This is a genomic window from Bradyrhizobium sp. TM233, from assembly GCF_036247965.1.
GTDB lineage: Bacteria > Pseudomonadota > Alphaproteobacteria > Rhizobiales > Xanthobacteraceae > Bradyrhizobium > Bradyrhizobium ottawaense.
Map to the genome: position 1 here is coordinate 277,794 of NZ_BTIG01000003.1, position 53,518 is coordinate 331,311.

At 64.9% G+C, this 53,518-nt stretch carries 58 protein-coding genes and 2 tRNA genes (2 of these 60 only partly in view); 27 read left to right on the forward strand and 33 right to left on the reverse strand.

All coding sequences use genetic code 11. The features are described 5' to 3' along the window. Nucleotides 1-1,655, forward strand: the 3' portion of a protein-coding gene (locus AABA86_RS08400; protein ID WP_338306430.1) for an O-linked N-acetylglucosamine transferase, SPINDLY family protein. The gene continues 475 nt to the left of window position 1, outside the view; the window shows 1,655 of its 2,130 coding nt (coding positions 476-2,130); its start codon lies off the left edge, out of view; its stop codon occupies nucleotides 1,653-1,655. A gap of 8 nt (nucleotides 1,656-1,663) precedes the next feature. On the opposite strand, the gene AABA86_RS08405 is transcribed toward AABA86_RS08400, so the two are convergent. Beyond that, the gene (locus tag AABA86_RS08405; RefSeq protein ID WP_212251618.1) at nucleotides 1,664-1,951 is read right to left on the reverse strand and encodes an usg protein; all 288 of its coding nucleotides are present in this window, start codon (nucleotides 1,949-1,951) and stop codon (nucleotides 1,664-1,666) included. A gap of 378 nt (nucleotides 1,952-2,329) precedes the next feature. Here AABA86_RS08405 and AABA86_RS08410 point away from each other — a divergent pair, with 378 nt between their 5' ends. Continuing rightward, on the forward strand, nucleotides 2,330-2,644 hold the full coding sequence (locus AABA86_RS08410; protein WP_011088371.1) for a co-chaperone GroES: 315 nt from the start codon (nucleotides 2,330-2,332) through the stop codon (nucleotides 2,642-2,644). Between the two features lie 45 nt (nucleotides 2,645-2,689). Further along, complete coding sequence (gene groL / locus AABA86_RS08415) at nucleotides 2,690-4,330, forward strand: chaperonin GroEL (RefSeq protein ID WP_063195265.1); 1,641 nt, start codon at nucleotides 2,690-2,692, stop codon at nucleotides 4,328-4,330. Nucleotides 4,331-4,526: 196 nt separating this feature from the next. Here groL and lepB read toward each other — a convergent pair whose 3' ends face one another. The 5 genes from lepB to AABA86_RS08440 all read right to left on the reverse strand — a co-directional run bounded on the left by lepB (nucleotide 4,527) and on the right by AABA86_RS08440 (nucleotide 8,107). Next, nucleotides 4,527-5,276 carry a signal peptidase I gene (gene lepB, locus AABA86_RS08420; RefSeq protein ID WP_212251620.1) on the reverse strand — a complete coding sequence of 250 codons (750 nt, stop codon included), beginning with the start codon at nucleotides 5,274-5,276 and terminating at the stop codon, nucleotides 4,527-4,529. A gap of 161 nt (nucleotides 5,277-5,437) precedes the next feature. Continuing rightward, nucleotides 5,438-6,601, reverse strand: coding sequence for a slipin family protein (locus AABA86_RS08425; protein ID WP_338306431.1), 1,164 nt, complete (start codon nucleotides 6,599-6,601; stop codon nucleotides 5,438-5,440). A 333-nt stretch (nucleotides 6,602-6,934) separates the two neighbouring features. Further along, nucleotides 6,935-7,000 (reverse strand) — tRNA-Lys (locus tag AABA86_RS08430). A 7-nt stretch (nucleotides 7,001-7,007) separates the two neighbouring features. Continuing rightward, nucleotides 7,008-7,079: transfer RNA gene (locus AABA86_RS08435), tRNA-Leu, on the reverse strand. A gap of 188 nt (nucleotides 7,080-7,267) precedes the next feature. Then, nucleotides 7,268-8,107 (reverse strand): LysR family transcriptional regulator, encoded by an 840-nt coding sequence (locus AABA86_RS08440; protein WP_338306432.1) that lies wholly within the window; start codon nucleotides 8,105-8,107, stop codon nucleotides 7,268-7,270. Nucleotides 8,108-8,237: 130 nt separating this feature from the next. Between AABA86_RS08440 and AABA86_RS08445 the strand changes: the two genes are divergently transcribed. From AABA86_RS08445 to AABA86_RS08455, 3 genes are all read left to right on the forward strand, one after another. Then, a complete protein-coding gene (locus tag AABA86_RS08445; RefSeq protein WP_338306433.1) occupies nucleotides 8,238-8,831 on the forward strand; it encodes a cysteine hydrolase family protein in 594 nt (197 codons plus the stop codon). Between the two features lie 11 nt (nucleotides 8,832-8,842). Beyond that, a complete protein-coding gene (locus AABA86_RS08450; protein ID WP_338306434.1) occupies nucleotides 8,843-9,472 on the forward strand; it encodes a glutathione S-transferase N-terminal domain-containing protein in 630 nt (209 codons plus the stop codon). Between the two features lie 112 nt (nucleotides 9,473-9,584). Continuing rightward, a complete protein-coding gene (locus tag AABA86_RS08455; protein ID WP_338306435.1) occupies nucleotides 9,585-10,934 on the forward strand; it encodes a caspase family protein in 1,350 nt (449 codons plus the stop codon). A 36-nt stretch (nucleotides 10,935-10,970) separates the two neighbouring features. Here the strand turns inward: AABA86_RS08455 and AABA86_RS08460 are convergent, their stop codons facing one another. Then, a complete protein-coding gene (locus tag AABA86_RS08460) occupies nucleotides 10,971-12,062 on the reverse strand; it encodes a DUF2778 domain-containing protein (RefSeq protein WP_338306436.1) in 1,092 nt (363 codons plus the stop codon). A gap of 755 nt (nucleotides 12,063-12,817) precedes the next feature. Between AABA86_RS08460 and AABA86_RS08465 the strand changes: the two genes are divergently transcribed. Both AABA86_RS08465 and AABA86_RS08470 read left to right on the forward strand, forming a co-directional pair. Then, the gene (locus AABA86_RS08465; RefSeq protein ID WP_212251634.1) at nucleotides 12,818-13,336 is read left to right on the forward strand and encodes a FecR domain-containing protein; all 519 of its coding nucleotides are present in this window, start codon (nucleotides 12,818-12,820) and stop codon (nucleotides 13,334-13,336) included. Nucleotides 13,337-13,396: 60 nt separating this feature from the next. Continuing rightward, the gene (locus AABA86_RS08470; protein ID WP_212251636.1) at nucleotides 13,397-15,283 is read left to right on the forward strand and encodes a CHASE2 domain-containing protein; all 1,887 of its coding nucleotides are present in this window, start codon (nucleotides 13,397-13,399) and stop codon (nucleotides 15,281-15,283) included. Between the two features lie 78 nt (nucleotides 15,284-15,361). Here AABA86_RS08470 and AABA86_RS08475 read toward each other — a convergent pair whose 3' ends face one another. The 4 genes from AABA86_RS08475 to AABA86_RS08490 form a co-directional block, all read right to left on the reverse strand. Then, nucleotides 15,362-16,864 carry a glycosyltransferase family 39 protein gene (locus AABA86_RS08475; RefSeq protein ID WP_212251638.1) on the reverse strand — a complete coding sequence of 501 codons (1,503 nt, stop codon included), beginning with the start codon at nucleotides 16,862-16,864 and terminating at the stop codon, nucleotides 15,362-15,364. Nucleotides 16,865-16,870: 6 nt separating this feature from the next. Continuing rightward, nucleotides 16,871-18,004 (reverse strand): glycosyltransferase family 2 protein, encoded by a 1,134-nt coding sequence (locus AABA86_RS08480; protein WP_212251640.1) that lies wholly within the window; start codon nucleotides 18,002-18,004, stop codon nucleotides 16,871-16,873. Nucleotides 18,005-18,274: 270 nt separating this feature from the next. After that, nucleotides 18,275-18,478 carry a hypothetical protein gene (locus tag AABA86_RS08485; protein WP_338306437.1) on the reverse strand — a complete coding sequence of 68 codons (204 nt, stop codon included), beginning with the start codon at nucleotides 18,476-18,478 and terminating at the stop codon, nucleotides 18,275-18,277. 129 nt (nucleotides 18,479-18,607) lie between these two features. Next, a complete protein-coding gene (locus tag AABA86_RS08490; protein WP_338306438.1) occupies nucleotides 18,608-18,988 on the reverse strand; it encodes a hypothetical protein in 381 nt (126 codons plus the stop codon). Nucleotides 18,989-19,091: 103 nt separating this feature from the next. On the opposite strand from AABA86_RS08490, the gene AABA86_RS08495 reads away from it, so the two are divergent. Together AABA86_RS08495 and AABA86_RS08500 are read left to right on the forward strand one after the other, a co-directional pair. After that, a complete protein-coding gene (locus tag AABA86_RS08495; protein WP_212251646.1) occupies nucleotides 19,092-19,928 on the forward strand; it encodes a DUF72 domain-containing protein in 837 nt (278 codons plus the stop codon). An 8-nt stretch (nucleotides 19,929-19,936) separates the two neighbouring features. Further along, nucleotides 19,937-20,398, forward strand: a complete 462-nt coding sequence (locus AABA86_RS08500; RefSeq protein WP_338306439.1) for a DUF488 domain-containing protein — start codon at nucleotides 19,937-19,939, stop codon at nucleotides 20,396-20,398. A gap of 104 nt (nucleotides 20,399-20,502) precedes the next feature. Here the strand turns inward: AABA86_RS08500 and AABA86_RS08505 are convergent, their stop codons facing one another. The 7 genes from AABA86_RS08505 to AABA86_RS08535 all read right to left on the reverse strand — a co-directional run bounded on the left by AABA86_RS08505 (nucleotide 20,503) and on the right by AABA86_RS08535 (nucleotide 26,981). Continuing rightward, nucleotides 20,503-21,417: a PhzF family phenazine biosynthesis protein gene (locus AABA86_RS08505; protein ID WP_338306724.1), complete on the reverse strand. Its 915-nt coding sequence runs from the start codon at nucleotides 21,415-21,417 to the stop codon at nucleotides 20,503-20,505. A 197-nt stretch (nucleotides 21,418-21,614) separates the two neighbouring features. After that, the gene (locus AABA86_RS08510) at nucleotides 21,615-21,815 is read right to left on the reverse strand and encodes a hypothetical protein (protein WP_338306440.1); all 201 of its coding nucleotides are present in this window, start codon (nucleotides 21,813-21,815) and stop codon (nucleotides 21,615-21,617) included. Nucleotides 21,816-21,957: 142 nt separating this feature from the next. Then, the gene (locus AABA86_RS08515) at nucleotides 21,958-23,265 is read right to left on the reverse strand and encodes an adenylate/guanylate cyclase domain-containing protein (RefSeq protein ID WP_338306441.1); all 1,308 of its coding nucleotides are present in this window, start codon (nucleotides 23,263-23,265) and stop codon (nucleotides 21,958-21,960) included. 29 nt (nucleotides 23,266-23,294) lie between these two features. Further along, nucleotides 23,295-24,458 carry an ABC transporter permease gene (locus tag AABA86_RS08520; RefSeq protein WP_338306442.1) on the reverse strand — a complete coding sequence of 388 codons (1,164 nt, stop codon included), beginning with the start codon at nucleotides 24,456-24,458 and terminating at the stop codon, nucleotides 23,295-23,297. Then, on the reverse strand, nucleotides 24,455-25,387 hold the full coding sequence (locus tag AABA86_RS08525; RefSeq protein WP_338306443.1) for an ABC transporter ATP-binding protein: 933 nt from the start codon (nucleotides 25,385-25,387) through the stop codon (nucleotides 24,455-24,457). The genes AABA86_RS08520 and AABA86_RS08525 overlap by 4 nt, the downstream gene beginning before the upstream one ends. Then, a complete protein-coding gene (locus AABA86_RS08530; RefSeq protein ID WP_338306444.1) occupies nucleotides 25,384-26,301 on the reverse strand; it encodes an HlyD family secretion protein in 918 nt (305 codons plus the stop codon). The genes AABA86_RS08525 and AABA86_RS08530 overlap by 4 nt, the downstream gene beginning before the upstream one ends. Beyond that, a complete protein-coding gene (locus tag AABA86_RS08535) occupies nucleotides 26,298-26,981 on the reverse strand; it encodes a TetR/AcrR family transcriptional regulator (protein WP_338306445.1) in 684 nt (227 codons plus the stop codon). The genes AABA86_RS08530 and AABA86_RS08535 overlap by 4 nt, the downstream gene beginning before the upstream one ends. 108 nt (nucleotides 26,982-27,089) lie before the next feature. Here AABA86_RS08535 and AABA86_RS08540 point away from each other — a divergent pair, with 108 nt between their 5' ends. Genes AABA86_RS08540 through AABA86_RS08550 form a run of 3 tightly spaced genes read left to right on the forward strand, consistent with a single transcriptional unit; the run spans nucleotide 27,090 to nucleotide 28,312 of the window. After that, complete coding sequence (locus AABA86_RS08540) at nucleotides 27,090-27,425, forward strand: ArsR/SmtB family transcription factor (protein WP_028142912.1); 336 nt, start codon at nucleotides 27,090-27,092, stop codon at nucleotides 27,423-27,425. Then, complete coding sequence (locus AABA86_RS08545; RefSeq protein ID WP_338306446.1) at nucleotides 27,422-27,886, forward strand: SRPBCC family protein; 465 nt, start codon at nucleotides 27,422-27,424, stop codon at nucleotides 27,884-27,886. The genes AABA86_RS08540 and AABA86_RS08545 overlap by 4 nt, the downstream gene beginning before the upstream one ends. A gap of 12 nt (nucleotides 27,887-27,898) precedes the next feature. Further along, entirely contained in the window at nucleotides 27,899-28,312 is a 414-nt protein-coding gene (locus AABA86_RS08550; protein WP_338306447.1) for a GFA family protein, read from the forward strand. Nucleotides 28,313-28,316: 4 nt separating this feature from the next. On the opposite strand, the gene adhP is transcribed toward AABA86_RS08550, so the two are convergent. From adhP to AABA86_RS08565, 3 genes are all read right to left on the reverse strand, one after another. Continuing rightward, nucleotides 28,317-29,342, reverse strand: coding sequence for an alcohol dehydrogenase AdhP (gene adhP / locus AABA86_RS08555; protein ID WP_212251664.1), 1,026 nt, complete (start codon nucleotides 29,340-29,342; stop codon nucleotides 28,317-28,319). Nucleotides 29,343-29,478: 136 nt separating this feature from the next. Beyond that, entirely contained in the window at nucleotides 29,479-29,889 is a 411-nt protein-coding gene (locus AABA86_RS08560; protein WP_212251666.1) for a DUF2000 family protein, read from the reverse strand. Nucleotides 29,890-30,016: 127 nt separating this feature from the next. Then, nucleotides 30,017-30,406 (reverse strand): DUF4189 domain-containing protein, encoded by a 390-nt coding sequence (locus AABA86_RS08565; RefSeq protein WP_212251668.1) that lies wholly within the window; start codon nucleotides 30,404-30,406, stop codon nucleotides 30,017-30,019. Between the two features lie 220 nt (nucleotides 30,407-30,626). Here AABA86_RS08565 and AABA86_RS08570 point away from each other — a divergent pair, with 220 nt between their 5' ends. Continuing rightward, complete coding sequence (locus tag AABA86_RS08570) at nucleotides 30,627-31,085, forward strand: avidin/streptavidin family protein (RefSeq protein WP_338306448.1); 459 nt, start codon at nucleotides 30,627-30,629, stop codon at nucleotides 31,083-31,085. Between the two features lie 114 nt (nucleotides 31,086-31,199). On the opposite strand, the gene AABA86_RS08575 is transcribed toward AABA86_RS08570, so the two are convergent. The 8 genes from AABA86_RS08575 to AABA86_RS08610 all read right to left on the reverse strand — a co-directional run bounded on the left by AABA86_RS08575 (nucleotide 31,200) and on the right by AABA86_RS08610 (nucleotide 38,103). Beyond that, nucleotides 31,200-32,804, reverse strand: coding sequence for a molybdopterin-binding/glycosyltransferase family 2 protein (locus AABA86_RS08575; protein ID WP_338306449.1), 1,605 nt, complete (start codon nucleotides 32,802-32,804; stop codon nucleotides 31,200-31,202). Further along, nucleotides 32,801-33,502, reverse strand: coding sequence for an XdhC family protein (locus AABA86_RS08580; protein ID WP_338306450.1), 702 nt, complete (start codon nucleotides 33,500-33,502; stop codon nucleotides 32,801-32,803). Before AABA86_RS08580 ends, AABA86_RS08575 begins: the two co-directional genes overlap by 4 nt. Before the next feature lie 2 nt (nucleotides 33,503-33,504). Then, nucleotides 33,505-33,828: an XdhC family protein gene (locus AABA86_RS08585; protein ID WP_140480375.1), complete on the reverse strand. Its 324-nt coding sequence runs from the start codon at nucleotides 33,826-33,828 to the stop codon at nucleotides 33,505-33,507. Between the two features lie 10 nt (nucleotides 33,829-33,838). Then, a complete protein-coding gene (locus tag AABA86_RS08590) occupies nucleotides 33,839-35,041 on the reverse strand; it encodes a vWA domain-containing protein (protein ID WP_338306451.1) in 1,203 nt (400 codons plus the stop codon). Between the two features lie 160 nt (nucleotides 35,042-35,201). After that, on the reverse strand, nucleotides 35,202-36,140 hold the full coding sequence (locus AABA86_RS08595; protein WP_212251678.1) for an AAA family ATPase: 939 nt from the start codon (nucleotides 36,138-36,140) through the stop codon (nucleotides 35,202-35,204). A gap of 62 nt (nucleotides 36,141-36,202) precedes the next feature. Then, the gene (locus tag AABA86_RS08600; protein ID WP_212251680.1) at nucleotides 36,203-37,009 is read right to left on the reverse strand and encodes an FAD binding domain-containing protein; all 807 of its coding nucleotides are present in this window, start codon (nucleotides 37,007-37,009) and stop codon (nucleotides 36,203-36,205) included. Nucleotides 37,010-37,036: 27 nt separating this feature from the next. Further along, entirely contained in the window at nucleotides 37,037-37,522 is a 486-nt protein-coding gene (locus tag AABA86_RS08605) for a (2Fe-2S)-binding protein (RefSeq protein WP_026201687.1), read from the reverse strand. Between the two features lie 134 nt (nucleotides 37,523-37,656). Further along, nucleotides 37,657-38,103, reverse strand: a complete 447-nt coding sequence (locus AABA86_RS08610; RefSeq protein ID WP_094895595.1) for an SRPBCC family protein — start codon at nucleotides 38,101-38,103, stop codon at nucleotides 37,657-37,659. A 172-nt stretch (nucleotides 38,104-38,275) separates the two neighbouring features. Here AABA86_RS08610 and AABA86_RS08615 point away from each other — a divergent pair, with 172 nt between their 5' ends. The 3 genes from AABA86_RS08615 (at nucleotide 38,276) to AABA86_RS08625 (ending at nucleotide 40,950) form a co-directional block, all read left to right on the forward strand. Continuing rightward, nucleotides 38,276-39,631 carry a 3-carboxy-cis,cis-muconate cycloisomerase gene (locus tag AABA86_RS08615; protein ID WP_212251682.1) on the forward strand — a complete coding sequence of 452 codons (1,356 nt, stop codon included), beginning with the start codon at nucleotides 38,276-38,278 and terminating at the stop codon, nucleotides 39,629-39,631. 37 nt (nucleotides 39,632-39,668) lie between these two features. After that, nucleotides 39,669-40,451: a 3-oxoadipate enol-lactonase gene (gene pcaD, locus AABA86_RS08620; RefSeq protein ID WP_183261568.1), complete on the forward strand. Its 783-nt coding sequence runs from the start codon at nucleotides 39,669-39,671 to the stop codon at nucleotides 40,449-40,451. A gap of 106 nt (nucleotides 40,452-40,557) precedes the next feature. Next, the gene (locus AABA86_RS08625; RefSeq protein WP_014494190.1) at nucleotides 40,558-40,950 is read left to right on the forward strand and encodes a carboxymuconolactone decarboxylase family protein; all 393 of its coding nucleotides are present in this window, start codon (nucleotides 40,558-40,560) and stop codon (nucleotides 40,948-40,950) included. On the opposite strand, the gene AABA86_RS08630 is transcribed toward AABA86_RS08625, so the two are convergent. Next, the gene (locus AABA86_RS08630) at nucleotides 40,912-41,448 is read right to left on the reverse strand and encodes a hypothetical protein (RefSeq protein WP_338306452.1); all 537 of its coding nucleotides are present in this window, start codon (nucleotides 41,446-41,448) and stop codon (nucleotides 40,912-40,914) included. The genes AABA86_RS08625 and AABA86_RS08630 overlap by 39 nt on opposite strands. Nucleotides 41,449-41,636: 188 nt before the next feature. Then, nucleotides 41,637-41,822: a hypothetical protein gene (locus AABA86_RS08635; RefSeq protein ID WP_212251686.1), complete on the reverse strand. Its 186-nt coding sequence runs from the start codon at nucleotides 41,820-41,822 to the stop codon at nucleotides 41,637-41,639. Nucleotides 41,823-42,098: 276 nt separating this feature from the next. On the opposite strand from AABA86_RS08635, the gene AABA86_RS08640 reads away from it, so the two are divergent. From AABA86_RS08640 to AABA86_RS08660, 5 genes are all read left to right on the forward strand, one after another. Further along, the gene (locus AABA86_RS08640) at nucleotides 42,099-43,016 is read left to right on the forward strand and encodes an ABC transporter permease subunit (protein WP_212251688.1); all 918 of its coding nucleotides are present in this window, start codon (nucleotides 42,099-42,101) and stop codon (nucleotides 43,014-43,016) included. Between the two features lie 11 nt (nucleotides 43,017-43,027). Continuing rightward, entirely contained in the window at nucleotides 43,028-44,347 is a 1,320-nt protein-coding gene (livM, locus tag AABA86_RS08645; protein WP_338306453.1) for a high-affinity branched-chain amino acid ABC transporter permease LivM, read from the forward strand. Continuing rightward, nucleotides 44,344-45,177, forward strand: a complete 834-nt coding sequence (locus AABA86_RS08650; protein WP_338306454.1) for an ABC transporter ATP-binding protein — start codon at nucleotides 44,344-44,346, stop codon at nucleotides 45,175-45,177. The genes livM and AABA86_RS08650 overlap by 4 nt, the downstream gene beginning before the upstream one ends. Further along, the gene (locus tag AABA86_RS08655) at nucleotides 45,174-45,917 is read left to right on the forward strand and encodes an ABC transporter ATP-binding protein (RefSeq protein ID WP_212251694.1); all 744 of its coding nucleotides are present in this window, start codon (nucleotides 45,174-45,176) and stop codon (nucleotides 45,915-45,917) included. Before AABA86_RS08650 ends, AABA86_RS08655 begins: the two co-directional genes overlap by 4 nt. A 162-nt stretch (nucleotides 45,918-46,079) precedes the next feature. Beyond that, nucleotides 46,080-47,198, forward strand: coding sequence for a branched-chain amino acid ABC transporter substrate-binding protein (locus AABA86_RS08660; protein WP_028142892.1), 1,119 nt, complete (start codon nucleotides 46,080-46,082; stop codon nucleotides 47,196-47,198). 84 nt (nucleotides 47,199-47,282) lie between these two features. Here AABA86_RS08660 and AABA86_RS08665 read toward each other — a convergent pair whose 3' ends face one another. Further along, nucleotides 47,283-47,669, reverse strand: a complete 387-nt coding sequence (locus tag AABA86_RS08665) for a response regulator (protein ID WP_212251822.1) — start codon at nucleotides 47,667-47,669, stop codon at nucleotides 47,283-47,285. Between the two features lie 245 nt (nucleotides 47,670-47,914). On the opposite strand from AABA86_RS08665, the gene AABA86_RS08670 reads away from it, so the two are divergent. The 3 genes from AABA86_RS08670 to AABA86_RS08680 are packed head-to-tail and all read left to right on the forward strand — an operon-like array spanning nucleotide 47,915 to nucleotide 51,980. Further along, nucleotides 47,915-50,722 (forward strand): PAS domain S-box protein, encoded by a 2,808-nt coding sequence (locus tag AABA86_RS08670; RefSeq protein ID WP_212251697.1) that lies wholly within the window; start codon nucleotides 47,915-47,917, stop codon nucleotides 50,720-50,722. Between the two features lie 58 nt (nucleotides 50,723-50,780). Further along, nucleotides 50,781-51,776 (forward strand): P1 family peptidase, encoded by a 996-nt coding sequence (locus tag AABA86_RS08675; protein WP_338306455.1) that lies wholly within the window; start codon nucleotides 50,781-50,783, stop codon nucleotides 51,774-51,776. 51 nt (nucleotides 51,777-51,827) lie between these two features. Then, complete coding sequence (locus tag AABA86_RS08680; RefSeq protein ID WP_445083452.1) at nucleotides 51,828-51,980, forward strand: KTSC domain-containing protein; 153 nt, start codon at nucleotides 51,828-51,830, stop codon at nucleotides 51,978-51,980. 57 nt (nucleotides 51,981-52,037) lie between these two features. Here the strand turns inward: AABA86_RS08680 and AABA86_RS08685 are convergent, their stop codons facing one another. After that, nucleotides 52,038-52,784 (reverse strand): EF-hand domain-containing protein, encoded by a 747-nt coding sequence (locus AABA86_RS08685; RefSeq protein WP_338306725.1) that lies wholly within the window; start codon nucleotides 52,782-52,784, stop codon nucleotides 52,038-52,040. Between AABA86_RS08685 and AABA86_RS08690 the strand changes: the two genes are divergently transcribed. Both AABA86_RS08690 and rpe read left to right on the forward strand, forming a co-directional pair. After that, the gene (locus AABA86_RS08690) at nucleotides 52,672-53,094 is read left to right on the forward strand and encodes a hypothetical protein (RefSeq protein ID WP_338306742.1); all 423 of its coding nucleotides are present in this window, start codon (nucleotides 52,672-52,674) and stop codon (nucleotides 53,092-53,094) included. The two genes, AABA86_RS08685 and AABA86_RS08690, sit on opposite strands and share 113 nt — an antisense overlap. Beyond that, nucleotides 53,091-53,518, forward strand: partial view of a ribulose-phosphate 3-epimerase gene (rpe, locus tag AABA86_RS08695; protein ID WP_338306456.1) — the 5' portion only. It continues 274 nt past the right edge of the window; 428 of the gene's 702 nt are visible here — the first part of the coding sequence; it begins with the start codon at nucleotides 53,091-53,093; its stop codon lies off the right edge, out of view. Before AABA86_RS08690 ends, rpe begins: the two co-directional genes overlap by 4 nt.

Sequence of the window (53,518 nt, forward strand, 5' to 3'; positions counted from 1 at the left end):
CCGAAGCCCACAACGGCCGGGGTTGGGCGCTGTGCCGTCAGCGCAACTATGACGAGGCCATTGCAAGCTTGAACCGCGCGCTGTCGATCAAGCCTGACTATGCCTCGGCGCTGGCAAACCGTGCCACTGCTTTTCGGGAACTCCAGCGATTTGACGAAGCGCTGGCAGACGGCAATCAGGCAATTGCGCTGGCCCCCGAGGACGCGAATGGGTGGCTCGCGCGGGCCAGTGTCCTGCTCCAGATCCAGCAGATTGCCCAGGCATCGCACGACTGCGAGCAGGCGCTCGCGATCGATCCCGATTCCATTCAAGCTCACCTGGTGCTGGGTCTTTGCCTCGCCGGACTTGGCCGCGTCGACGAAGCCCTCGCCAGTTTCGACAGAGCCCTCGACATCCAGCCTGACCTCCAGAGCGCGATCTCCAACAAGATATTCACGCTCGATTTTGCGGGGGACGCCACCGTCGAACGGCATCAGCAGGCGCGGCAGGTGTGGTGGGACCGTGTCGGCGCGAAAATCGCTTCAGGCGCGGCGGAACCGCATGACAACAGCCGCGATCCGGACCGTCGTCTGGTGCTCGGCTATGTCTCGTCGGATTTCAACGCGCATTCGGCCGCGTTGATTTTCAAGCCGGTCCTCCAACACCATGACCGGGCACAGTTCGAGGTCGTGTGCTACGCCTGTTCGTCGAAAGTGGATGCGACGACCAGCGAATTTCAGGGGATCGCCGATCGCTGGCGCGACGCCTCGCAATGGACCGAAGATCGCCTCGCCGCCGAGATCCGCGCCGACGGCATCGACATCCTGATCGATCTGTCCGGCCATACCAAAGGGAACCGGCTCGGCGTGTTTGCGCGCAAGCCGGCGCCGATCCAGGTGCATGGCTGGGGCCACGGCACTGGCACCGGGCTGCCGACGATCGATTATCTGATCTCGGACCCGGTCGCGATTCCCTTCGAGGTTCGGCATCTGTTTGCGGAGACCGTCGTCGACCTGCCGTGCTTCGTGACGCTGGCGTCGCTGCCGACCGAGATTCCGCGGGCCCCAACGCCGGCGATCTCGAACGGCTTCGTCACCTTCGGCGTCTTCAACCGCATCAGCAAGATTTCGGACGAGGCTGCGCAAGTCTGGTCCAGGATTCTCGAGCGGGTGCCGGGGTCGCGACTGCTGGTCAAGGATGTCGCGCTGGACGACCAGCTGGTCCGCGAGAATCTGCTGGCGCGGTTCGAGGCTTGCGGATTGCCGGCCGAACGCGTCGATCTGCTCGGTGCCACCTTGCGAAGCGAACATCTGGCATCGTTCAATCGCGTCGATATCTGCCTCGACCCGTTCCCGCAGAATGGCGGCGTCAGCACATGGGAAGCCTTGCAGATGGGCGTGCCGGTGGTGGCGAAACTCGGCAACAGCCTGCCCAGCCGTGCTGCCGGCTCTATTCTCACCGCACTTGGCCTGCCGGACTGGGTGACGGACAGCCATGAGGCGTATATCGAGATCGCAACGAGCCGAGGTTCTGCGATCAGCGAGCTCGACAGGTTGCGCCGCGAACTGCCCGACAAGATCCGGGCCGCAGCCGCCAGCAACCCCGTCTCATACGGGCGAGCGGTCGACGACGCCTATCGCGCGATGTGGAAGCGCTATTGCGGCAGCGGTGCCTGATCGCCGATTCAATGCAGCCGGAACACGCCATCCACGGCGCGCAACTCGGCCGGCTTGATCAGCTTGGAGTGCGCGACGGTGACTGAATGGAGGGGACCGTCGAGCTTTTCCTGCCAGAACGCCAGGAAATCCTTCAGCGCCGGGAATTTCGGAAACATGTCGTAGTTCTGCCAGACATAGGTCTGGAGCAGCGAGGGATGATCCGGCATCCGGTAGAGAATTTCCGCCGTCGTCAGCCCGTAACCCAACACCTGTTTCCGGAAGTCGTCGGAAACAACCCCAACCCGCGAGACCATGCCAACCTCCTTTGCAGGAGCGCATTCAGGGGGTGGCTTTCCGGGTACGCAGCTCACGAGCCACCCGATGGAGATGCGCTCACATGAGTGAAATGTGACGCAAACTGACAACCCATCTCAAGCCCAAAAGTTTAACAAGCTGTTGAAATTCAATGCGTTAGCAGCAGAGAACGCTCCGTGCTAATACGGGTCTGCGCTCGGGTTAACGATGGGAGTGAGATTCTGGCAGACGGCGCTTTCGAGTGCTTATTTTTCTGCTAGAAGCCCTTGCCCCCGCAAAAATCCTGCCTTATCTCAGCTTAGCCCGCCTGGCACTCGCTGGCGGCGACTGCTAACAATCTGAAATCTTCAACCCGAGCAATTGCTTAGGAGGACTGCATGAAATTCCGTCCGCTTCACGACCGCGTCGTGGTCAAGCGCATCGACGCAGAAGAGAAGACCGCTGGCGGCATCATCATTCCCGACACTGCCAAGGAAAAGCCCTCGCAGGGCGAAGTCGTCGCCGTCGGCCCCGGTGGCCGCGACGAAGCCGGCAAGCTGATCCCGATCGACCTCAAGGTTGGCGACCGCGTGCTGTTCGGCAAGTGGTCCGGCACCGAAGTCAAGATCGACAGCGTCGATCTCTTGATCATGAAGGAAAGCGACATCATGGGCGTCCTCGACGTCCCCGCTTCCAAGAAGAAGGCGGCCTAACAGCCCCTCTCTCCCTCCAGTCACACATTTCAAGGAAAATTCCAGATGGCAGCCAAAGAAGTCAAATTCTCGGTTGAAGCGCGCGACAAGATGCTGCGCGGCGTCGACATCCTCGCCAACGCGGTGAAGGTCACGCTCGGTCCGAAGGGCCGCAACGTCGTGCTCGACAAGTCGTTCGGCGCTCCCCGCATCACCAAGGACGGCGTCACCGTCGCCAAGGAGATCGAGCTCGAGGACAAGTTCGAGAACATGGGCGCCCAGATGGTGCGCGAAGTCGCCTCCAAGTCCGCTGACGCGGCCGGCGACGGCACCACCACCGCGACCGTGCTGGCCCAGGCGATCGTGCGCGAAGGCGCCAAGTCGGTTGCCGCCGGCATGAACCCGATGGACCTCAAGCGCGGTATCGACCTCGCGGTCGAGGCCGTCGTGGCGGACCTCGTCAAGAACTCCAAGAAGGTCACCTCGAACGACGAGATCGCCCAGGTCGGCACCATCTCCGCCAACGGCGATGCCGAAATCGGCAAGTTCCTCTCCGACGCCATGAAGAAGGTCGGCAACGAGGGTGTCATCACCGTCGAGGAAGCCAAGTCGCTCGAGACCGAGCTCGACGTCGTCGAGGGCATGCAGTTCGACCGCGGCTACATCTCGCCCTACTTCGTCACCAACGCCGACAAGATGCGCGTTGAGATGGACGATGCCTACATCCTCATCAACGAGAAGAAGCTCTCCTCGCTGAACGAGCTGCTGCCGCTGCTCGAGGCCGTGGTGCAGACCGGCAAGCCGCTGGTCATCGTCGCCGAGGACGTCGAAGGCGAAGCCCTCGCGACCCTGGTCGTGAACCGCCTGCGCGGCGGCCTGAAGGTCGCGGCCGTCAAGGCTCCGGGCTTCGGCGATCGCCGCAAGGCCATGCTGCAGGACATCGCGATCCTGACCGGCGGCCAGGCGATCTCGGAAGATCTCGGCATCAAGCTCGAGAACGTCACGCTCAACATGCTCGGTCGCGCCAAGAAGGTGATGATCGACAAGGAGAACACCACGATCGTCAACGGCGCCGGCAAGAAGGCCGACATCGAAGCGCGCGTGGCCCAGATCAAGGCGCAGATCGAGGAGACCACCTCGGACTACGACCGTGAGAAGCTCCAGGAGCGTCTCGCCAAGCTCGCTGGCGGCGTCGCGGTGATCCGCGTCGGCGGCGCGACCGAGGTCGAGGTGAAGGAGCGCAAGGATCGCGTTGATGACGCGATGCATGCGACCCGCGCGGCTGTCGAGGAAGGCATCGTCCCGGGCGGCGGCGTCGCCCTGCTCCGTGCTTCCGAGCAGCTCAAGGGCCTGCGCACCAAGAACGACGACCAAAAGACCGGCGTCGAGATCGTGCGCAAGGCGCTGTCGGCTCCCGCTCGCCAGATCGCGATCAACGCCGGTGAAGACGGCTCGGTGATCGTCGGCAAGGTGCTGGAGAACAAGTCGTATGCTTTCGGCTTCGACTCCCAGACCGGCGAATACGGCGACCTCGTCAAGAAGGGCATCATCGACCCGACCAAGGTGGTCCGTACCGCGATCCAGAACGCAGCCTCGGTGGCCGCGCTCCTGATCACCACGGAAGCCATGGTCGCCGAGCTGCCCAAGAAGGGCGGCGCCGGTCCGGCGATGCCCCCGGGCGGCGGCATGGGCGGCATGGACTTCTAAGGTCCAACGACCTCAAGAACTACGAAACCCCGGCAGCGATGCCGGGGTTTTTGTTTTGAGCGAACGATTTCGCGGAACGGCGGCCCGTAGCCCGGATGGAGCGAAGCGCAATCCGGGACATCTCGTGCGACGCAGGCAGCCTTCCCAGATTACGCTTGCGCTCCATCCGGGCTACGAACCTCCGTCGTTCCGAGCCTCACTCCACCTTGCCCAACCGCTCCATGCGCGGCTCACCGTCTTCGTCGAGCGACCAGAAGATCCGCGTCACCTTGCCGACGAGATTGTCCATCGGCACGAAACCGAACGTCGACATCATGCGGCTGTCGGTGGAATTGTCGCGGTTGTCGCCGAGCACGAAAAAATGGCCCGGCGGCACCGTGAAGACGTTGGTATTGTCCAGGAAACCGTTGTCGATGCAGTCGTGCGTCACGTAGCTCGCACCGTTCGGCAGCGTCTCGCGCCAGCGCTTGACCGTCGCCCCCTCATCCACGCCGCAGGCAGAACCGGCAAGTGTCTCCTTCAACGCAACCCGCGTCACCGGCTTGTCGTTGAGGAAGAGCTGGCCCTGCCGCATCTGGATGCGGTCGCCGGGCAGGCCGACCACGCGCTTGACGTAGTCGGCCGAGGTATCCTTCGGCGTGCGAAACACGACCACGTCACCGTATTCCGGGTCGGCAGCAAAGACGCGGCTCGAGGTCCACGACGACGCGAACGGGACGGAGTAGCGGCCGTAGCCATAGGCATATTTGGCGGCGAAGACGTAGTCGCCGACCATCAGCGTCGGCACCATCGAATTCGAGGGGATGCTGAACGGCTGATACAGGACGAAGCGAAACAAGATCAGCGGGGACCACAGCACGGGGACCAGCAGGATCAGGATGACGATCACCTTCCACTCCCGCGATCGCGCCGTCGGCGGCCGGATGGTGTCCTGAAGCATCGTCATGCGCCTGCCCTGATCAAACCCGTGGTCATCGCGAGATTACGCAACCTTCGCGCGCGCACAATCCCGGCTTCGTGATTTTGGTCGCACAGGCGCGGTTCCGCGTTCATTGCAAGCGACGACGACGGATATGTGAAGGGCCGCCCGTGGGCGGCCCTTCGGTTTTACGCACTCTCGGGCGCCTTGAGGCGCACGAGCCGGGTCAAGAGGGCATCGAGGCCCTCGCCATTGCCGGCATGGAGGTCGATGCGGCCGACCTTCTCGACCAGCCGCTCCAGCGACTCCAGCTCCTTGAGCCGCAGCAGCAGGGGGTTCTCCTCCATCAGGCGAGCGGTGTTCAGGAGCGAACGCGTCGCCGCGGTCTCCTCCTGCCGGCGGATCAGGTTCGCCTTCGCGACCCGCTCCGCCTCCACCACCTTGTTCACCAGCTCCCGGATCTCGCCGGGCAGGATCACGTCCTTGACGCCGAGCTCGGTGACCTCGACACCGGACTCCGCGACGCGTGCGCGAACATAGTCGCGCAGCTCCGCATCCAGCGCCGCCTTCGCAGACAGCACCTCGTCCAGCGTCCGGCCCGCAACCGCTTCGCGGATCGCGAACTGCACCAGGCGGTACAGCCACGCATCCACGTCGGGCACGGTCGCAACCGTCCGCTCGGGATCGACCACCTTACGGAACGCCGTCAGCGTCACCCGCAGCGCGATGCGATCCTTGGTCAGCATCTCCTGCGCGGTGATCTCGACCGCCTGGGGCCGCAGGTCGAGGCGCTTCACCTCGATCTTGCGGCCGACGGTCCAGAAGGCGTGCCGGCCGGGCGCGAGCCGCTCCACGAGCCGGCCCTCGACATAGAGCAGGCCCGCCTCGTGGTTCTCAACCACCGTCTCCGACGTCACGGCCGAGCGGTTACGCTCGATCATGGCCAGATGCCGCGCGCCGACCCTGACATCGCTGGACACATCGATGCGCTCGACACCGACGCTCGTTGCGACCTTCCAGTAGACGCGCACCTGCCAGGGCGTCATCAGATGCACGGGCCGGCCGTCGAGGCTGACGATGGCAATCTCGTCCGCCTTGGTCTCGACCGCCTCGAACAGCTCGGCGGCCAGATCAGGCCGTGCGGCCTTCAGCACCGCGTAGCGATCCGCAGAGAATTCGCTGCGGACCACATCGAGCACCTCGGCCTTGAGCTCGTGCAGGGGATCGAACAGACGATGCCTGCCGGGCGCGAGCACGCGCACGAGCTGTCCGTTGCGCGTGAGCAGCGCACGCTCGCCATCCTTGACCGTCACGTTCAGCATCAGCAAATGCCAGCCCTTGTTCGAAGTCATGGCACGCCTCCATCGTTTTGCGTCCGGCCGGATGCCGGACAACAGGTTTCGTTTGCAAAGGATTTGAGGACGCGGACGACGCTTCCTGAGAGATCGACGGACCGAGGCTTGAGCTTGCATGACGACGGGCGCACGCGCGCGATCGCGCGACGGGTGTCGCGCGGCCGAGCGGAGCCACCCGGCATCAACGCAAGCGGTATCTACCCGCGGCGCAAAGCCGGTCTCACAGTGTCTAGGTTCGGACGGAGAGCCTTGCGGCAAAACGGCCGGACTGCGACTGAAGCGCGCGTCCGGTCCTCGTCAGAGGTGTCAGTTTTTCAGGCTGACCCGTAGCGCTGGAGCGGGATTCGAACCCGCGTCACGATGATTAAACGTCATCTGCTCTACCACTGAGCTATCCTTTGGTTGGTACAAGAAATCGGAATCGAACCGATGCCTCCGGATTTTACTCCGACGCTCTCCATGAGCTACATCCTGCGTCTTCATTCGGCGGAACACGAAACCGGAGACCGGCTCGCGCCAGCCGGGATCTCAGAGAGCCCGGACACATGACCTAGCGAAGGAGCGGGCTAATAGACCAGGCACGTTCGGGTTGCAAGGGGCTGTTTCGAGATTTTCTATCGCGCATCGCGCGCTGTGACATGCAGATCACAGCGCGACGCGACGTCAATCGCGCGAGCTGTCCTGGAAGCACGCCCTCACCCAGTCGATCGTCACGCGGGTTGCCGGATCGCGCTTGAGGTGGTTCTGCACCAAGAGCCAGACGTCGCGCCGCCTCGGCAGAAGCGTCGCGCGCAGGCTGCGGTCGGCGAACAGGCCTTCGCAACTGTGCTCGGGCAGCACCCCGACGGCCTGATGCGACTGGATCATGGTCCTGATGATGCGGACATTGTCGGTGACGCAGCGCACGTTCTTCAGCCGCTTGGCTCGCAGGAATTGCTGCTCCGGAATCGCATCGAGCTCATCGGGATAGACGCAGGCGACCGGCTCGCCGCCGGTGCGGTCAGCGGGCTCGAAGAAATACAGCCTGACATCGCCGAGCTTGGAGATGGTGAAGTCACCCTTCTCCGGCTTGCGCAGGCGAATGGCGAGATCGGCCTGCCAGCGCGAGAATTTGACGTTGCCGCTGGACGTCAGGAACTGCAGGGTCAGGCCGGGATGATCGCGCAGGAAGCTGCTCGCGTGCGGCGCCAACAACTCCTCGGCGACCGCATTGGTCGAGGCGATGCGCAGGCGGCCGATCGGGCCGGGCTGGCTCTCCTTGATGCGGTCGATCGCCGCGACATGGGCGGCCATCGCGCCGACATGCTCGAGCACCGCCTCGCAATGGCGCGTCGGTCGGCGCAGGCCGTCCACCGCTTCGAACAGCGGCACGCCGAGATCGCGCTGGATGCGCGCGAGCCTGCGGCCGACAGTGGTCTCGTCGATGCGCAGCCGCGCGCTGGCGCCGGCATAGGTGCCCTCGTCCCTCACCGCAGCGATGATGCGCAGATCGTCCCAGTTCATGGCGGCGAGCCTAGCAGGCGATGCTGTGTCCTGCAAATCTGCAGCCATAAGCTGCAATAGTCCTGCACAATGGCAGGGCCATGCTGCGCTAGTATCGCGTCATCCGATATGCCTGGAAGGCCTGACCAACATGACCGCACCCAAGACCCTGCTCGAACTCGCCGGCGCCGATCTCAATCCGCCGAAGCTCACCGAGGCCTGCCTCGTGCTGATCGACATCCAGAACGAATATTGCGCCGGCCCGCTGGCCCTGCCCGATGCGCAGCCCGCGATCGCCGCGGCGGCGCGCCTGCTGGCGCGGGCGCGGGAGAGCGGCGCTGCGATCATCCACATCGCGCACAAGGGCCGCGCCGGCGGCCTGTTCGACCGCGAGGCCGCGCGTGGCGCGATCGTCGATCGCCTGACGCCGCAAGCAGGCGAGCCCGTGATCGAGAAAGCGCTGCCGAACGCTTTTGCCGGCACCGATCTGCAAGCCCGGCTTGCCGCGGCCGGATGCAAGAACGTCGTGCTCGCCGGCTTCATGACTCACATGTGCATCTCCTCGACCGCCCGCGCCGCGCTCGACCTCGGTCTGCGGACGACGATCGCGGCCGATGCCTGCGCCACCCGCGACCTACCGGATGGCCGCGGCGGCACGCTGGATGCCCGGACGATTCACGAGGTCGCGCTGGCCGAGCTCTCCGACCGCTTCGCGATCATCGCGCGCAGCGATGCGCTGACGTGACGGAGCATAAGATGCTGCAACTCTATTACTTTCCGATGGCCTGCTCGCTCTCGAGTCGCATCGCGCTGATGGAAGCTGGTATCGAGGCGCAGTATCACCTCGCCCACATCTGGACCAAGCAGGTCGTGGATGACGGCAGCGATTTCCGCGGCGTGTCGCCAAAGGGCGCGGTGCCGGTTCTGGTGCTGGAGAACGGCGAGCGGCTGACCGAGAGCGCGGCGGTGCTGCAATACATCGCCGACGCGAAGCCCGAGCGCGGCCTTGCGCCGCGGCCCGACGATCCCGATCGCTATCGCCTGCAGGAATGGCTGAGCTTCATCGGCGCCGAGATCCACAAGGCGTTTCTGTTTCCGACCTTCTGGTACAAGGACGACGGCTCGCTCGCCAAGCCGCGCGCCAGAATCACGCAGACATTGTCGGTGCCGTCGGCGCATCTGGCGGAGCGTGAATTCCTCGTCGGCGACAGCTTCACTGTCGCGGATGCCCATCTCACCTGGGCCTTGCTGCTGCTCCGCCCCGCCGGCGTCGACATCGCGCAATGGCCGCCCTTGTCAGCCTATCTCGGGCGCATGCAGGCGCGGCCGGCCGTGCGGGAAGCGATTGCGACCGAGATGGCCATGCGCAAGGCGATGGCAGCGTGACCGGACATCACGGTCGCGAAATCTGAGCGTTTTCCCCGGCGAGGGCATTGAAGTCGGCGCGGCATGAGCTAATCTGGAGGGATATTTTTCGATATTTTCTTGGAAGGCATTCATGCGTGCTCTTTCCAGATTGTGCTTATCTTTAGTTTGCCTAGTCCTCCTCGCCGGCTGGCTGTACCCCGATAGTGCATCTGCGGACACGCGGGTGGCACTGGTGATCGGCAACGGCGCTTATGCCTCGACGGCGCAACTTCCCAACCCGTCGCACGACGCCGAGGACGTCGCGGCCTCGCTGAGGCGCAGCGGCTTCGAGGTGATCCAGGGCATCGACCTGCGCCAGGCCGACATGCAGGACCTGACCATCCGCTTCGCGCGCGCCGCGAGCAGAGCTGACGTCGCCATATTCTACTACAGCGGCCATGCGATGCAGTACAACGGCGTGAACTATCTGATGCCTGTCGACGCCACGCTGACCGATGAGGCCGACCTCAAACGTTTCGTGCGGGTCGACGACATCGTGAACGATCTGCAGCAAGCCAAGAACCTGCGCATCCTGGTGCTCGATTCCTGCCGCGACAATCCGCTGGCGGAAACTCTCAAACGCTCTGCGACGCGGGCCGCCTCGATCGGGCGCGGCCTGTCGAAGGTCGAAGCGCCGCGCGGAACGATCGTGTCGTTCTCGACGCAATCGGGGCAGACCGCGGCAGACGGCGTCGGCCGCAACAGCCCCTATACGGCCGCGTTCCTCAAGCACATCGAAGAGCCGCAGGAGATCGGCGATGTCTTCCGCGACATCAGCAGCGACGTCTATGACGCCAGTGGCAAGACACAGCTTCCGGAGCTGTCGCTGTCGATCATCGGCAAGTTCTACCTGAACGGACCGGTGTCGGTCACGATCGCTCCCGCAGCTCCACAAGTCGCGCCGCGGGCCGACCCTTGCGCATCCGCGGAGGCGCACTGGAAGGCTGCCGACACCATCGGCACCGTCAGCGCCTTCGAGGACCATCTGACGCGATTTTCCAGTTGCAGCTTCGCCAGTCTCGCCAAAGCGCGGATCGAGGGCCTGAAGCAAAAGGTGGCGCTGGCGCCTGCAACCAACACCCGCGCCGGCGGCAGCAAGGACTTCGACGGCAGCTGGGACGTGACGCTGAACTGCCCGGCTTCCGGCAAGGCGCAGGGCTTCACCAGACCCCTCGCCGGCACCGTGACCAACGGCGTGTTTCACGCCGAGGCTCAGAGCAAGGACGGCGTCAACCGCCTGGAGATCGACGGCCAAATCCCGGCCGACGGCAAGACGACGTTGAGCGCGCGCGGCACAACGGGGGCAAGCGCGTACACGCTCAACAACCTTGCGCCCGGCTCGCCTTACGCCTTTACGGTCGACGCGCAGTTCGATCGCACCCGCGGCACCGGCAAGCGCAACGAGGCGCGCGCCTGCAACCTGGTCTTCGTCAAACGCTGATCATGCAGAGAAGTGAGCAGTGAGGCGCGCTGCGCCTCACTCCACCCGCGCCAGCACCGCGAGCTTTCGGATGCCCTTGTTGCGGTAGGCGTCGAGGAACGCGTAATAGTCCTTGAACGACACGCAGCCGTTGGAATCGCCGTTCGGCCCGAGCATGAAGGTGTGGGCAAGCAGGCCGTCGCGGCCGTAGATCGCGCTCTCGCCGCCGATCGGGGTCAGGCGCAACGCGGGCACGCCGTGGAACAGCGCTTCGCGCGGCTTCAGCGTGTAGATGTGCGGCGGCGTCACGCCGCGCATGCGGGTGCGCTGGGAGCGCGGATCGTCGAGATTGGAGCCGAGGCCAGAATGCGCTTCGAGCTTGGTGCCGTCGGGCAGATACACCGCCTTGGCAGTGATGTCGTAGACGGCGGTGTCCCGCTCATAGGGCGGCGCGCCGCCGAACATCGGGTTCTGCTCCTTCGGCGCGATGGACGCGGTCACGCTGGCATCGGCCGAGGCATAGGCCAGCAGCCCGCCGGACGGCTCGCGCTTGCCCCAGAGCTTCTCGACCATCGACTGCCGCGGCCCGGTGATCGACATCACCGCTGCCTTGGCGCGATCGGCGAACGACTTCTTCGCTTCCGGTGCCGGCACGATCTGGGCCGGATCGGCCGAGGCGAGCTGCATCTGGGCATCCGGAGCGCGCTTGGTCTTGTCCGCGGTCTTGTCAGCGGCCTTTTCAGCAATTTTGGCCGGGGCCGACGGCTTCAGTGCTTCCGCGACCTTCGCGATCACGCTCTGCTTTGGCGCGTCTTTGGCCACCGCAACCTGGGTCGCGGGCGCCGCGCTGTCCGCGTTCGATGCCACGCCTTGGGTCGCAGCGGCAGCAAAGCGCTCGTTGAACATCTCACGCGAGATCGGGGCGGCGACCTGCAACCGGTCAGGCAGAAGCGCAAAAGCTTCCTTGATGGCGTCGCCGGCCTCGCGCAGCGCGACCTTGGGCGCACGCTTGAGCACCGGCGCATCATAGCCGGTGCTGCCGACGGTCGGATAGACGCTCGCGCCGAGAATGTTGTTGTAGATGGTCCAGCCGGCGCCCATCACGACGCAGCCGATGGCCGCGGCGCCAAGCCAATTGGTCGTGGTCATTTTCCGGGAAGATTTCCGCGAATAATTCTTGGAGAATTTCTTGGACTTCCGTGCCGCGTTACTCTTCGCAGCGATACTCGTACTCATTCGCCTTGCGTCCAGGACGGTGTCACTCAGTCCCCCTTCGAAGTGCCGCTGGTCACGATCCGGGAAGAGCATCTCGCAGAGGGTCGGAGCGTCATTAAGGCGACTTTTAGTTAAATGCGGATTAAGTTCGGGCAGATGTGGGGCAGCTCGTCAACGTCGTCCCATTTCGAGAAAAAAGCCCGCAGAACTACGGACTTAGTCGCATCTGTTAACTATAATTCTCGGCAGGATCGGCGCGTTCAGCGGCCGTCTTCGGCCGCATCTCTAGGGCCACGGAACCAAGTCGTTTTCGTGGCCTTCGATACCCGGAAGATAGCGGGGAAGCGTTGCGCGAGGCTGGTGTGCGGGCTCCGCCTTCGCCTCTCCCCGCCCGCGGGGAGAGGCCGTGAATTCAGGTGAGGGGGGACTCTCCGCGAATGCAACTCCGACCGAATTCGCGGAGATGGCCCCTCGCCCCACCCCTCTCCTCGCAAGCTGTTCAGACCGGGGAGAGGGAGAGGCTGGCACTCACGTGGCGCGCCCTGACCGAAAGTTGATCGCACCGCTCTGGAAAAGGCCGGGGCGAGAAAATAGCTCGTAAAGCGGCACTTTTCAGCAGCCTCTGCGTGTGATACGGTACCGTATCAACATCGCCTTGAACTGTGCCGGACATGCAAACGGAGGCTGGCATGAGAAGGTTCGCGCGCGCCGGATGTTTTGCTCTGGCATGGTCGTTGTTGATCGGATTTGCGGCCGCGCAGCCTGCCAATGCAGCTTGCACATCCTCGGCCTCGGCAGCGGGCACGCAGACCTGGCGCTGCGACAACGGCATCACCATCGTTGCAGAAAACGGCGCCAGATTTGAACTAAAGGACGCCAACCGCGACGGACATATTGACTCGGTCGAGTTGAGCAGCAAAGCCCTGCTGGTTGAAGTGCCCAGGAAGGCGGGCGGTAATCCCTTCAAGGTGCTGACGCCGCAGGCGATTGCAGCGGTGCGCGGCACCAGATGGGCCGTCGATGTCGCTGAGGCCAAGACCTCCGTCTTCGTCGCCGACGGCCGTGTCGGCGTCAGCCGCAGGGCGCGTGGGCGCGGCGTCGTGCTGGGCCCCGGCGAAGGCGTCGACGTGGAAGCGACCGGACCTTTGACGGTGAAGCAGTGGGGCCAGCCGCGCATCGACGCTCTCATGGCAAGACTTGGTCAATAGGACTTGGTCAATAGACCTCGGCCCACAGGCCTCGAAGAGAAAAAGTTGCAGTACGCCGTAATGACAAGACGCGTTCAGATCCTGGTGGCACTCGCTCTCACCGCGTTGTGGGGCGCGGGCATCTATGCCGCGCACGCAGGCGGCCATCTGCGCTTTCTCGACCGCCTGGAAGCGACGCTGACCGATTGGCGAACCCAGGTCCGCGGCGTGCAGCGTCCGCCCGATCTCGTCACCATCGTCGCGATCGACGATACCGTGGTGAAGCGCGGCGGCAGCTATCCGCTGCCGCGGGCCGATCTTGCCCGCATCGTCGACACCATCGTGCAGTTCAAGCCGAAGGTGGTCGCGATCGATCTCCTGCTGGTCGACCGCAGCGCTGCGATCGGCGACGCCACGCTGGCAAACACGCTCGCCACCGGCCCCATGGTGCTCGCCGCCGCCGCGATCTTCCCCTCCGCCAGCGAAAACGTGGCGCCCGGCAGCGCAGGTCCCCTCGCCGCGCTGCCGCAAGCCGAACGTTTCCTGCTGCCGCTGCCTGCGTTCGCCGACCACGCCGAGGTCGGCATCGTCAATGTCGCGACCGGACAATCGGGCTCGCCGCTCTCGGTGCCGATGCTGTTCCGGACCCGCGACAAGGTCGAGCTGTCGTTCCCCCTGCGCGTCGCGACGCGCGCGCTCGACAAGCCGCTGACGATAGCACCGGATCATCTCATGCTCGGCGATCGCGCGGTGCCGACCGACACCGATTTCGCGCTGCCGATCACCTATTACGGCCCGCGCCGCACCATCCGCACCGTGAGTGCGCAGAGCATTTTCGACGGCACGCTCAATCGCGACGCGATCGAGAACCGGATCGTCGTGATCGGCGCCTCGGTCGCTGGCGGCGGCGACTTCTACCCGACACCGTTCGATTCCCTGATGCCCGGCGTCGAGGTGGTCTCGACCGCGATCACCCATCTCATTGCCGGCGACGGCATCGTGCGCGACCACAGGGTCCATATCGCCGACGCGCTCGCTGCGATCCTGCTGCCGATGCTGCTGGTCGGCTTGCTGGCGTGGCGGCGCAGCGCACTCGGCATCATGGCGGCGGCCGCAGTGATGATCGCCTGGGCCGGCCTCAACGCCTTCGCGTTCACGCATGGCGTCTGGCTGAATGCGGCAACCACGCTCGCCGCCGCAGTGCCGCCGGTCGCGATCTTTGCCGGTGTGCAGCTGTGGGCCGGAGGTCGCCGCACCCAATATCTCGCCGCCAAAAGCAGGTCTCTCGCACAATTCCAGGCACCTGCCGTGCAGGAATGGCTGGCGCGCGATCCGAATTTCCTGTCCAAACCGGTCCGGCAAGACGCCGCAATCGTCTTCATCGATCTCTCCGGTTTCACTTCGTTGAGCGAACGGATCGATCCGGACGCGCTTCAGGAGATCCTGCAGGCGTTTCACGCGCTGATCGACAAGGCTGCGGTCGATTGCGGCGGCATGATCACAGGCTTTCTCGGCGACGGCGCCATGATCCTGTTCGGTCTGCCGGCCGCGATGCCCGATGACGCCGCGCGCGCGCTCAAATGCGCGATCGACCTGCATCGCGGCGTCGACCACTGGATCGCCTCGCTGCCGTCAGCGATCGGCGGTCAGCTCGGCTTCAAGATCGGCGCGCATTTCGGCGAGATCGTCGCCTCCCGCCTCGGCGAGAGCCACCAGCACATCACGGCGACAGGCGACACGGTCAACGTCGCGAGCCGGCTGATGGAAGTCGCCGTCCAGAACGATGCGCGGCTCGCCCTGAGCAATACGCTGCTGGATACGGCCGACTTTCAAGGGGCTCCCGACGGCGTTCTGTCCGGCCCCCTGCTGGCCCACGTCCGTGGCCGCTCCGGCGTCGTGACCGTGTGGTTCTGGCGGGATCACAGTGGGCCGGGCCAGGGTGCGACAAAGGCTGAGATGATCGACTGATAGTCGTTGCTATCGACCCAGCACTCGGCTGTCGTCCCCGCGAACGCGGGGACGACGCTGTGGAAGCAGTGCGGCCTGCTACCGCGCTTCCGGCGGCGGCGAGCGATCGAGGACGTCGCCCTTGGCGTCCTCCAGCAGATCGACGCTGTAGGTCTCGACCACGAGGGGCCCGCGCTTGCGCTGCAATTGCGCGACCTGGGTCACCTTCGCAAAGAGGTCGTTGAGGACTGGATGACCGTCCGGGCGCAGCTCGTCGACATAGAGCAGCTTGCCCGCAAGCAGCTTTGGATCGGGCTCGCCCATGTTGACCCAGCGGATGCGCTGGTTCTGCTGCACCACGCAGGTGCCGCGCGGCAAGTAGAAGGCGAGCCAGCCCGTGGTCCCGTAGTCCTGCGCGAGCACACAGGTCGCGCCATGGCGCGCGCGCACGGCTTCGATTCCCGCGGCGAGCTCGCGCCAGCCGACGCCGACGCTGCGCACGGTGGCATCGCGGCGATATCCCGAGAGCCAGCCGGTGTTGGCCTGCACGATGAGCGCTGCAAACATCACGATGCCGACGGGTGCGGCCCAGCGCAGGCAGAAATCCGCCAGGCGCCGCTGTCGCGGCTTCCATTGCACGAGGTTGGCGGCGGCGGCCGCGGCGATGACGAAGGGCGGATAGACCGGCGCGAACCAGTTGGCCTCGACGCGGGCATGCAGCGAATGCCAGACGAAATAGGCGACGATGGTCCAGAACATCGCCTCGATCAGCACGCGCGAGGCCGACGCGCCGGTGCGCTGCCAGGTCAGCGCGTGCAGGCCCATCGCTCCGAGGATGAAGACCAGCGGGGTTGCGAACGCGATCTGGGTCGGAATCAGCTCGGCGATGAAGACGGGTCGGAAGTCCTCGATCTTCGCGCGCCCGAGCTGCTTTGCGAACGAGACCCATTGATGGTCCGCATTCCAGAGGATCACCGGCGAGAACAGCGCCAGCGCAACGAGACCGCCGAGATAGGGCCAGGGCGAGAGGAACCAGCGCCGCAGCTTCGGCACGCAAGCAAGCCAGATCAGGATCCCGGCGCCAAAGAACATCGCCGTGTATTTCGACAGCAGCGCCGCACCGACGGCCGCGCCGACCGCAAGCCACCAGACGCCGCGGCCGGTCTCCAGCACTTTTGCGAGGAAGAACAGCACGAAGCTGGATGCGACCAGGAGCGGCGCATCCGGCGTCACGATCAGCGTGCCGACGGAGGCCATCATGGTTACGTTGAGCAGGATGGCGCTGGTCGCCGCCACGCGCGCGCCACCGAACAGGATCGCAGCGGAGCGGTAGATCGCATAGCTCATCGGCAGTGCGAGCAGGATCGAGACGAGGCGCACGCCGAGCTCGGTATCGCCGGCGATCATGGTGCCGGCGCGGATGACGTAGGCGACCATCGGCGGATGGTCGTAATAGCCCCCGGCGAGGTTCTTCGACCACATCCAGTAATAGGCTTCGTCGAAGGTGATCGGCGTCAACGCGGCCGCGACGAGCCGCAGGGCCACCAGCGCCAGAATCAGCAGCACGGTGTTGCGGACGATCCGCGCGTCAGCCTCGCCCATCGTGGGTTATTTCTTGCGCCAGACGAACAGGCCTGACATCGCGTAGTTCCACACCACGCCCATCAGCGCACCGGCCATGCCGGCGAGCCACCAGATCGGCTCCTGGTCGTACACCGAGAAGGCGACGCCGACATTGGCGAGCAAGCCGACGCTGCACACGATGTAGAAGGCGATCAGGCCGCGCAGCAGCGCAAAGCCCTTGAGCCGCTGGTCGCGATAGGTGAGGAAGTTGTTGAGGATGAAATTGCTGGTCATGGCGACGATGGCGCCGGCAGCCTGCGCCTCCGCGAACGGCGCCTTGAACAGCTGAAGTCCGATGAACAGCGTGGTGAGATGCACCACGAGGCCGATGCCGCCGACCATCGCGAACAGGATGAAGCGCAGCGAGACGATGTCGTTGCTCAGCTTGGCCAGCACGAGGCCGAGGAAATCGAGCGCGACCATGGAATCGAGCTTGCTCTCGCCGTGCTGGCGGGCGCCGAAGGTGTAGGGAATCTCGACCGCCCGCAAGCCGCCGTGCGCGGTCGCGACGACGTCGAGCAGGATCTTGAAGCCGTGCACGGAAAGCTTCGGCGCGAGCTGCTCGAAACGATCGCGGCGGATCATGAAGAAGCCGCTCATGGGATCGGCGATCTCGACCCGGAGCATTTTCCGGGCGACCTCGGTCGCCAGAGCGCTGGCGCCGGCGCGCTGCTTGTTGAAGCCCTCGCTCTTGTAGCCCTCGATGTAGCGGCTGCCGACCACGAGGTCGGCCTCGTCGCTTGCAAGCAGCAACAGCATCTTCGGCAGTTGCGTCTCGTCGTGCTGGAGGTCGGCATCGATCACGGCCACAAAGGGCGCGCTGGAGGCCAGGATGCCCTCGATGCAGGCACCCGACAGGCCGCGGCGGCCGATGCGGCGGATACAGCGCACGCGGCTGTCCTGCTGCGCCAGCGCGCGCACGACATCCCAGGTGCCATCAGGTGAATTGTCGTCGACGAATACGACTTCCCAGGCGACGTTGGCGAGCACCGCCTCCAGCCGCCGGTACAGCACCGTGACATTGTCGCGCTCGTTGAAGGTCGGGACGATGACCGATAGTTCCGGCCCTTCTTGAGCCTGCAGCGGATTGTCGGAGCCCGGTCTGATCGCTTCATTCATGACGGCAGCGTATATCCGCCGCATCCTGCGCTGCCAAGTTCTGCGCTGCGAGGTTCTTATGCTACGAAGCCGGGGGTGTCCGAAATGGCCCAAAAGGGGGCCCAAAATGCCAACGACCCCGGAACGGCGGGCCGCGCGTACATCCGGCGCGAGCCCAAGCTATTCCAAGGTCGTCCCAACGCCGGAGTTTTTCGCTCAACGGCGCCGTTAAAGGCTAGATAGGAATGACAAGACCGCTTCGCAAGGGGCGAAAACGACGATTTTTGTGCCTTATTGGTTGGGCACTTCCCGGATGATCGGCCCGCGCGGCGCCGGCGCGGCGGAAGCCGCGGGTGCGGCAGCCGGCGCCGGCTCGACTTTCGCCGGCTTAGGCGGCTTGCCGTACTGGCCGATCGGCCCGAACACGACGGCGACCGCAAGCACGACCGCGGCGACGATCGCGCCCAAAATGCCCCCCACCGACTCAGACGCCATGGAAACCCATCCCTGTTCCAGATAGGCCTCGTGATATCACGGATGCGCGCGGAGCCGGAAGGGCTGCCGAAGGGGCGCATAGCAAATCAGGCGGCCCGGGCTTCTGCCCTACTCGCCATTTGCCATGCCCTATTTCGCCGGCGGCCTCTGCTTGACGAAGGCCGTCACGATGTCCTTCTGCGCGGCCTCCACCGCCCCGTTCGCGGTAGCGAGATGAGCGCCGGCATCGATGCTCGGGTACTGTGTGGTGAGATAGTCGAGCAGCGCCACCCGATAATATTGCCGCTCCGACGGACAGGCGCCCGCGACCGAGCGGCCAAAGTCCTGTTCCGTCATTCCCTGATTGCTGTCGCGCGAATATTCCCGCGCCAGGCAATGCCAGTAATCGTCGCGGCCCTGCATGGCGAGCTTCTGCGCGCCCTTCGCATCGTCGTCATCCGCCATGACTGGAGAGATCATGGCAGCAGATGTCATCATGACGAGCGCCGCTCCCACCATCAGCATCCGCATCTTTTTCTCCTTTTTCGCAGATCCTGCCGCGACCTTAGACGGGACGCAGCAACTGGCCAATCACAACTGGTTTGATTAGGATGACGGCATCCCCTCCACGTCGATGCGAGATCCTTCCGTGGCCAAAGCAAAAACCGCGTCCAAAAAATCCGGCAACATCTTCATCGGCATCGGCGGCTGGACCTTCGAGCCCTGGCGCGGCGTATTCTATCCGGAGAAGCTGACGCAGGCGAAGGAGCTGTCCTACGCCGCCTCGAAGCTGACCTCGATCGAGATCAACGGCACTTATTACGGCTCGCAGAAGCCGGAGAGCTTTCGCAAATGGGCGAGCGAGGTGCCCGACGGCTTCGTGTTCTCGGTGAAGGGACCGCGGTTCGCCACCAACCGCCGCGTGCTGGCGGAAGCAGGCGATTCCATCAAACGGTTCTATGATTCCGGCGTGCTGGAGCTCGGCGATCATCTCGGGCCGGTGCTGTGGCAGTTCGCGCCGACGAAGAAATTCGACGGCGCCGATTTCGGCAAGTTCCTCGAACTGTTGCCGCGCAAGCTCGAGGGACGCGCGCTGCGCCATGTCGTCGAGGTCCGCCACGACAGTTTCTGCACACCGGACTTCGTGGCGCTGATCCGCGAGTTCGAGACGCCTGTGGTGTTCGCCGAGCACGGCAAATATCCCGCCATCGCCGACGTCGCCGGTGATTTCGTCTATGCCCGGCTGCAGAAGGGCAATGACGAGATCAAGACCTGCTACCCGCCCAAGCAGCTCGATGCCTGGGCCGAGCGCCTTCAGTCCTGGGCTTCGGGCGGTGAACCGGACGACCTGCCCAAAGTTGACAAGGCCAAGCCGAAGAAGGAGCCACGCGACGTGTTCGCCTACGTCATCCACGAGGGCAAGGTGCGCGCACCCGCCGGCGCCATGGAACTGATCGCAAGGGTGAGCTGAGGTGAGCCATGGCAAAGGCGAAAAAGCTGTTCACCATCGGCTATGAGCAGACGCCGCCCAAGGCGGTGCTGGATGAGCTGGTAGAGGCTGGCGTCAAGCTCGTGGTCGACGTGCGCGCGGTGACATCCTCGCGCCGGCCGGGCTTTTCCAAGAAGCAGCTTTCGGCAGGGCTCGACGAACGTGGTATCGCCTATGTCCACCTCGCCGCGCTCGGCACGCCGAAGGAAGGCCGGCTCGCCGCACGCAGCGGTCAGTACGATGTGCTGGAGAAGATCTTCTCAAAGCACCTCAAGGCGCCCGAGGCCAAAGAGGCGATGGACGAGCTCTCGGCGCTGGTGAAGAAGGCCGGCCCCGTCTGCCTGCTCTGCTACGAGAGGGATCACACGCATTGCCACCGCCAGATGATCGCGGAGATCATCGAGGAGCGCGATGGGGTTGCGGTGAAGAACTTGGCGGGACGCCAGATGTAGCCGTCGTTGGCGCCGGTTTCAGCCGTAGCCGTCGTCCTTCGAGGCTCGCACGAGCTCGCACCTCCAGCGACAATGGCTTCGCCATTGCGCGGGGATGACGGTCCCTATCCCTCCCCCGCCAGCTTGAACGTCCCCTCCATCATCTGCACGCAACTGCCGCCGACATGCGCGGAGACGATCTTGCCGTCCTGCTTGCGCACGCGGGTCAGCAGCAGGCTCGGCCGGCCCATGTCAAAGCCCTGGCCGACCGTGAGCTTGAGTTCGCCATCGCGCACGGGATCGAGATCGGCGAACAGTGCGGCCGCGGCAACCGTGGCGCTGCCGGTGGCGGGATCCTCAGCGTAGCCGCCGGCGCCGCGCATGAACATCCGCGCCTGGATCTCGCTAGGCGCCTCCGCCGCGGGCACATCGCGCGTATAGAACCACACCGAGACTGCACCGTCGCGCGGCAGGAGCCTGCCGAAGGCCGCCGCGTCGGACCTGGCCCGCTTCAGCGCATCGCGCGAACGTACTTCCGCCACCACGAAGGGCGTTCCGACGCCGACGACCTGCGGCGCATGGCGATCGGTCCTGATGTCATCGGCGCTCAGGGAGATGCAGGCCGCGACGTCCCCGGCAGAAAGCTGCGCAAGCCGTGACAACGGCTGCGGCGCGGTGAGTTCGGTGCTGACCACCCGGCCCTGCTCGCGAAAAATATCGACCGGCACGAGCCCAGCCTTCTCCTCGAATAGCAGGCGCGGCTTCGGCTCCTTGGCGAGGCTCGCCAGCACGAAGGAGGTGCCGATATTGGGGTGGCCCGCAAAGGGCATCTCCCGGACCGGGGTGAAGATACGCACCTCGGCATCGTTGGCCTTGTCACGCGGCGGCAGCACGAAGGTGGTCTCGGAATAGTTGAACTCGGTCGCGATCGTCTGCATCTGCGCCGTCGTGAGCCCGCCGGCGTCGAGCACCACGGCGAGCTGGTTGCCGCCGAAGGCGCGGTCGGTGAACACGTCGACGGTGATGTAGCGGCGCTGCATCGTCACTTCCTCAGGCAAGTCGCGGCCGCGACCGGCCGCATCGGGCGGCAGTCTATAGGCCGGCGACATCGCTCGTCATGCCCCAAAATTCGGAGCAATCGGAGCAATCGCGCATGACGTCGAAAGCTGAGGAGGTGCAGCGGTCGCGTGGCCGGGCTGGCAGACTTTCACCAGCCCGGCATCGTCTGCCGCGATCGCTAGTACGTCATCGTGTTCGGCAGGCACGGCGGCTTGGTATAGGGCGCAGAGGCATACGCGCCCTCCGCCGGAGCCCTGACGCAGTCCGCCATCGTCTCGGTTGTGCCGCGCGGTGGCGCGACGTGGCGCGCGGATGCGGCCTGGGTTTGGGTAACAGCAGCGGCGATCAAGATGGCCGTAACAAGGGTCAATCGGGTCATTGGCTTTCTCCGGATCACAAACGGAAGCCGAAATGGCTCGGCCTCCACAGTGCAGGACCCGAAACATACCAGGGATATTTCATCACGCGCCTTCAACGAACCGCGACCCGCTTCAACGAACCGCGACTCGCATGTGAAGGCGCTACCCCAATTGAAACACCGCCACCTTCCGTTCATAGCCGCGCACCTCGACCTCGCCGAGCGCAACGGCATCATCACCGTCGTTGCCCAGCGCCTCGCGCACGGTCGCGGAAATCAGGAGCTGCGAGCCGAACTCCTTGTTCAGCGCCTCCAGCCGCGAGGCGAAATTCACGGTGTCGCCGATGACGGTGTATTCCTTGCGCCGGGGCGAGCCGATATTGCCGGCGACGACCTCGCCGAAATGGATGCCGATGCCGATGCGCAGCGGCCAGCTCGTCTGCGCGTTGATGCGGTCCATCGCACTCAGCATCTCGCGGCCTGCGGCAACCGCGCGATGCGCGGCGTCGGAGGCTTCCAGCGGCGCGCCGAACAGCGCGAGAAGGCCATCGCCGAGAAACTTGTTCACGATGCCGCCGTGCCGGTCGAGAATGTCGACCAGCACGGCGAAAGCGCCGTCGAGCCGGTCGACCACCTCCTGCGGCGTGCGCGACTGCGCGCCGGCCGTGAAGCCGCGAAAATCGACGAACATCACCGCGACGCGGCGGAGATCCCCGCTCGCGCTCGTTCCCGCCGCCATCAGCCGTTCCACCACCTGGGGGGAGACGTGCTGGCCGAAGAGATTGGTCACCCGGTCGCGCGCTGTGGCCGCGGCGATGCTCGCGGCAAACTGCCTCCGCAGCTGCGCGCCGACGGCGCCGGCGAGCACGCCGCAGATCAAAATGACGACGCTGCGAACGGCGTGAAAGTAGGTCTGGGGCTCGCCGATGCTACTCGAGGAATCGTAGACCAGCGCCACGGCGAACAGCTCCACGGCCGCGACGAGGCCGGTGAAGGTCGAGAGCCAGAAATCGAGCCGCAGGGTCGAGAGGATGACGAAGATGAAGTACATCAGCGGCACGGCGAAGCCGAGCGCCTGGGTCGCGCCCATGGTGCGGATTTGAAGAATCAGGATCACGGTGGGCAGCGACGTCTCGATCAGAGTGCCGATATAGCGCCTGATCACCGGCAGGTCGCGATCGAGGCGGAGGTTCTTCCTGATCTGGGTGTGGACCCAGACTTCGAACAGGATGAAGCCGACCAGAAGGCCGTAGACCTCCAGGAGCCCTTCCGTGCCGCGCCACACCCTGTTCACCACGGCGGGGTCGATCAGATAGATCGCGGTGAGGAACAGCGTCATGACGCAGCCCGTCGTGATCAGCGCCCGCACCCGCAACAGCTCGGTGCGCAGCACTTCACGTGTCAGCTCGCGCTCGAAATCCTCCGATAGCACGGCGTGATGCCGTGTCCTCCTGCTCGCAAATCTGACCATTCCGCCCCTCGATTCCGGGGCATTCTGCCTCAATCCAGCGTGCGGCGGAAGCGCGTCACGGCGATGGTCATGGCGAGCGCCATCAGGATCGCCAGTGCCAGGGCGTCGAAATGCAGATTCTGCATGGTCGCGCCCTTCAGCATAATGGCGCGGACGATGCGAAGGTAATGCGTCAGCGGCAGGCATTCGCCGAGATATTGCGCCCAGGTGGGCATGCCCGCGAACGGAAACATGAATCCCGACAGCAGAATGCTCGGCAGGAAGAACATCATCGACATCTGCATGGCCTGGAGCTGGTTCTGCACCACCGTCGAGATCGTGTAGCCGATCGACAAATTGGTGGTGATGAACAGGGTCGAGAGCAGCGCCAGCAGGAAGAGATTGCCGAGCACAGGGACGCCGAACAGACCGACGCCGATGCCGATGATGAGGAACGCCTGCACGAAGCCGACCAGCACGTAAGGCACGATCTTGCCGAACATCACCTCGACCGGCTTGATCGGCATCGACAGCAGGCTCTCCATGGTGCCGCGCTCGACCTCGCGCGTGACCGACAGCGCGGTGAAGATCAGCATGGTCATGGTGAGGATGGTGCCGACCAGGCCCGGCACGATGTTGAGGCTGGAGCTAGCTGCCGGATTATAGCGGGCATGCGCGCGGATCTCGAACGGCATCTCCGGGGGATCGCCGATGTAGAGATCGTGCTTGAGCGCGGTCTGCACGACCATGCCGAGCGAGCCGATCGCGGCGCTCGCAGCGACCGGATCGGTGGCATCGGCCGCAACCAGCAGCGCCGGCCTGTCGCCGCGCCGCACCGCACGCTCGAAGCCGCGCGGGATCTCGACGCCGAACAGCACCTTGCCGGATTTCAGCAGATTGTCGAAATCCTCGACGTCGTGCACCTCGTAGAGGAAGCGGAAATAGGCGGTGTTCTCCAGAGCTTTCAGGATCGAGCGGGCGAGATCGGAGTCCTCCTGGAGCAGCACCGCGCTCGGCAGATGGTGCGGCGTGGTGTTGATGGCATAGCCGAACAGCATGAGCTGCATCACCGGCAGCATCACGATCATCGCGAACGACACGCGGTCGCGCCTCAGCTGGATGAACTCCTTGATCAGCATCGCATAGGAGCGCCGCAGGAAGCCGAAGCGCTCGCGGATTTCGTGCTGTGGTGCGGGATGATCGTCGGCACTCATTGGAAATTGTCCTTGGAGCGCCCCATCAGTTCGATGAACACGTCTTCCAGTGAGGGATGCGACTTCTGCCAGTGCAGGCCGCTTCGCTCGCGCCACGGCGCAATACTGGCTTCGAGCGCGGCAACGTCCCGCCCCGAAACGTGCAGCGAGGTGCCGAACGGCGCCACCATATCCACGCCGGGCTTGCCGGTGAGCTCGGCCGCGAGCTCGTTCAGGTCTTCGCCCGTCACAGTATAGGTCGAGAGCGCGGATTTCGCGATCACCTCCTCCACGGTGCCGTGCACCAGCAGATGGCCGTAGGCGATGTAAGCGATCTCGTGGCAGCGCTCGGCCTCGTCCATGTAATGGGTCGAGACCAGCACGGTCAGGCCCTCGGCGGCAAGCGCGTGGATCTCGTTCCAGAAGTCGCGCCGCGCCTTGGGATCGACGCCTGCGGTCGGCTCGTCCAGCAGCAGCAGTTTCGGACTGGGCAGCGTGCAGGCTCCCAACGCCAAACGCTGCTTCCAGCCGCCGGAGAGCTCACCCGCCAGCTGCGTCTCGCGGCCGGAGAGTCCGAGCCGCTTGATCATGTCGCGCGCTGCCCCGCGCGCGTCGGTGAGGCCATAGAGCCGCGCGACGAATTCGAGATTCTCGCGAACGGATAGGTCTTGATACAGGCTGAAGCGCTGCGTCATGTAGCCAACCTGACGCTTGATCTTTTCGGCGTCGCGCAAGATGTCGTAGCCGAGGCAGGTGCCCTTGCCGCTGTCGGGCGTGAGCAGGCCGCAGAGGATACGGATGGTCGTGGTCTTGCCCGAGCCGTTGGGCCCGAGGAAGCCGTAGATCGAGCCGCGTTTCACCTGCATCGACAGATCGTGCACGACCTCGCGGCCCCCGAACGATTTGGTCAGGCCCTTGACGTCGATCGCGATGCCGTTGCCGCCGTTCATCGCTTGTCCGCCACCGGGGTTTTTGGATTGAGATAGACGTCGATCGGCTGTCCGACCCGCAGCGCGTCGGGGCGCGACGGCCTCGCCTGGATCAGATAGACCAGCTTGTTGCGCTCTTCGAGACTGTAGATGACGGGCGGGGTGTATTCGGCCGAGGTCGCGATGAAATAGATCTTCGCGGTGAGATCGGCCGCGCAATTGTCGCAGCCGATCCGCACCGTATCGCCGATCGCAAGCTTCGGCAGCGCGGTCTCAGGCACGAAGAAGCGCAGCTTCATGTTGCCGGGCGGCATGATCGACAGCACCGGGCGCTGCGCCGCCACCATCTCGCCCTCACGGAAATAGATCTGCTGAATGGTGCCGGCAACGGGCGCAAAGCCCTTGCGCCGCGCCATCCGCGTCTCCGACGTCACCACCCGCGCTTCGGCTACGCGCAATGCGGAGACGGCCGAGTCGAGATTGGCCTGGGTGCCGGAGCCGGTCTTGTTCAGCGAGGCTGCGCGGTCATAGGTCTGTTGTGCGTTGGCCAGCGTCGCCTTGTTCTGGTTGAGATCGGCGAGCTGGAGATCGTCATCGACGGAATAGAGGGCATCGCCGACCTTGACCTCATCACCCTCGCGGACATTGAGCTTCGTCACCCGCCCCGCTTCGTCCGGGCTGACGAAGATCATGTCGGCTTCGACCCAGCCCTGGAAGCCGGGATCGCGCTTCTCCTTGCAGCCGGCGAGACCGGTTGCGAGGGCCAGAACCGCGATCGCACAGAGGCGCGGCAGATTTCGCTGTCGATCCCTCACCCTGAGGAGCTGCGAAGCAGCGTCTCGAAGGGCGAGCAGCCACAGCCGGGCCTGCATCCTTCGAGACGCGCGTTCCGCGCTCCTCAGGATGAGGTGAGAGATTTCTCGTGACGACCTCATGTCGTCCTCCGTTCGCCAAAAATCAAATCGAGATGGACGCGCAGCATGTCCTGCGCGTCGAGCGGCGCGTGCCGCGCAAACAGGCTTTGCCAGATCACCGCAATCATCGCGGGCGCGACCAGGATCTGCGGATAGCGCGCGAGGTCCTTGTCCCGGATCTCGCCGCGGGCGATGCCGAGCTCGATCAGCGTGCGCATCGCGGCGATCCCGCGCGAGACGACCTCGCGGTAGTAGAAATCGGCGACAGACGGAAAGCGCGGGCCCTCCGCCACGATCAGGCGCACCAGATCACCGCGCCTGGTGCCGATGACCTCCTTCAGGAAGTTGCCGGCAAAAGCCTCGACGAGGTCGCGCACCGAGCCCGTCGGCGGCGGCAGTGCGGTCAGCCGCGCCACGACCGGCACGATCACGACGCGCACCAGCTCCTCGAACATCGATTCCTTGTCCTTGAAGTGCAGGTAGATCGTGCCCTTGGCGACGCCGGCGCGTTTGGCAATGTCGTCGAGGCGCGTTGCGGCAAACCCGCGGGCGATGAACTCCTCCATTGCGGCGTCCACGATTGCCGCGCGCCGCTCCTGCGCGCGCGCAGCGCGGTTCGACGCCGGCACTTCACGGTGGGCTGACGCGGGCTCCGCGCTCTGTGCCGACTTGTTGGCGAGCTTGGTTGACTTCTTCATCATTGGAAAAATATGACTGACTAGTCAGTCAGAGTCAAGTTGAGGGTTGACTGAAGAAGGTAAAAACAAATTAGCATTGACTAATGAATTAGCATCGACTAATTGAATGACATGATCGAAACCGCTCCAAACCCCGTCACCACTGTGATGCGCGCCCTCGCCGACCCGACGCGCCGGGCGGTGTTCGAGCGCGTGTTCGAGAGCAAGGAGATCACCGTCGCCGAGCTGACGCGCGGCAGCGGCGTAACTCAGGGCGCCATCTCGCAGCACCTGAAGTCGTTGAAACAGGCGGGCCTCGTCGCCGAGCGCGCAGAGGGCCGCAACGTCTATTACCGCGCCGCGCCGCAGGGGCTCGAACCGCTGGTCACCTGGATGGACCATTACGGCGTGTTCTGGCGCGAGCGCTTCCAGAATTTGCGTGACCTCTTGAAGGAGATCGATCCGTGAGTGCTGTTGCTTCCAATATCGAGACCCAGGACATCGTCATCGACGAGGTCTTCCCTCACGCCGCCGCGACGATCTGGAAGGCGCTGACCAGCGCCCAGCTGATTGCGCGCTGGCTGATGCCGCCCACCGGTTTCGAGGCCGTCGAAGGCAACACCTTCACGTTCAAGACCAATCCGGCCGGTGCGTGGGATGGCACGATCCATTGCCGCGTGCTGGAGGTCGTGTCTTGCAGGCGCTTCGTCTACGCCTGGAAGGGCGGCGACGCCAGCAATACCGGCTACGGCTCGGCGCTCGACACCGTCGTCACCTGGTCCCTGACGCCGATCGAAGCGGGGACGCGCGTGCGCGTGGTGCATTCGGGCTTCGTGACGCCGACGAACGACACCGCGTATCGCAACATGAGCGACGGCTGGGTCAAGGTGGTGCAGCGGCTCGATGCCATCGCCGGCGAAGACAAGTAAGGAAGCATCACGATGGATAAGCCCTATACCGGCGGCTGCGCCTGCGGCGCGATCCGCTATTCGATTGCCGGCGAGCCCCTGTTCAGCAATCATTGTCAGTGCCGGGACTGTCAGCGGGAAAGCGGCAGTGCGCATGGCTCATACGCGACCTTCGCGCGAGCCGGCGTCACGCTAACCGGCGAGGCGAAGCATTGGGATATGGTCGCCGACAGCGGCAACGTGAAGACGCGCAGCTTCTGCACGCAGTGCGGCGTGCCTGTGTACATGACCTTCGCGGCGCAGCCCGACGTCTTCACAATCCGCGCTGCGAGCCTCGACGAGCCTGCCCGCTACAAGCCGCAGGCGGTCACTTTCGCCGCGCGCGGCCATGACTGGGATCGCCTCGATCCCAGCCTGGTAAAGTTCGAAGGCATGCCGCCCGGATGAGGCGCTAGCCGAAATCCAGCACCATGCGGCCGTCGATCTTGCCGGCCTTCATCCGCTCGAAGACGTCATTGATCTGCGCGAGCGGCACCTTCGTCACTTCGGCCTTCACCTTGCCGTCCGTGGCAAATGCGACGGCTTCGTCGAGGTCGCGCCTCGTGCCGACGATGGAGCCGCGCACCGTGATGCGCTTGAGGACGACGTCAAAGATCGGCGTCGGGAATTCGCCCGGCGGCAGGCCGACGAGGCTGACGGTGCCCTTCCGGCGCACCATCTTGAGCGCCTGGGCGAACGCGGCGGTCGAGACCGCCGTCACCAGCACGCCGTGGGCTCCGCCGCCGGTTGCCGCAAGAACCTGGTCCACCGCACCAGCAGTGAGGGCATTGACCGCGAGATCGGCGCCGGTTTCGCGCGCCAGCTCCAGCTTGTCCTCGGCGATATCGACGGCAGCGACCTTGAGCCCCATCGCTTTGGCGTACTGAATCGCGACATGGCCGAGTCCGCCGACGCCTGAGATCACCACCCACTCGCCGGGCCTGGCCTCCGTCTCCTTCAATCCCTTGTAGGTGGTGACGCCGGCGCACAGGATCGGCGCAATGGCGGCGAAATCGACCGTCGCCGGCAGCTTTGCGGCGAAGGCGGCCGAGGCGATGACATATTCTGCGAAGCCGCCGTTCACGCTGTAGCCGGTATTGTGCTGGTGCTCGCACAACGTCTCCCAGCCGGTCTCGCAATATTCGCAAGACATGCAGGCGTCGTGCAGCCAGGCGACGCCGACGGCATCGCCGACCTTGACGTTCTTCACGCCGGGTCCGAGCGCCGCGACGATGCCCGCTGCCTCGTGGCCGGGAATGAAGGGCGGCACCGGTTTCACCGGCCAGTCGCCGGAGGCTGCATGCAGATCGGTGTGACAGACGCCGCAGGCCTTCACCTTGACCAGAATCTCGCCGGGGCCGGGCTGCGGAACCGGCACGTCCTCGATCACCAGCGGCTTGCCGAATTGCTTGACGATTGCGGCTTTCATGGTCGGCATCTGTCTGCTCCTCTGCATTTTGGAGCAGAATAACGACGCCGCGCCGCGCTCCTTTGATGGGGGTCAAACAGCACAAAGTTTGCGCAAGCCGGCCCCCATCATGACACTACGATGACGCCGCGCGGACGGCGGAGTGTCAGCTATGGAACTTCAGGCCGTCGACGATCTTGTCGATCACCTTGCGCTCAGCGCGCATGGCGATGCCGACGAGATTGAGATCCGCGCGCGCCACCGCCCTCACCGCCTCGCGATTGGCGGCATCATGCGTGGTGCTGAACATGTCCTCGGTATAGACCGCCGGCTTGACGTTGCGCGCGAGCGCACGGTCCAGCGCACGCGACAACGCAGGGCCGTCGGCGCCATAGATCAGGATCGGCTGGCCGATCAACGCATGATAGTTCGTGCCCGAGGCATCTTCATAGGCTTCGCCGATGCATTCGGGAAAAGCCGCGGCGATGCCGCTGGAGAGGAAGGACGCAACGTTGAGCTTCTGCCAGGCCTGAAGATCGGCGCGGATCAGGACCGCGATCTTGGTGTCGAACTGCATCTATTCCTTCCACTGTCATTCCGGGGCGGTCCAAAGGACCGAGCCCGGAATCTCGAGATTCTCAGGTGCGCAATTGCGCACCGTAGCTCGATGCTACGCATCGCCCCGGAATGACAGCAAGAGGAAATCAACCCTTGGCGTCGCAGGCCCAGGCGCGAATCACGCATTCCTTGCCGCCGTATTTGTAGCATTCGCGCGTGGCGGCGTTGAGCGAGGCGGAGATCTTCGGCTTGACGGCATAGCCATAAGCGCCGCAGGGGTTGGCGAGATCGACCGACATCGCCGCGCAGGCGCGCTTCATCGTCACGGTCGTGCAATCGCCCTTGCACTGCTTCTGCGCCGCGGCACGTGCCTCGTGCTCGTGGCCGTAATCAAAGGCCTGGCCATAAGCGCCGCATTTGCCGACTGCAATCGCGCCGGCGGCATGGGCTTCGGTGATGTAGCGGGCGCCCGTGACGGCAACAGAAAAGACAAAGCAAAACATCGCGCAACGGCGCGCGACGACGTTCGAAGCCATGGAAAATCCCCTCCCCCCAAGGCAGGTGGAGGCGACTCTAAGCGCCGGTCGTTTCCACTTGGTGAACGAGTGGTTGAAAAGCGATGCCGGACTAGCGATGCCGACACCACACTTTCTAGTTGTATTTCTTAATCGCGTTATTTAAAGTCGTCAAGCTGCAAGCAGAGCCAGAGGAGACGACCATGCGTCCAATCAAAACAATACTGTCAGGAGCGATCGTGTGTCGGCCTGTCTGATCGGGCTTCCGCCCGCGCATGCGCAGTCGGTGAGCTGGACCTGGACCAACCAGTACGGCTCGACCCTGGCCATCACCAACTTCAACTCGAGCAACGGCGCCATCACGGGGACCTACACCAACAACGCCGCGAACAGCTGCGACGAGGGCAAGCCGCAAGTTGCGACGGGCTGGCTGTCCTATGGCAACACGGGCACCGCGATCAGCTTCTCGGTGAATTTCCTCGGCTGCGGCTCGACAACCGTCTGGACCGGACAGCTCAATAACTCATCTGGATTCCAGGGACTGTGGTATCTGTCCCTCGCCGAAGCAGTCGCGTGGAACGGCATCAGCGCGGGCGCCGATACGTTCACGTTCAGCAGCGGCGACAAGGCCCTGCTGACGAAGAGCGGCGTCGAGCTGAAGGCTGCCGGCAGCGAGAAGCTTTCGAATACCAAGAAGTAGGCGAGCCGCGAATGTGGTGCGTGGGGTGGATGAGCGAAGCGTAATGGTAGGTTACGCCCAGCGCCTGCGCTTCGCGCAGCCGCAAGGCTAAACAACCCTACGGCACCGGCGCCCTCATCCCCGCCGTGCCGCTTCCAGCGCCTGCGGCGTGTCGATGTCGAGGAAGGCGCTCTCGCCGTCGACCGGCACCTCGGCCACGGCCTCGGTGTGCTTGGCGATCAGATGGCGCGCGCCGACATCGCCGTCGAGCGTCATCAACTCCTTGAAGAAGCGGCGCGACCACAGCACGGGATTGCCGCGGCGCCCCTCGCTGACGGGCACGACGATGAGATTGCCGCGATCCGGCGCAAAGCCGTCGATGAGCCGGTCGATCAGGCCGGCATCGATCAGCGGCATGTCGCCGAGACAGACCAGGGCGCCGTCGCAGCTCTCCGGCACGGCGGCGATGCCGGCCTTGACCGAGCTTGCGATGCCGCCGGCGAAATCCGGATTGCGAACGAACTTCACCTTCAGTCCTTGCAGCGCCTGCTCGACCAGCTCGGTCTGATGGCCGGTGACAACGATCACCTCGGATGCCCTGGAGGCCAGCGCCTGCTCGGTCGCGATCCGCACCAGCTTCTTGCCGTCGAGCTCGGCGAGCAGCTTGTTCGGCCCGCCCATCCGGGTCGAACGGCCCGCCGCAAGCACGATGGCCGCGACCTGGCTGTTGCCTTCGATCTCGGGCTTGGCACGTGGCTGCGGCCGCGTGACGATCTCCATCAGGAGGCCGCCGACGCCCATACCCATCAGCTCGGAGCGCGTCACCTTGATGCCGGCGAGGAGCCGCATCAAGACCCAGTCAAACCCGTTCTCGACCGGCGAGCGCGCACAGCCCGGTGCGCCCAGCACCGGAACGTCGCCGGCCCGCGCGATCAGCAAGAGATTGCCGGGGTCCACCGGCATGCCGAAATGCTCGATCTCGCCGCCGATCCCCGTGACGGCCGCCGGAATCACGTCGCGGCGATCGGCGATCGCCGAGGCCCCGAACACGATGACGAGCTCCGCACCGAGGCCGAGCAATTCCTTGATCGCGGCTGACAGGGCAGCTTCGTCGTGCTGGACCCGCCGCTCGGCGATGATGCTGGCACCGGCCGGTGCGAGCCGCTCGGCCGTGACGCGCAGCGTCTTGTCGATCACCTTGGATGACAGGCCCGGCAGCAGCGTCGAGACCACGCCGACGCGCTGGATCACGTAAGGCGCGATTCTGAGCACGTCCTTGCCTGCGGCCTTCACCGCGGCATCGCGCAAACTGCCTTCGACGCCGAACGGGATGATCTTGACGGTGCCGACCATCTCGCCCTCGACCACCGGCTTGTAGGCGGTGAGCGTCGCAAAGGTGATGGCTTCGTCGATGTTGTTGATGCGGTCGACCGCGGCGCGGTCGATCACCAGCACACCCGGGCGCGCGGCGAACAGATTGGCGCGGCCGGTGAAGGCTCGCTCGACATGAATGCCCTCACCGCCGACGGCCAGCGCGATGCCGGCGGCCGCAACGTCCTCGGAGACATCGCCCGCCTCCATGCGCACCACGACAATGTCCTTGATGCCGGCGCGCGTGAGCTGCTCGACCTCGGCAGGCCCGATCGTCGTGCCCTTCTTCAGCACCAGCGGTCCCTGGCGCAGAGTGTGGACGGTCACGCCGCCGATTGCATCCTTAGGGCTCGCCGGGCCGAATTTCATGCCGCTTCTTCTTTTTCTTTGGGAGGCAGACGGAGCACGGCCGTGATCTCCGCCATGATCGACACTGCGATCTCGGACGGGGAGACCGCGCCGATCGCGAGGCCAATGGGCGCGTGAATGCGCGCGATGTCGCTCTCCTTGGCGCCCTGCGCCCGCAGCCGGTCGCCGCGCTTGGCGTGCGTCTTCCGCGAGCCGAGCGCGCCGATATAGAAGCAGCCGCGCTCGAAGGCGTGCAGCAGCGCGGGGTCGTCGATCTTTGGATCGTGGGTCACCGCGACGAAGGCCGTGTAGGCATCGACACTGAGCGGCGGCAGCGCGGTGTCCGGCCATTCGGCAACCAGCGGAACGTCGGGAAAACGTTCGGGGCTCGCAAACGCCGTGCGCGGATCCACGACCGTGACGTCATAGCCGAGCGAGCGCGCCAACGGCGCCAGGGCCTGGCTGATATGGACCGCACCGACGATGACGAGTTTTGCAGTCGGCGCGTAGACGTTGAGGAACAGCTTCTTGCCCCCGGCCTCGACATTGGCGCTCTTGCCCATGCGGAGTTGCTTGTCGAGTTCGGCGCGCAAGGGATCTCTTGCAAAATCCTTCGCCTTCACCAGGCGCTGCTCGCCGCTCTCGGTGTCGGTCACCAGGATCGCCGGCCGGCGCGCGGCCCGCTCGGCATTGAGTTCGTGCAGGATCTCGAGCTTCACGGCTAACCGACTTTCTCGACGAAGACGCGGATGGTGCCGCCGCAGGACAGCCCGACATTCCAGGCGGTCTCGTCGGCGACGCCGAACTCCAGCATCCTCGGCTTGCCGCTCTGGATCACGTCCATGGCCTCGGTGACCACGGCGCCCTCGACGCAGCCGCCGGAAACCGAGCCCAGGAACGTACCCTCGTCGTTGATGACGAGGCTGGAGCCCGCCGGGCGCGGCGCAGAGCCCCACGTCTCCACCACGGTGGCGAGCGCGACGCCACGGCCGGCCCTCTGCCAGTCCTCCGCCGCCTTCAGAATATCCTCGTCGCGATCGAGCATGGGGTGCCTCTCAAGCTGCGGAGCGGATCAGGCTGCGGTGATGCGGCGGCAGCGGCCGGGAGAGCGTCGTGATCAGCTCCTGGATCGAACTCAAATTATGTACCGGGCGGAATTCGTCAACGTGCGGGAGCATCATTTTGATGCCCTGGGCCTTGGCCTCGAAGCCGCCGAACCGGAGCAGCGGGTTGAGCCAGATCAGCCGCCGGCACGAGCGGTGCAGCCGGTCCATCTCGAAGGCGAGCCTGGAATCGGCCTCCCGCTCCAGCCCGTCCGAGATCAGAAGCACGATGGCGCCCTGGCTCAGCACCCGCCGCGCCCACAACTTGTTGAAGTTGTGCAGCGAGGCCGAAATCCGGGTGCCGCCGGCCCAGTCCTCGACCGAGGCCGAACAGCTCGCCAACGCCTCATCGGGATCGCGCTGGCGCAACGCGCGGGTGACGTTGGTCAGCCGGGTGCCGAACAGGAACACCGAGACGCGCTTGCGCGCATCGCCGATGGCATGGAGGAAATGCAGGAACAGGCGGGTGTATTCGCTCATCGAGCCCGAGATATCGAGCAGCGCCACGATCGGCGCCGGCTTCTCGATCCGACCGAGGCGATGGATGTCGATGATATCGCCGCCGGTACGCAAGGAGGCGCGCAGCGTGCGGCGCAAATCGAGGCGAAGCCCGCGCGGATCAGGCCGGTGCCGGCGCGTCAGGAGTTCGGCCTGCGGCAGCCGCATCCGCTCGACGGCACGCAGCGCCTCGGTGATCTCGGCGGCGCTCATCTGCGCAAAATCCTTCTTCTGAAGGATCTCCTTGTCGGACACCGACAGGCGCAGATCCTGCTCCTGATGCTGCGGCGTCTCGGTCATGCGCGGCCGCGACATCGCCTCCTGCACGCGGCGCGAGCCGGCCTGCGGCTTCTTCTTGGCCTGATCCGGCAACGGCACCGAATCCAGCATGTGCTTCCATTCCTCCGAGGCGCGGAAGAACAGGTTGAAGGCCTGCTTGAAGATCAGCGCGTGCTCATGACGCTTGACGAAGATCGCCTCCAGCGTGGTGAAGACGTCGGCGCGCTTGCCGATGTCGATCACCTGAAGTGCGCTCATGGCGTCGATGACAGCACCCGGCCCGACCGGCATGCCCGTGGAGCGCAGCGCGCGGGCAAAGCCGACGATGTTGTCGGCGAACTGCTCGGTCTGCTCGGGCGCAAGGTGGTTGATGGCCATGGTCTCGTATCCATCCCTCGTCATTCCGGGGCGCGCCACTTGGCGCGAGCCCGGAATCCATACTCCAGATCGTGGTTATGGATTCTCAGGTGCGCAATTGCGCACCATAGCTCGCGACTTCGTCGCGCCCCGGAATGACGAACTCAGTTGTAGCGCGAGATCAATTCTCGCTCGTCGCGTCCTTCAGCACCTTCTGCAAGGTATCGCCCTGCATGCGGGTGATGTCGTCCTGATACTTCAGCAGCGCGCCCAGCGTGTCGCCGACCACTTGCGGCGTCAGCGAGCGGGCGTCGAGCTCCGACAGCGCGGTGGCCCAGTCGATGGTCTCGGCGACGCCCGGCGACTTGTAGAAGTCCTGGTTGCGGAGCGCCTGCACGAAACGCACGACCTGCTGCGACAGCTTGGCGGAGATGCCGGGAACGCGCGACTTGACGATCGCGAGCTCGCGCTCGGCGGCGGGATAATCCACCCAGTGATAGAGACAGCGCCGCTTCAGCGCGTCGTGGATCTCGCGGGTACGGTTGGAGGTGATGATGACGATCGGCGGGTGTGGGGCCTTGACGGTGCCGAACTCGGGGATCGTCACCTGGAAGTCGCTGAGGATTTCGAGCAAGTATGCCTCGAACGCCTCGTCGGCGCGATCGAGCTCGTCGATCAGCAGCACCGGTGGTCCCGCAACGTCGGGCTCCAGCGCCTGGAGCAGCGGCCGCTTGATCATGTAACGGTCGGCGAAAATGTCGCTCGAGAGCTGCTCGCGGTCGGTGTCGCCGGCGGCTTCCGCCATCCGGATCGCGATCATCTGCGCGGCGCTGTTCCACTCGTAGACCGCGGAGGAGACGTCGAGGCCTTCGTAGCACTGCAGGCGGATCAGCTTCCGCCCGAGCGCAGCGGACAGGACCTTGGCGATCTCGGTCTTGCCGACGCCGGCCTCGCCTTCCAGGAACAGCGGCCGGCCCATGCGCAGCGAGAGATACGTCACCGTCGCCAGCGACCGCTCCGCGAGATAGCCGCGCGACGTCAGGAGCTCGAGCATCGCATCGACCGATGCCGGCAACCCAACTGAAGTATTGGCCCCGGAAGTATTGGCCGCTGAAGTCATGAAAAAACCAGTCTCGCTACGCCCTCACCGGGGACAAGTTTGGGCCGAGGCGTGAGGTCACCTCACTCCTTGGCGTTGGCGGCGTCGACGGCGCGCCGGGTCAGCACGCCGATGAGATGCGCGCGGTATTCGGCGCTGCCGTGGATATCGCTGTTGAGGCCTTCGGCCGGCACCTCGATGCCGTCGAGCGCCTTCGCGGCGAAGCGTTTCTTCAGGGCTTCCTCGAACGCAGTGACGCGGAACACGCCTTCGGAGCCGGCGCCGGTCACGGCAACCCGCACGTCGGACGGACGCCGCGCCACGAACACGCCAACCAGCGCATAGCGCGAGGCCTGGTTGCGGAACTTGACGTAGGCCGCCTTCTTCGGCAGCGGGAACATCACCTTGGTGATGATCTCGTCGGCTTCCAACGCGGTCGAGAACAGGCCCTGGAAATACTCTTCGGCCTTGAGGCGGCGCTTGTTGGTAACGATGGTCGCGCCCAGCGCGAGCACGGCAGCCGGATAGTCCGCGGTCGGATCGTTGTTGGCGAGCGAGCCGCCGATCGTGCCCTTGTGACGCACGGCGGGATCGCCGATTCCGCCGGCAAGATTCGCGAGCGCGGGGATTGCCTCGCCGACGATGGCGGAGCTCGCGACCTCGGCGTGCTTGGCGGTGGCGCCGATCACCAGAGAACGGCCCTTCATCTCGATCGTATTGAGCCCCTCGATATGGGAGAGGTCGACCAGATGCGGGGGGCTGGCGAGGCGCTGCTTCATGACGGGAATCAGCGTGTGGCCGCCGGCGATGACCTTGGCGTCTTCGTTCTTCACCAGGAGGTTGGCGGCCTGCCGCACGGTCCCGGGGCGATGATATTTGAATTCGTACATCTGAATGTCCTGATCGCGGGCTGCGCGTTACGCGAGGTCGGATTTCGCCATCGCCTTGGCGCCGGCGGAGATCGAGGCGACAATGTTCTGGTAGCCGGTGCAGCGGCAGAGATTGCCTTCTAGTTCTTCCCGGATCGTATGGTCGTCGAGCTCGTTGCCCTTGCGGTGCACGATGTCGATCGCGGTCATGATCATGCCCGGCGTGCAGAAGCCGCACTGCAGGCCATGGTGCTCGCGGAAGGCCTCCTGCATCGGATGCAGGGGCGCGCCGTCTGCGGCCAGCCCCTCGATCGTCTTGACCTCGTGGCCGTCGGCCATCACTGCGAGCGTGGTGCAGGATTTCACGGCCTTGCCGTCGACATGCACGACACAGGCGCCGCACTGCGAGGTGTCGCAGCCGACATGGGTGCCGGTCAGGCGCAGATTCTCGCGCAGGAACTGCACCAGGAGGGTGCGGGGATCGACGTTGGCGGTGACTGGATTGCCGTTCACGATGAGGGAGATTTTTGCCATAAGCACTCTCTATCAGCGCCCCGACGGGTCCCGTCGAAGCGGTTCTTATAATTATTCCAACCCATCATATGGGCCATTATGCCCCGGGGCAACATCGCCCGGGACGCAAGGCGCCATGCCAAAGGCGATGACCTTCAGCCCTGTACCGCCTTGGCGAAGTTCGCGAAAAATTCGTCGGCGAGTTTCTTGGCGGCGCCGTTGATGAGGCGCTGGCCGAGCTGCGCCAACTTGCCGCCGATCTGCGCCTCGACCTCGTAGGACAGCAGCGTGCCGCCGTCCTTCTCCGCGAGCTTGACCACGGCGCCACCCTTGGCGAAGCCGGCGACCCCGCCCTCGCCCTCACCCGAGATCCGATAGCCGTTCGGCGGGTCGAGATCGCTGAGTGTGACCTTGCCCTTGAAGCGTGCCGACACCGGGCCGACCTTCATTTTCGCCGTTGCGCGAAAGCCGCCGTCCTCGGTCCTCTCAAGCTCCTCGCAACCGGGGATGCAGGCCTTCAGCACCTCGGGATCGTTGAGCTTGGCCCACACGGCCTCGCGCGGCGCCGCGAGCTGGACTTCGCCGTTCATCGTCATGGCCATGAGGGTGCCTCCCGGATCGCGTAACTTATAGTGCTGATCAAGTAACGCAGGCACGCGGCAAAGGAAAGGGCGACACAGGTCAAGTGCAATGCAAATTCGCAACTGCAAAAAGACGTGTGCGGGCGGTTGGGGATTGGCACAGCCGGGCCATGATGATTAGGTCGCGCGCAATATGAGCACTTCCCTCTCCCCCCTGCTCGCACCGATGCTGTCGAGCGCCGCCATGCGCGCAGTCTGCGATGACCGCTCGACCCTGCAGAATATGCTCGATTTCGAGGCAGCCCTGGCACGCGCGGAGGCCGCCACGGATGTGATTCCGGCCTCTGCGGTGGGCTCGATCGAGGCCGCGTGCAAGGCCGATTCCTTTGACATGGCGGCGCTGGCCGAGGCCGCGACGCGATCGGGCAATCTGGCGATTCCCCTGGTCAAGATGCTGACCGCCAATGTCGGCAGGGCCGACACCGAGGCCGCGCGCTACGTGCATTGGGGCGCCACCAGCCAGGATGTCATCGACACCGCGACCATGCTCACGCTTCGCGCCGGCCTCGATGCGCTGGACGCCGACCTCAGCCGCGCCATCAAGGGATTTGCCGCGCTGGCGCGCAGCCATCGCAACACCGCGATGGTGGCACGGACCTGGCTGCAGCACGCGCTACCGATGCCGTTCGGCCTGAAAGCCGCCGAATATGCCGCAGGCCTCGCTCGCGCCCGCTGCCGCCTGCGGCGGCTCTCCCGCGAGGGCCTCGCGCTGCAATTCGGCGGCGCCGCCGGCACACTGGCGGCCCTCGGCGACAAGGGGCTGGCAGTGGCCGAGCGGCTGGCGCAGGAGCTGAACCTGCCGCTACCGGAAGCGCCCTGGCACACCCATCGCGACCGCATCGCGGAGGCCGCTTCGGCTTTCGCTATTCTGGCTGGGACCTGCGGCAAGATCGCGCGCGACGTTTCGCTGATGATGCAGACCGACGTTGCGGAAGCCTTCGAGCCCGCGGGCGAAGGCCGCGGCGGCTCCTCGACCATGCCGCACAAGCGCAACCCGGTCGCCGCCGCAAGCGCGCTGGGCGCCGCCACAATGGCTCCGCAGCTTGCCGCGACGATATTTGCGGCTCAAGTGCAGGATCATGAGCGCAGCGCGGGCCCCTGGCACGCGGAATGGCCGACCTTGCCGCAATTGATGCTGGTTGCCTCAGGCGCGCTGGCGGCCATCGTCGACATCGCCGAGGGCCTCGACGTCGACGCCGCGCGCATGCGCAGCAATCTCGATGCGACACACGGCCTGATCATGGCGGAAGCTGTCACCTTCGCGCTGGCCGACAAGATCGGCAAGAGCGATGCACATCATCTCATCGAGACCGCCAGCAAGCGCGCGGTCGCCGAGAAGAAACATCTGCGCGAGGTGCTGACGGCCGATTCGCAGGTCACTGCGCATCTTTCGCCGGAAAAAATTGCGGCATTGTTCGAGCCGATGGCCTATCAAGGGGCTTCCCAAGCCTTGATCGACCGGCTGCTCGACAGCCTCGACCGCGAATAAGAACCGCAAAATACGCAAGATAAGACGGAGACGCCGCATGCCCATGATCGATGCCGACGGTTGCCTGCTGAACGTCTCCGTCGAGGGCCGCGACGGCGGGCCGACCCTGATGCTCTCCAATTCGCTCGGCTGCACGCTGCAGATGTGGGAGCCGCAGATGAAGGCGCTGACGCAGGTATTTCGCGTCATCCGCTACGACCGTCGCGGCCACGGCAAGTCGAACGTTCCGCCCGGCCCCTACACGATGGAGCGCTTCGGCCGCGACGTGCTCGCGATCCTCGACGACCTCAACATCGAGAAAGTGCATTGGTGCGGCCTGTCGATGGGCGGCATGGTCGGGCAATGGCTGGGCGCCAACGCTCCGGAGCGCTTCGGCAAGCTCATCCTCGCCAACACCTCCTGCTACTATGCCGAGCCGACCAAATGGCTGGAGCGCATCGACGCCGTGAAGAAGGGCGGCATCGCGGCGGTTGCCGATGCCGTGATCGCGGGATGGCTCACCCAGGATTTCCGCGAGCGCGAGCCTGAGATCACCGCGAAGATGAAATCGATGCTGCTCGCCTCCCCCGTCGAAGGCTATCTCGCCTGCTGTGAGGCGCTGTCGACACTCGACCAGCGCGCGCTGCTGCCGAAGATCAAGAGCCCGACATTGGTGATCGCCGGCCGCCACGACATGGCGACGCCGATCTCGGCGGGCGAGCTGATCCGCTCGAATATTCCGGGCGCAAGCATGACCATCATCGACGCCGCCCACATCTCCAATGTCGAGCAGCCACACGCGTTCACCGACGCGGTGGTGGGATTTTTGACGCAGCGCTAACCGCAATCGTCATTGCGAGCGCAGCGAAGCAATCCGGACTGTTTCCGCGGAGACACTCTGGATTGCTTCGTCGCCACGCTCCTCGCAATGACGAGAGGAGGACAGAATGGACGACCAGAAGCGCCGCGATGCCGGCATGAACGTGCGACGGAAGGTGCTGGGCAATGCCTGGGTCGACAAGTCGATCGCGAACCGCAACGCCTTCAACACCGACTTCCAGGACATGATCACGCGCTACGCCTGGGGCGAGATCTGGACGCGGCCGCATTTCGACGAGCGCACGCGTCGCGTGCTGGTGATCGGCACCATGGTCGCGCTCGGGCAATGGGACGAGTTTCGCCTGCATGTGCGTGCAGCGCTCGCAGAGGGGGGCTTCACCCCCGACGACATCAAGGAAATCCTGCTGCAGCAGGCGATCTATTGCGGCGTGCCGGCGGCGAACCACGCCGTCAAGGAAGCCTCAGCTATTGTGCAGGAGCTCGGCCTGCTCAAGTCCTAGCGACGCAGGGATCTCGGCAGGGGTCTCGACGATCTGCGGAGCCGCTTCGGGCCGTTCGATCAGGATCACGATGGCAGCACCGAGCAGCAGCAGCAGCTCGGTGGCATGCAGCCGGAGCGCGGCCATCTCGCCGACCTTCGAAGCCATCACCATACTGGCAAACGAGATCAGGCTGCCGATCGCCAGCGCGATCCCGAGCGCCTCATCGCTGCCGCCGGACTTGCGGGTTCGGGGGACGCAGAGCAGAGCGAGATAGATCGCAAAGAACGCCACCACGGTGAGCCGGCCGAGCGCAAGCAGCCAGGCCCCGCGCACCGTGCTCATCCCTGCCATCTGGAGATGATCGCTGAGGAAAAGCGCGACGGCGACGCTCGGCCGCTCGTAGAGGCCATGCACCGGTGCGACGATGATGTTGAAGGCGACAAGGGTCCAGGCCGGAATGAAATAGGCCGCCAGCAGCGCGCCGTTGACTGAGCCGATCCGCCAATTCCTGAACATGCCGCTTCCCGCTTCGTCGACCACGCGCCTTCGCTGGGAAGGCTTTGCCGGGAGCTAACTCGCATCAGACTGCGGCGGCAATTTAAACCCTTTGTTTACCTTAACTGCCCGATGGGCCGGGCGGCCAAAGAAAAAGGCCCCGCCTTGCGGCGGGGCCCCTCGCTACCCTTCGTTCTCGACTCCCAAAACTACTTGTCCTGACCGTGCTGGCCGCCCTGCTGCTGGCCGGGGCGATCGCCCTGACGCATTGGATCGTTCTGCTGCTGCTGGCCGGGCTTCTGACCTCCGCCCTGCTGACCCGGCTGTTGACCTGGGCGCTGCTGGCCGGGGTTCTGACTCTGCTGACCCGGATTCTGGTTCTGCTGCTTCGTCATTCGGGGAACTCCCTTGTTGGACGTCAGAGGCGAGATAACGGCCGTCATCCCCTTTGGTTGCCCGAGGAACCCGGTTCCTCGCAGTTCCGGAACCGATCGCAAAATCAGCTCTGTACAAGACCTGCTGCAGTAGCGGGAGCTGTTGCAGCCGCCAGTTCCCTCCTGTTACAAATCCGGAAGAATGCTTAGGGGCTGCCGGGGCCCAAGAAACGGCCCAAGAAACCCACTCTCCTAAGAGCTCCCTTTGAGCCCGCGTCAGGTTTGGTACGGCAGCCCATGGATTACTTCGCCCAGCAGCTCATCAACGGTCTCGTTCTGGGCTCGATCTACGGCCTGATCGCCATCGGCTACACGATGGTCTACGGCATCGTCGGCATGATCAACTTCGCCCATGGCGACGTCTTCATGATCGGCGGCTTCATCGCCCTGATCACCTTCCTGATCCTGATCTCGTTCGGACTGACCGCGATCCCGCTGATCCTGCTGGTCGTGCTGCTGGTCTCGATGGCGATCACCGCACTCTACGGCTGGACCATCGAGCGCATCGCCTACCGGCCGCTTCGCCACTCCTTCCGGCTCGCTCCGATGCTGTCGGCGATCGGCATGTCCTTCGTGCTGACCAACTATTCGCAAGTCGCGCAAGGCGCGCGCGTCAAGCCGATCCCGCCCTTCATCACCGGCGGCTACACCCTGCATGAGAGCACCGACGGTTTCGTGATCCAGCTCTCCAACATCCAGATCATGGTGGTGGTCACCACTATCGTGCTGCTGGCGGTCTTCACCTGGCTGGTATCGCGCACCCGGCTCGGACGCGACATGCGCGCCTGCGAGCAGGACCAGACCATGGCGGCGCTGCTCGGCGTCGACGTCGACCGCACTATCTCCATGACCTTCGTGATTGGTGCCGCGCTCGCCGCGGTCGCGGGCCTGATGTACCTGCTCTATTACGGCCTCGTCGATTTCTTCATGGGCTTCGTCGCCGGCATCAAGGCGTTCACCGCTGCCGTGCTCGGCGGCATCGGCTCGCTGCCGGGGGCCATGCTCGGCGGTCTCGCGATCGGCCTGATCGAGACGTTCTGGTCTGCCTATTTCTCGGTCGAATACAAGGACGTCGCCGCTTTCTCGATCCTGATCGTGGTGCTGATCTTCATGCCGACCGGCCTGCTCGGCCGTCCCGAAGTCGAAAAAGTCTGACGGTCGCGCGCGTGACAGCTCCCTCGACCAACACGGCCAGACCTGCAACGGGCATCCCCGCCCTCCTGAAGACAGCCTTCATCAACGCGCTGATTGCGCTGGTGCTGTTCTCGCTGATGATCGGCATCCGCACCGAGGCGGGCTCCTCCGGCCAGCTCACCTATTGGACCCGCTTCGGCGACCTCGCCTCCATCGTCGCCGCCGTGTTCGGCGGCTCGATCGTGATCGAGCTGCTTCGGCAGTGGATCGGCCCGACCGGCGCCGAGAAGCTGGTGCCGCCGGCGGTGCAGAGCGGCATATCGTTCATCGGCCGCTACCTCGCGCCGGCGCTCCTGATCTTCACGCTGCTGGTGCCGGTCATCTTCTATAACCAGCGCTACATCCTCGACCTCGCGATCCTGGTGCTCACCTATGTCATGCTGGGCTGGGGATTGAACGTCGTGGTCGGGCTCGCCGGCCTGCTCGATCTCGGCTATGTCGCGTTCTATGCGGTCGGCGCCTATTCCTACGGACTGCTCGCCACCAATTTCGGCTGGTCGTTCTGGATCTGCCTGCCACTCGCCGGCATTCTCGCCGCCTTCTGGGGAGTCCTGCTCGGCTTCCCGGTGCTGCGCCTGCGCGGCGACTATCTCGCCATCGTGACGCTCGCCTTCGGCGAGATCATCCGCCTCGTCATCATCAACTGGCAGGATCTCACCGGCGGCCCCAACGGCGTCTCCGGCATTCCCCGCCCCACCTTCTTCGGCATCCCGCTCGACAACAGCGATGACGGGCTCGCCGCCAGGCTCGGCATCGAATATTCGCCGACGCACCGCATCGTCTTCCTGTTCTATCTGATCCTGGCGCTGGCGCTGCTCACCAACTGGGCGACGATCCGCCTGCGCCGGCTGCCGATCGGGCGGGCCTGGGAAGCCTTGCGCGAGGACGAGGTCGCCTGCCGCGCACTCGGCATCAACACCACGACCACCAAGCTCACGGCGTTCGCGACCGGTGCGATGTTCGGCGGCTTTGCCGGCGCGTTCTTCGCCACCCGGCAGGGCTTCATCAGCCCGGAATCCTTCACCTTCCAGGAATCGGCGCTGGTGCTCGCCATCGTCGTCCTCGGCGGCATGGGCTCGCAGCTCGGCGTCGCGCTTTCCGCGCTCGCCATGATCGGCGGCTTCGAATTGTTCCGGAGCCTGGAGGGCTATCGCATGCTGGTGTTCGGCATGGCCATGGTGCTGATCATGATCTGGCGGCCGCGCGGCCTGATCGGCCATCGCGCTCCGACCGTGTACCTGACCAAGGCGAAGGCGATCTCCTCCGACCTCGTCAAGGAAGGGCACGGATGAGCGGCGACAAGATTCTCAGCGTCGACCGGCTCGCCATGCGCTTCGGCGGCATCATTGCCGTGCAGGACCTTTCTTTCGCCGCCGAGCGGAAGAAGATCACCGCGCTGATCGGGCCGAACGGCGCCGGCAAGACCACCGTCTTCAACTGCATCACCGGCTTCTACAAACCGAGCGGCGGCGCCATTCGCCTCAGCCATGACGGCGGTAGGACGATCGCGCTGGAGCGGCTGAACGATTTCCGCATCGCCACGCAAGCCAAGGTGGCCCGCACCTTCCAGAACATCCGGCTGTTTCCCGGCATGACCGCGCTGGAAAACCTGATGGTGGCGCAGCACAACGCACTGATGCGCGCCTCCGGCTTCACCTTCCTCGGCCTGATCGGCGCACCCGGCTATCGCGACGCCGAGAAGCGCGCGATTGCTCTTGCTACGGACTGGCTCAAGCGGGTCAATCTGCTCGACCGCGCCGACGATGCCGCCGGCAATTTCGCCTATGGCGACCAGCGCCGGCTCGAGATCGCGCGCGCAATGTGCACCGAGCCCGCGCTGCTGTGCCTGGACGAGCCCGCCGCCGGCCTCAATGCGCGCGAGAGCGCGGCCTTGAGCGAGCTCCTGCTCTCGATCCGCGACGAGCTCGGCACTTCGATCCTCCTGATCGAGCACGACATGTCGGTGGTGATGGAGATCTCCGACCACATCGTGGTGATGGACCATGGCGTCAAGATCGCCGAAGGCACGCCGCGCGAGGTCCGCGACGATCCCAAGGTGATCGCAGCCTATCTCGGCGCCGACGAGGAAGAGGCGGCAGCCGTGATGGAGGGCGGATCGTGACCGCGGCGCCCTCTCCCCTGCTCGCGATCCGGGGCTTGCGCGCCGCCTACGGCAAGATCGAGGCGCTGAAGGGCGTCGACGTCGAGATCAATGCCGGCGAGATCGTGGCGCTGATCGGCGCCAACGGCGCCGGCAAGTCGACGCTGATGATGACGATCTTCGGCAAGCCGCGCGCCCGCGCCGGCCAGATCCTGTACCAAGGCCGCGACATCACCGACGTCCCCACCCACGAGATCGCACATTTGCGCATCGCGCAATCGCCGGAGGGCCGCCGGGTCTTCCCGCGCATGAGCGTGGCGGAAAACCTCCAGATGGGGGCGGATGCCACCGGATGCACCGAGGCCGAACGCGAGGCGACGCTGCAACGCGTCTTCACGCTGTTTCCGCGGCTGAAGGAACGCTACGCCCAGCGCGGCGGAACCTTGTCCGGCGGCGAGCAGCAGATGCTGGCGATCGGCCGCGCCTTGATGAGCCGTCCCCGCCTGCTCCTGCTCGACGAGCCCTCACTCGGCCTTGCGCCGCTGATCGCGCGCCAGATCTTCGATGCGATCCGCACCCTGAACCGGCAGGACGGCCTGACCGTCCTGATCGTCGAGCAGAACGCCAACCACGCCCTCAAGCTCGCCCATCGCGGCTATGTCATGGTCAATGGCCTGATCACGCTGGCCGGTAGCGGGGCCGAGTTGTTGCAGCGCCCCGAGATTCGCGCCGCCTACCTGGAAGGCGGCCGGCACGGCTGACCGGCCGGCGAGCCCGACCCGCGTGCGGCCGAATGTGGCGAGATATCTCTGCCGATGCCCGTACTTTGCCGGTGACTTCTCGGTAAATTCATTCGAGAATGGCGCCGGTTTGGACCGGGCAGGCCCGGCAACTTCCACAGGCGACCACCCGCGAGGTATCTCATGAAATCACTGAAGCTCATCGGTCTGGCATTCGGCGCGTCGATCGCGCTGTCGAGCGCGGCGTTCGCGCAGGATGTCACCGTCGCAGTCGCAGGCCCGATGACCGGCGGCGAATCCGCCTTCGGCCGCCAGATGAAGAACGGCGCCGAAATGGCCGTGGCCGATATCAATGCCGCAGGCGGCGTCAACGGCAAGAAGCTTGCGCTGTCGGTCGAGGACGATGCCTGCGACCCGAAGCAGGCGCGCTCGATCGCCGAAAAGATCGCCGGCGCGAAAATCCCGTTCGTGGCCGGGCACTATTGCTCGTCGTCGTCGATCCCGGCTTCGGAAGCCTATGCCGACGGCAACGTGCTGCAGATCACGCCGGCCTCGACCAACCCGCTGTTCACCGAGCGCAAGCTCTGGAACGTGGCGCGCGTCTGCGGCCGTGACGATCAGCAGGGCCTGATCGCGGCGCAGTACATCGCCAAGAACTTCAAGGGCAAGAACATCGCGATCCTCAACGACAAGACCACCTACGGCAAGGGTCTTGCCGACGAGACCAAGAAGGCACTCAACAAGGCCGGCGTCACCGAGAAGATGTACGAGTCCTATAACAAGGGCGACAAGGACTTCAACGCGATCGTCTCGCGCTTGAAGCGCGACAACATCGACCTCGTCTATGTCGGCGGCTACCATCAGGAGAGCGGCCTGATCCTGCGTCAGATGCGCGACCAGGGCCTCAAGACCGTGCTGATGGCCGGCGACGCGCTCGCCGACAAGGAGTACGCCTCCATCACCGGCCCGGCTGGCGAAGGCACGCTGTTCACCTTCGGCCCCGATCCGCGCAACAAGCCCACCGCGAAGAAGATCGTCGAGGCCTTCAAGGCCAAGAATATCGACCCCGAGGGCTACACCCTCTACACCTATGCGGCGATGCAAGTGTGGTCGCAGGCGGCCAAGAAGGCCGGCACCACCGACGCCAAGAAGGTCATGGAGGCGATGAAGGCCGGCAAGTGGGACACCGTGATCGGTCCGGTCGAGTATGACGCCAAGGGCGACATCAAGCAGATCGACTACGTCGTCTACAAATGGGACGCCAAGGGCAATTATGCCGAGATCAAGGGCAACGGCACCTAAGCCCGCTTGCCGCGCCCTCGGGCCGCCATACGATCGTCACCACGCCCCGGCTCGGCCGGGGCGTTTCTTTTCGCGGCGCAAGGATCAGACGGCCGCAGGCAGCTCGCCACCGGCCGCGGCCTGGGCTTTCCGAAGCGCTTGCAGGAGATCGTTCGGCCGAAACGGCTTCTGCAGGCAGACCACGCTGGCCAGGTGGGGCGACTGCTCCATGAAATCCAGCGCCGTCATTCCGGACACCGCAACGATGGGGAGCCCCGGCGCCTGCTCGCGCAGGGTCGCGATGACATCGACACCGCTGACGTCGCCAAGGAAGATATCGACAATCGCCGCGTCAAAGGAGCCTTCCGCGAAGGTTTTCAGCCCGGCCGCACCGCTGTCGGCCTCGGCAACCTCGTAACGGTTGACCCGAAGCACGATCGCGACCATCGCGCGCACGTCCTTCTGGTCGTCTATGATGAGAATACGAGGCATGGGAATAACCCCAACAGATTGATCCAAATCGTGTGATTCAAACCTGGAACCCGCCGCGGCGGCAGGGCATTATGACACCGCCCAGTAAAGCGCATCTTACCCGATCCATATTCCGCGTTCCCACCAGAATTAAGTAAGCTGTAACCTTCGGTTGAGTCGTCACTGCAACAGTTCACGACACGCGCCCGGAACGGGCTACCGTGGGAGGCGTGAAGTCAAGACTGCCGTATCTTGGAACTGCGGAGATGCTCAAAACGGGTCTGCATGAGATGAACGTGCCTGTGATCGACCGAAGCACATTTCTTTCGACGCTGCCGGCGGCAACGGTCGACCGGACCGCGGCATTGTGGATCGTCGGCGTCTCTTCGATCTTGTTCGCCTTGGCCGTGCCGTTCGCAGGTATCCAGCTGCCGCCGGTCCCCGCCTTCGTCGCGAGCTACCAATCCGCCCTGGCGGTGAGCGATATCATCACGGCTGTGCTGCTGCTGTCGCAGTTTTCGGTGCTGCGGACCCGTGCCCTGTTGTGGCTGTCGACCGGCTACCTGTTCACCGCCGCGGCAGCTCTGGTCCATGCCCTCACCTTCCCCGGCCTGTTCGCGCCGACAGGGCTGTTTGGCGCCGGCAGTCAGACCACGGTCTGGCTCTACATGGTCTGGCACGGCGCCTTCCCGCTGTTCGTGCTGGGCTATGCCTGGCAGAAGGAAAAGGACGGCGGACCCAGGGTCCGGGGCACAACAAGCAACGTGATCTACGCCATCGTGCTCGGCGTCGTCGCGACCATGGGTGCCTTGACCTGGATCGTCACCGCCCAGCACGATCTGTTGCCGGTCCTGCTCCGCGACAGCCGATACACACCGACCATGATCGGGGTCGTGTCCTTTGTTTGGTCGCTGAGCTTCGCCGCGCTCGTTTCACTGTGGTTCCGGCGCCCGCATTCGGTGATCGACATATGGCTCATGGTCGTGATGTGCGCATGGCTGTTCGACATCGCGCTGTCTGCGATCGTCAACGTCGTGCGCTTCGATCTCGGTTTCTACGCCGGCCGTCTCTACGGTCTCTGCGCGTCGAGCTTCGTGCTGGCGGTGTTGCTGATCGAGAACGTTCGCCTTCAGGCCCGGACGGTGGGTCTTGTCGGCAGACTGCGCGAGCAATCGGCATCGGATCGCGACTTCTATGGCAAGCGCCTCGCCCTGTATGGCGCCGTCGTCGAATCCTCCAACGACGCCATCATCACCCAGTCGCTCAACGGCGCCATCACCGGCTGGAATCGTGCCGCCGAGCACCTGTTCGGCTATTCCGCCGCAGAGGCCGTCGGCAAGCCGATCGACATCATCGTGCCGGAGGACCGCAAGCCGGAAGTCAGGAGCATTCTCAATCGCATCAGCAGCAACGAGTCGATTGCCCAGCACGAGACTGTGCGGATTCGAAAGGACGGCCGCGTGCTCGACGTCGTCCTCAACGTCTCGCCACTTCGGGCGGAGAGCGGCGAGATCATCGGCGCCTCCAAGATCGCCCACGACATCACCGAGGAGAAGCAATCCAGGGAAAAGCTGCGCCAGGAGACCGAGGAGCGACAGCGCATTTTCGAGACCTCGCAGGACCTGATCCTGGTCACCGACGGTTTCGGCAATTTCATCCAGGTCAGCCCCAGCGTGAAGGACATCCTCGGCTTCAGCCCGGAAGACTTGATCGGGCATAGCGCCACCGAGTTCATTCACCCCGACGACCTCGATCGAACCCGGGAGGAGATGCGCGCGGCGCGGCGCGGCGCGGTCAAGCGCAGCTTCGAGGCGCGCTACTATCACTACGACGGCCACGAGGTCACGCTGAACTGGATGGGCACCTGGTCCGAGCCGGTGAAGCGTCACTTCTTCATTGGCCGGGATCTCACGGAGAAGCAGGCTGCCGAAGCCCAGTTCCGACAGGTCCAGAAAATGGATTCCATCGGTCAGTTGACCGGCGGTGTCGCTCACGACTTCAACAACGTGCTGACCGTCATCACCGGCACGATCGGTATCTTGTCGGACGCGGTTGCCGACCGGCCCGAGCTGGCTGCGATCACCAAGCTGATCGACGACGCCGCCGAGCGCGGGGCGCAGCTGACCAAGCATCTGCTGGCCTTCGCCCGCAAGCAGCCGCTCCAGCCCCGCGAGATCGACGTCAATGCGCTGGCGCTCGAAGCCGCCAAGCTGTTGCACCCCACCCTGGGCGAGCAGATCACCATCATGCCGCAGCTCACCGAGGATGCATGGCCGGCGCTGGTCGACCCCGGCCAGCTTTCCACGGCGATCCTCAATCTCGCGCTGAACGCGCGTGACGCGATGCCCGATGGCGGCACCCTGGTGCTGGAGACCCGCAACGTCTTCCTCGACGACGGCTATGCCAGCATGAATGCCGACATGGTCGCCGGCAGTTACGTGATGATCGCGGTCAGCGACACCGGCTCCGGAATTCCGCCGGAGTTGATCGACCGGGTGTTCGACCCCTTCTTCACCACCAAGGAGGTTGGCAAGGGCACCGGGCTCGGGCTCAGCATGGTGTTCGGCTTCGTCAAGCAGTCCGGCGGACACATCAAGATCTACAGCGAGGAAGGCCACGGCACGAGCGTCAAGATCTACCTGCCGCGCTCGAGCGGCGTGCAGGAGACCGAGATCGAAGCGCTCCAGAACGCGCCCATCACCGGCGGCGACGAGAAGATCCTGATCGTCGAGGACGACGCATTGGTGCGGCAATATGTGGTGACCCAGGTCAAGAGCCTCGGCTACACCGCGCTCGAGGCCGCCAACGGCGCGGAGGCCCTGACCATCATCGACAACGATAAGACCATCGACCTGCTCTTCACCGACATCATCATGCCGGGCAACATGAACGGTCGCCAGCTTGCCGACGAAGCCGCCCGCCGCCGCCCCGACCTCAAGACGCTGTTCACCTCGGGCTACACCGAGAACGCCATCGTCCACCACGGCCGGCTCGATTCCGGCGTGCTGCTGCTGGCAAAGCCCTACCGCAAGTCCGAGCTTGCCAAGATGCTCCGGACCGCGCTCGCCAGTTGAGCCTGCGTCCTCTCTGCGCTATCGCAGATCGCGAACTGCACTCAACGATGAGGCCGCCTTGAAAAATCTGCTCACCGATATCGCCGGCGTCCGCGTCGGCCATGCCGAAGATGCGAAATTGGCCTCCGGCACGACCGCGATCATTTTCGACCAGCCGGTGGTCGCAGCGATCGACGTCCGCGGCGGCGGACCCGGCACGCGCGAAGACGCACTGCTCGATCTCGCCAACACCGTCGAGCGCGTCGACGCGATCGCACTGTCAGGCGGTTCCGCGTTTGGCCTCGACACCGGCGGCGGGGTGCAGGCCTGGCTCGCCGAGCAGGGCCGCGGCCACCGGGTTCGGGAAGCATTGATCCCGATCGTGCCGGGCGCGATCCTGTTCGATCTGCTCAATGGGGGCGACAAGGCCTGGGGACGGTTCTCGCCCTATCGCGACCTCGGCTACGCCGCGGCGGCCGCCGCCGGCACCGACTTCGCGATCGGTAGCGTCGGCGCCGGCCTCGGTGCCACCACCGCAACGTTCAAGGGCGGGCTCGGCTCGGCCTCGGCGGTGACGCCCGATGGTGTCAAGGTCGCCGCGATCGTCGCCGTCAACGCGGTGGGAAGCGTCACCGTCGGCAACGGACCTTGGTTCTGGGCGGCGCCATTCGAGGTGAACGGCGAGTTCGGCGGACGCGGCCTGCCGCACGAATTCACCGACGACATGCTCCGCATGCGCATCAAGGGCGGCCCTGCCGCGAACGCGCGCGAGAACACCACAATTGGCGCGGTCGTCACTGACGCGGTGCTGACCAAGCCCCAGGCCAAGCGGCTGGCGATGATCGCGCACACCGGCTTTGCCCGCGCGATCTATCCGGTGCATGCACCGACCGACGGCGACGTGCTGTTTGCGGCCGCGACCGGTGAGAGGCCGATCGATCCGCTGGTCGGCCTCACCGAACTCGGCACCGTCGCGGCCAACGTGGTCGCGCGCGCAATCGCCCGCGGCGTCTATAGCGCGGCCGCGCTGCCGTTCCCGGGGGCGCAGCCGTCCTGGAAGGACCGGTTCGGCTAGAAACCGAAACGGCGGATACGGCGTTATCCTGGCGGGCCAAGGTGTACCGCCATGCCGTCTTCCGTGATCCGCTTCTTTCGCTATGCGCCGGACACGCGCGAGCTGAAGTTGACTTTCGTCAGCGGACGCCTCTATGTCTACGAGGATGTTCCGCCCGAGGTCGCCGCCGCGTTCAGGGGCGTTCTTCAACCACGAAATCCGTGACCGGTATGCCTACCGTGACATCACGCACGAGTATGCCGGCTGAACCTTGGATGCCGCTCACACGCTCATCGACATCGACGAACCGGCAGCCGCCGAAGAACCCTGCCCCTGCCCGCCTTGCCGTTGCATCAACTGCGCGAACAGATCGTAAGCCGAATTGCGGGGGCTGGAGGCGCCCGGCACCGTCGTCGACATCTTGAAGCCGTCGGCATAGGTGACGGTCGTCGTGGTCGACCCGTCGGCAGCGGTCGTCGTGGTCGAGGTCGATCCGCCGCTGGGCTTCGACGAGGAATCCGATCCATCGCCCGCGCCGCCGGCGCCTTGCGCGTGATGGTGCCCGTGGCCGCTCTTCAGCGCCTTCGACATCTCGTCAAGGCTGACGTTGCCGTCGGCGTTCGCATCCAGCTTCGAGAAGACATCGTCGGCCTGCGCGAGGTTGGTGCCGCCGGCGCCCAGCGCGTCCTCGAACTCGGACTTGGTAATGCTGCCGTCGCCGTCCGCATCGATCTGCGAGAACAGATCCTTGAGCGCAGCCTCCCTACCCTTCGACGTCGAGGACGACGAACTCGACGAGGTCGAGCTCGCTGAACTGCTCGCGCCGTCGGTCGACTGGCTCTGCGCGGCGAGCAGCGCGTTCATGGTCTCCGGCGCGATCTGTGGAGGACTGCCCGAGCCGACCAATGAGGTCGTCATGCTGCCCGTGCTGCTGTCGATCGCGAACGGGTTGGTTGCGCCTTGCGAAGATCCGGCCTTCTGCGTTGACCCGGCCTTCTGCGTCGACGAGGACGACTTCGAGTTCGTCAGCGACTGGATCGCGTCGAGCGCGCTGGACACGGCGCCAAGGGCTAACAGCATTGCACAACTCCAACCGACGCGGCATGCCGCGGCCAATGTTCTGTCGGGTAACGTCAGCAAGCGTCGTGCCAGCGCAAAAAGTTCAATGAAATCCGCCGTCGCCGCGCCTTGGACGGCCCGGGAACACCGGCAATTCATGCCGGTCGCGGCAGAAATTTCCGCCCACAGGAAGGACGCCTGCCCTGCATTGCCCGCCAGGGAGGCCCATGTTAGGCGAAGCCCGATCTTCTTTCGGCCGCCACGGGAAACCGCGCCATGACCCAAGCCTTCCCCCCCCGCCCCCTGGCAATCGCGCCCTCGATCCTGGCCTCGGACTTCTCCAGGCTCGGCGAAGAGGTGCGCAGCGTCGACGCTGCCGGTGCGGACTGGATCCATCTCGACGTGATGGACGGTCACTTCGTTCCCAACATCTCCTACGGCCCCGACGTCATCAAGGCGATGCGCCCGCACACGAAGAAGGTGTTCGACGCGCACCTGATGATCTCGCCCTCCGACCCCTATCTGGAGGCCTTTGCGAAAGCCGGCTGCGACCACATCACCGTGCATGCGGAAGCCGGTCCCCATTTGCACCGCTCGCTCCAGGCGATCCGCGCGCTCGGCAAGAAGGCCGGCGTCTCGCTCAACCCGGGCACGCCGATCAGCGCGCTCGAATATGTCCTCGACCTCGTCGACCTCGTGCTGGT

What these genes read in the sequence shown, in the direction of transcription:
- AABA86_RS08625 (WP_014494190.1), top strand. Translation starts at nt 40,558, where the DNA reads ATGGACGACCAGAAGCGCCGCGATGCCGGCATGAACGTGCGACGGAAG.
- AABA86_RS08540 (WP_028142912.1), top strand. Translation starts at nt 27,090, where the DNA reads ATGATCGAAACCGCTCCAAACCCCGTCACCACTGTGATGCGCGCCCTC.
- AABA86_RS08465 (WP_212251634.1), top strand. Translation starts at nt 12,818, where the DNA reads ATGAGAAGGTTCGCGCGCGCCGGATGTTTTGCTCTGGCATGGTCGTTG.
- AABA86_RS08455 (WP_338306435.1), top strand. Translation starts at nt 9,585, where the DNA reads ATGCGTGCTCTTTCCAGATTGTGCTTATCTTTAGTTTGCCTAGTCCTC.
- AABA86_RS08575 (WP_338306449.1), bottom strand. Translation starts at nt 32,804, where the DNA reads ATGAAATTCGGCCCGGCGAGCCCTAAGGATGCAATCGGCGGCGTGACC.
- AABA86_RS08525 (WP_338306443.1), bottom strand. Translation starts at nt 25,387, where the DNA reads ATGAACGGCGGCAACGGCATCGCGATCGACGTCAAGGGCCTGACCAAA.
- AABA86_RS08660 (WP_028142892.1), top strand. Translation starts at nt 46,080, where the DNA reads ATGAAATCACTGAAGCTCATCGGTCTGGCATTCGGCGCGTCGATCGCG.
- AABA86_RS08460 (WP_338306436.1), bottom strand. Translation starts at nt 12,062, where the DNA reads ATGACCACGACCAATTGGCTTGGCGCCGCGGCCATCGGCTGCGTCGTG.
- AABA86_RS08520 (WP_338306442.1), bottom strand. Translation starts at nt 24,458, where the DNA reads ATGAGTGCCGACGATCATCCCGCACCACAGCACGAAATCCGCGAGCGC.
- AABA86_RS08480 (WP_212251640.1), bottom strand. Translation starts at nt 18,004, where the DNA reads ATGAATGAAGCGATCAGACCGGGCTCCGACAATCCGCTGCAGGCTCAA.
- AABA86_RS08405 (WP_212251618.1), bottom strand. Translation starts at nt 1,951, where the DNA reads ATGGTCTCGCGGGTTGGGGTTGTTTCCGACGACTTCCGGAAACAGGTG.
- AABA86_RS08410 (WP_011088371.1), top strand. Translation starts at nt 2,330, where the DNA reads ATGAAATTCCGTCCGCTTCACGACCGCGTCGTGGTCAAGCGCATCGAC.
- AABA86_RS08485 (WP_338306437.1), bottom strand. Translation starts at nt 18,478, where the DNA reads ATGGCGTCTGAGTCGGTGGGGGGCATTTTGGGCGCGATCGTCGCCGCG.
- AABA86_RS08650 (WP_338306454.1), top strand. Translation starts at nt 44,344, where the DNA reads ATGAGCGGCGACAAGATTCTCAGCGTCGACCGGCTCGCCATGCGCTTC.
- AABA86_RS08615 (WP_212251682.1), top strand. Translation starts at nt 38,276, where the DNA reads ATGAGCACTTCCCTCTCCCCCCTGCTCGCACCGATGCTGTCGAGCGCC.
- AABA86_RS08470 (WP_212251636.1), top strand. Translation starts at nt 13,397, where the DNA reads ATGACAAGACGCGTTCAGATCCTGGTGGCACTCGCTCTCACCGCGTTG.
- AABA86_RS08640 (WP_212251688.1), top strand. Translation starts at nt 42,099, where the DNA reads ATGGATTACTTCGCCCAGCAGCTCATCAACGGTCTCGTTCTGGGCTCG.
- AABA86_RS08680 (WP_445083452.1), top strand. Translation starts at nt 51,828, where the DNA reads ATGCCGTCTTCCGTGATCCGCTTCTTTCGCTATGCGCCGGACACGCGC.
- AABA86_RS08595 (WP_212251678.1), bottom strand. Translation starts at nt 36,140, where the DNA reads ATGACTTCAGCGGCCAATACTTCCGGGGCCAATACTTCAGTTGGGTTG.
- AABA86_RS08530 (WP_338306444.1), bottom strand. Translation starts at nt 26,301, where the DNA reads ATGAGGTCGTCACGAGAAATCTCTCACCTCATCCTGAGGAGCGCGGAA.
- AABA86_RS08495 (WP_212251646.1), top strand. Translation starts at nt 19,092, where the DNA reads ATGCGAGATCCTTCCGTGGCCAAAGCAAAAACCGCGTCCAAAAAATCC.
- AABA86_RS08505 (WP_338306724.1), bottom strand. Translation starts at nt 21,417, where the DNA reads ATGCAGCGCCGCTACATCACCGTCGACGTGTTCACCGACCGCGCCTTC.
- AABA86_RS08475 (WP_212251638.1), bottom strand. Translation starts at nt 16,864, where the DNA reads ATGGGCGAGGCTGACGCGCGGATCGTCCGCAACACCGTGCTGCTGATT.
- AABA86_RS08515 (WP_338306441.1), bottom strand. Translation starts at nt 23,265, where the DNA reads ATGGTCAGATTTGCGAGCAGGAGGACACGGCATCACGCCGTGCTATCG.
- lepB (WP_212251620.1), bottom strand. Translation starts at nt 5,276, where the DNA reads ATGACGATGCTTCAGGACACCATCCGGCCGCCGACGGCGCGATCGCGG.
- AABA86_RS08585 (WP_140480375.1), bottom strand. Translation starts at nt 33,828, where the DNA reads ATGCTCGATCGCGACGAGGATATTCTGAAGGCGGCGGAGGACTGGCAG.
- AABA86_RS08550 (WP_338306447.1), top strand. Translation starts at nt 27,899, where the DNA reads ATGGATAAGCCCTATACCGGCGGCTGCGCCTGCGGCGCGATCCGCTAT.
- groL (WP_063195265.1), top strand. Translation starts at nt 2,690, where the DNA reads ATGGCAGCCAAAGAAGTCAAATTCTCGGTTGAAGCGCGCGACAAGATG.
- AABA86_RS08670 (WP_212251697.1), top strand. Translation starts at nt 47,915, where the DNA reads ATGCTCAAAACGGGTCTGCATGAGATGAACGTGCCTGTGATCGACCGA.
- AABA86_RS08440 (WP_338306432.1), bottom strand. Translation starts at nt 8,107, where the DNA reads ATGAACTGGGACGATCTGCGCATCATCGCTGCGGTGAGGGACGAGGGC.
- AABA86_RS08425 (WP_338306431.1), bottom strand. Translation starts at nt 6,601, where the DNA reads ATGACTTCGAACAAGGGCTGGCATTTGCTGATGCTGAACGTGACGGTC.
- AABA86_RS08500 (WP_338306439.1), top strand. Translation starts at nt 19,937, where the DNA reads ATGGCAAAGGCGAAAAAGCTGTTCACCATCGGCTATGAGCAGACGCCG.
- AABA86_RS08665 (WP_212251822.1), bottom strand. Translation starts at nt 47,669, where the DNA reads ATGCCTCGTATTCTCATCATAGACGACCAGAAGGACGTGCGCGCGATG.
- AABA86_RS08535 (WP_338306445.1), bottom strand. Translation starts at nt 26,981, where the DNA reads ATGATGAAGAAGTCAACCAAGCTCGCCAACAAGTCGGCACAGAGCGCG.
- AABA86_RS08450 (WP_338306434.1), top strand. Translation starts at nt 8,843, where the DNA reads ATGCTGCAACTCTATTACTTTCCGATGGCCTGCTCGCTCTCGAGTCGC.
- adhP (WP_212251664.1), bottom strand. Translation starts at nt 29,342, where the DNA reads ATGCCGACCATGAAAGCCGCAATCGTCAAGCAATTCGGCAAGCCGCTG.
- AABA86_RS08510 (WP_338306440.1), bottom strand. Translation starts at nt 21,815, where the DNA reads ATGACCCGATTGACCCTTGTTACGGCCATCTTGATCGCCGCTGCTGTT.
- pcaD (WP_183261568.1), top strand. Translation starts at nt 39,669, where the DNA reads ATGCCCATGATCGATGCCGACGGTTGCCTGCTGAACGTCTCCGTCGAG.
- AABA86_RS08600 (WP_212251680.1), bottom strand. Translation starts at nt 37,009, where the DNA reads ATGTACGAATTCAAATATCATCGCCCCGGGACCGTGCGGCAGGCCGCC.
- AABA86_RS08590 (WP_338306451.1), bottom strand. Translation starts at nt 35,041, where the DNA reads ATGGCCATCAACCACCTTGCGCCCGAGCAGACCGAGCAGTTCGCCGAC.
- AABA86_RS08560 (WP_212251666.1), bottom strand. Translation starts at nt 29,889, where the DNA reads ATGCAGTTCGACACCAAGATCGCGGTCCTGATCCGCGCCGATCTTCAG.
- AABA86_RS08690 (WP_338306742.1), top strand. Translation starts at nt 52,672, where the DNA reads ATGCTGCCCGTGCTGCTGTCGATCGCGAACGGGTTGGTTGCGCCTTGC.
- AABA86_RS08610 (WP_094895595.1), bottom strand. Translation starts at nt 38,103, where the DNA reads ATGGCCATGACGATGAACGGCGAAGTCCAGCTCGCGGCGCCGCGCGAG.
- AABA86_RS08630 (WP_338306452.1), bottom strand. Translation starts at nt 41,448, where the DNA reads ATGTTCAGGAATTGGCGGATCGGCTCAGTCAACGGCGCGCTGCTGGCG.
- AABA86_RS08565 (WP_212251668.1), bottom strand. Translation starts at nt 30,406, where the DNA reads ATGGCTTCGAACGTCGTCGCGCGCCGTTGCGCGATGTTTTGCTTTGTC.
- AABA86_RS08490 (WP_338306438.1), bottom strand. Translation starts at nt 18,988, where the DNA reads ATGCGGATGCTGATGGTGGGAGCGGCGCTCGTCATGATGACATCTGCT.
- AABA86_RS08635 (WP_212251686.1), bottom strand. Translation starts at nt 41,822, where the DNA reads ATGACGAAGCAGCAGAACCAGAATCCGGGTCAGCAGAGTCAGAACCCC.
- AABA86_RS08605 (WP_026201687.1), bottom strand. Translation starts at nt 37,522, where the DNA reads ATGGCAAAAATCTCCCTCATCGTGAACGGCAATCCAGTCACCGCCAAC.
- AABA86_RS08445 (WP_338306433.1), top strand. Translation starts at nt 8,238, where the DNA reads ATGACCGCACCCAAGACCCTGCTCGAACTCGCCGGCGCCGATCTCAAT.